At 46.0% G+C, this 53,507-nt stretch carries 50 protein-coding genes; 28 read left to right on the forward strand and 22 right to left on the reverse strand.

Features of this window, described 5'->3' with window-relative positions; genetic code table 11:
- The 13 genes from GX419_08405 to GX419_08465 form a co-directional block, all read right to left on the reverse strand.
- Positions 1 to 561 (reverse strand): TIGR02221 family CRISPR-associated protein (locus GX419_08405; GenBank protein NLI24710.1); only part of this gene is annotated, 561 nt, incomplete at its 3' end.
- Positions 562 to 730: 169 nt separating this feature from the next.
- Positions 731 to 1,906: a TIGR02221 family CRISPR-associated protein gene (locus GX419_08410; protein ID NLI24711.1), complete on the reverse strand. Its 1,176-nt coding sequence runs from the start codon at positions 1,904 to 1,906 to the stop codon at positions 731 to 733.
- 5 nt (positions 1,907 to 1,911) lie between these two features.
- The gene (gene csm5, locus GX419_08415; GenBank protein ID NLI24712.1) at positions 1,912 to 3,042 is read right to left on the reverse strand and encodes a type III-A CRISPR-associated RAMP protein Csm5; all 1,131 of its coding nucleotides are present in this window, start codon (positions 3,040 to 3,042) and stop codon (positions 1,912 to 1,914) included.
- A gap of 9 nt (positions 3,043 to 3,051) precedes the next feature.
- Positions 3,052 to 4,056 (reverse strand): type III-A CRISPR-associated RAMP protein Csm4, encoded by a 1,005-nt coding sequence (gene csm4 / locus GX419_08420; GenBank protein NLI24713.1) that lies wholly within the window; start codon positions 4,054 to 4,056, stop codon positions 3,052 to 3,054.
- 4 nt (positions 4,057 to 4,060) lie between these two features.
- Positions 4,061 to 4,741, reverse strand: a complete 681-nt coding sequence (gene csm3 / locus GX419_08425) for a type III-A CRISPR-associated RAMP protein Csm3 (GenBank protein NLI24714.1) — start codon at positions 4,739 to 4,741, stop codon at positions 4,061 to 4,063.
- A 28-nt stretch (positions 4,742 to 4,769) separates the two neighbouring features.
- Positions 4,770 to 5,138 (reverse strand): type III-A CRISPR-associated protein Csm2, encoded by a 369-nt coding sequence (gene csm2, locus GX419_08430; GenBank protein NLI24715.1) that lies wholly within the window; start codon positions 5,136 to 5,138, stop codon positions 4,770 to 4,772.
- A 15-nt stretch (positions 5,139 to 5,153) separates the two neighbouring features.
- A complete protein-coding gene (gene cas10 / locus GX419_08435; GenBank protein ID NLI24716.1) occupies positions 5,154 to 7,829 on the reverse strand; it encodes a type III-A CRISPR-associated protein Cas10/Csm1 in 2,676 nt (891 codons plus the stop codon).
- A gap of 1 nt (position 7,830) precedes the next feature.
- Entirely contained in the window at positions 7,831 to 8,595 is a 765-nt protein-coding gene (locus tag GX419_08440; GenBank protein NLI24717.1) for a CRISPR-associated endonuclease Cas6, read from the reverse strand.
- Positions 8,596 to 8,715: 120 nt separating this feature from the next.
- Positions 8,716 to 9,693: a DUF4407 domain-containing protein gene (locus tag GX419_08445; GenBank protein NLI24718.1), complete on the reverse strand. Its 978-nt coding sequence runs from the start codon at positions 9,691 to 9,693 to the stop codon at positions 8,716 to 8,718.
- 33 nt (positions 9,694 to 9,726) lie between these two features.
- Positions 9,727 to 10,326, reverse strand: coding sequence for a hypothetical protein (locus GX419_08450; protein ID NLI24719.1), 600 nt, complete (start codon positions 10,324 to 10,326; stop codon positions 9,727 to 9,729).
- 19 nt (positions 10,327 to 10,345) lie between these two features.
- Positions 10,346 to 10,621, reverse strand: a complete 276-nt coding sequence (locus GX419_08455) for an HNH endonuclease (protein NLI24720.1) — start codon at positions 10,619 to 10,621, stop codon at positions 10,346 to 10,348.
- Complete coding sequence (locus GX419_08460; protein NLI24721.1) at positions 10,578 to 10,949, reverse strand: hypothetical protein; 372 nt, start codon at positions 10,947 to 10,949, stop codon at positions 10,578 to 10,580. Before GX419_08460 ends, GX419_08455 begins: the two co-directional genes overlap by 44 nt.
- Before the next feature lie 94 nt (positions 10,950 to 11,043).
- Positions 11,044 to 11,580, reverse strand: coding sequence for a hypothetical protein (locus GX419_08465; protein NLI24722.1), 537 nt, complete (start codon positions 11,578 to 11,580; stop codon positions 11,044 to 11,046).
- Positions 11,581 to 11,785: 205 nt separating this feature from the next.
- On the opposite strand from GX419_08465, the gene GX419_08470 reads away from it, so the two are divergent.
- Together GX419_08470 and GX419_08475 are read left to right on the forward strand one after the other, a co-directional pair.
- Positions 11,786 to 13,231: a sigma 54-interacting transcriptional regulator gene (locus GX419_08470; GenBank protein NLI24723.1), complete on the forward strand. Its 1,446-nt coding sequence runs from the start codon at positions 11,786 to 11,788 to the stop codon at positions 13,229 to 13,231.
- A gap of 99 nt (positions 13,232 to 13,330) precedes the next feature.
- On the forward strand, positions 13,331 to 13,498 hold the full coding sequence (locus tag GX419_08475; GenBank protein ID NLI24724.1) for a 4Fe-4S binding protein: 168 nt from the start codon (positions 13,331 to 13,333) through the stop codon (positions 13,496 to 13,498).
- 59 nt (positions 13,499 to 13,557) lie between these two features.
- Here the strand turns inward: GX419_08475 and GX419_08480 are convergent, their stop codons facing one another.
- From GX419_08480 to GX419_08490, 3 genes are all read right to left on the reverse strand, one after another.
- Positions 13,558 to 14,565: a hypothetical protein gene (locus GX419_08480; GenBank protein NLI24725.1), complete on the reverse strand. Its 1,008-nt coding sequence runs from the start codon at positions 14,563 to 14,565 to the stop codon at positions 13,558 to 13,560.
- 94 nt (positions 14,566 to 14,659) lie between these two features.
- Positions 14,660 to 15,334: a 16S rRNA (cytidine(1402)-2'-O)-methyltransferase gene (gene rsmI, locus GX419_08485; protein NLI24726.1), complete on the reverse strand. Its 675-nt coding sequence runs from the start codon at positions 15,332 to 15,334 to the stop codon at positions 14,660 to 14,662.
- Entirely contained in the window at positions 15,331 to 16,050 is a 720-nt protein-coding gene (locus tag GX419_08490) for a hypothetical protein (GenBank protein ID NLI24727.1), read from the reverse strand. Before GX419_08490 ends, rsmI begins: the two co-directional genes overlap by 4 nt.
- Before the next feature lie 343 nt (positions 16,051 to 16,393).
- Between GX419_08490 and GX419_08495 the strand changes: the two genes are divergently transcribed.
- Together GX419_08495 and GX419_08500 are read left to right on the forward strand one after the other, a co-directional pair.
- Positions 16,394 to 18,859 carry a bifunctional UDP-N-acetylmuramoyl-tripeptide:D-alanyl-D-alanine ligase/alanine racemase gene (locus tag GX419_08495; protein NLI24728.1) on the forward strand — a complete coding sequence of 822 codons (2,466 nt, stop codon included), beginning with the start codon at positions 16,394 to 16,396 and terminating at the stop codon, positions 18,857 to 18,859.
- Positions 18,860 to 20,728 (forward strand): glycosyltransferase, encoded by a 1,869-nt coding sequence (locus tag GX419_08500; protein NLI24729.1) that lies wholly within the window; start codon positions 18,860 to 18,862, stop codon positions 20,726 to 20,728. It begins immediately after the preceding gene.
- Positions 20,729 to 20,737: 9 nt separating this feature from the next.
- Here GX419_08500 and GX419_08505 read toward each other — a convergent pair whose 3' ends face one another.
- Positions 20,738 to 21,439 carry a Crp/Fnr family transcriptional regulator gene (locus GX419_08505; protein ID NLI24730.1) on the reverse strand — a complete coding sequence of 234 codons (702 nt, stop codon included), beginning with the start codon at positions 21,437 to 21,439 and terminating at the stop codon, positions 20,738 to 20,740.
- 73 nt (positions 21,440 to 21,512) lie between these two features.
- Positions 21,513 to 23,162 carry an NAD+ synthase gene (locus GX419_08510; protein ID NLI24731.1) on the reverse strand — a complete coding sequence of 550 codons (1,650 nt, stop codon included), beginning with the start codon at positions 23,160 to 23,162 and terminating at the stop codon, positions 21,513 to 21,515.
- A gap of 347 nt (positions 23,163 to 23,509) precedes the next feature.
- On the opposite strand from GX419_08510, the gene GX419_08515 reads away from it, so the two are divergent.
- The 19 genes from GX419_08515 (at position 23,510) to GX419_08605 (ending at position 37,337) form a co-directional block, all read left to right on the forward strand.
- Positions 23,510 to 24,241, forward strand: a complete 732-nt coding sequence (locus tag GX419_08515) for a Crp/Fnr family transcriptional regulator (GenBank protein ID NLI24732.1) — start codon at positions 23,510 to 23,512, stop codon at positions 24,239 to 24,241.
- Between the two features lie 183 nt (positions 24,242 to 24,424).
- Positions 24,425 to 25,453, forward strand: a complete 1,029-nt coding sequence (locus GX419_08520; protein ID NLI24733.1) for a 4Fe-4S binding protein — start codon at positions 24,425 to 24,427, stop codon at positions 25,451 to 25,453.
- Positions 25,446 to 26,270 carry an oxidoreductase gene (locus GX419_08525; protein NLI24734.1) on the forward strand — a complete coding sequence of 275 codons (825 nt, stop codon included), beginning with the start codon at positions 25,446 to 25,448 and terminating at the stop codon, positions 26,268 to 26,270. Before GX419_08520 ends, GX419_08525 begins: the two co-directional genes overlap by 8 nt.
- Before the next feature lie 12 nt (positions 26,271 to 26,282).
- Entirely contained in the window at positions 26,283 to 26,786 is a 504-nt protein-coding gene (locus tag GX419_08530) for a 4Fe-4S binding protein (GenBank protein ID NLI24735.1), read from the forward strand.
- 9 nt (positions 26,787 to 26,795) lie between these two features.
- Positions 26,796 to 27,725: an NADH-quinone oxidoreductase subunit H gene (locus GX419_08535; protein NLI24736.1), complete on the forward strand. Its 930-nt coding sequence runs from the start codon at positions 26,796 to 26,798 to the stop codon at positions 27,723 to 27,725.
- Positions 27,726 to 27,737: 12 nt separating this feature from the next.
- Entirely contained in the window at positions 27,738 to 28,157 is a 420-nt protein-coding gene (nuoB, locus tag GX419_08540; protein NLI24737.1) for an NADH-quinone oxidoreductase subunit NuoB, read from the forward strand.
- A gap of 1 nt (position 28,158) precedes the next feature.
- Positions 28,159 to 28,680 carry an NADH-quinone oxidoreductase subunit C gene (locus tag GX419_08545; protein ID NLI24738.1) on the forward strand — a complete coding sequence of 174 codons (522 nt, stop codon included), beginning with the start codon at positions 28,159 to 28,161 and terminating at the stop codon, positions 28,678 to 28,680.
- A 7-nt stretch (positions 28,681 to 28,687) separates the two neighbouring features.
- Positions 28,688 to 29,917, forward strand: a complete 1,230-nt coding sequence (locus tag GX419_08550; GenBank protein NLI24739.1) for an NADH:ubiquinone oxidoreductase — start codon at positions 28,688 to 28,690, stop codon at positions 29,915 to 29,917.
- On the forward strand, positions 29,914 to 31,776 hold the full coding sequence (locus tag GX419_08555; GenBank protein NLI24740.1) for a hypothetical protein: 1,863 nt from the start codon (positions 29,914 to 29,916) through the stop codon (positions 31,774 to 31,776). Before GX419_08550 ends, GX419_08555 begins: the two co-directional genes overlap by 4 nt.
- Before the next feature lie 13 nt (positions 31,777 to 31,789).
- Positions 31,790 to 32,356 carry a DUF4040 domain-containing protein gene (locus GX419_08560; GenBank protein NLI24741.1) on the forward strand — a complete coding sequence of 189 codons (567 nt, stop codon included), beginning with the start codon at positions 31,790 to 31,792 and terminating at the stop codon, positions 32,354 to 32,356.
- Entirely contained in the window at positions 32,353 to 32,784 is a 432-nt protein-coding gene (locus GX419_08565) for a cation:proton antiporter (GenBank protein ID NLI24742.1), read from the forward strand. Before GX419_08560 ends, GX419_08565 begins: the two co-directional genes overlap by 4 nt.
- Before the next feature lies 1 nt (position 32,785).
- The gene (locus GX419_08570) at positions 32,786 to 33,127 is read left to right on the forward strand and encodes a cation:proton antiporter subunit C (GenBank protein NLI24743.1); all 342 of its coding nucleotides are present in this window, start codon (positions 32,786 to 32,788) and stop codon (positions 33,125 to 33,127) included.
- 3 nt (positions 33,128 to 33,130) lie between these two features.
- Positions 33,131 to 34,642, forward strand: coding sequence for an NADH/ubiquinone/plastoquinone (complex I) (locus GX419_08575; GenBank protein ID NLI24744.1), 1,512 nt, complete (start codon positions 33,131 to 33,133; stop codon positions 34,640 to 34,642).
- Between the two features lie 7 nt (positions 34,643 to 34,649).
- A complete protein-coding gene (locus tag GX419_08580; protein NLI24745.1) occupies positions 34,650 to 35,135 on the forward strand; it encodes a Na+/H+ antiporter subunit E in 486 nt (161 codons plus the stop codon).
- A complete protein-coding gene (locus GX419_08585) occupies positions 35,135 to 35,392 on the forward strand; it encodes a cation:proton antiporter (GenBank protein NLI24746.1) in 258 nt (85 codons plus the stop codon). Before GX419_08580 ends, GX419_08585 begins: the two co-directional genes overlap by 1 nt.
- On the forward strand, positions 35,385 to 35,729 hold the full coding sequence (locus GX419_08590; protein ID NLI24747.1) for a Na+/H+ antiporter subunit G: 345 nt from the start codon (positions 35,385 to 35,387) through the stop codon (positions 35,727 to 35,729). The genes GX419_08585 and GX419_08590 overlap by 8 nt, the downstream gene beginning before the upstream one ends.
- Before the next feature lie 27 nt (positions 35,730 to 35,756).
- Positions 35,757 to 36,368 (forward strand): 4Fe-4S dicluster domain-containing protein, encoded by a 612-nt coding sequence (locus GX419_08595; protein NLI24748.1) that lies wholly within the window; start codon positions 35,757 to 35,759, stop codon positions 36,366 to 36,368.
- The gene (locus tag GX419_08600) at positions 36,365 to 36,901 is read left to right on the forward strand and encodes a hydrogenase maturation protease (GenBank protein NLI24749.1); all 537 of its coding nucleotides are present in this window, start codon (positions 36,365 to 36,367) and stop codon (positions 36,899 to 36,901) included. Before GX419_08595 ends, GX419_08600 begins: the two co-directional genes overlap by 4 nt.
- Entirely contained in the window at positions 36,888 to 37,337 is a 450-nt protein-coding gene (locus tag GX419_08605; protein NLI24750.1) for a CBS domain-containing protein, read from the forward strand. The genes GX419_08600 and GX419_08605 overlap by 14 nt, the downstream gene beginning before the upstream one ends.
- A gap of 601 nt (positions 37,338 to 37,938) precedes the next feature.
- On the opposite strand, the gene GX419_08610 is transcribed toward GX419_08605, so the two are convergent.
- The 3 genes from GX419_08610 to GX419_08620 form a co-directional block, all read right to left on the reverse strand.
- Positions 37,939 to 41,016, reverse strand: a complete 3,078-nt coding sequence (locus GX419_08610) for a PAS domain S-box protein (protein NLI24751.1) — start codon at positions 41,014 to 41,016, stop codon at positions 37,939 to 37,941.
- 760 nt (positions 41,017 to 41,776) lie between these two features.
- Complete coding sequence (locus GX419_08615; protein ID NLI24752.1) at positions 41,777 to 42,403, reverse strand: hypothetical protein; 627 nt, start codon at positions 42,401 to 42,403, stop codon at positions 41,777 to 41,779.
- A gap of 6 nt (positions 42,404 to 42,409) precedes the next feature.
- Positions 42,410 to 43,237, reverse strand: a complete 828-nt coding sequence (locus tag GX419_08620) for a 4-(cytidine 5'-diphospho)-2-C-methyl-D-erythritol kinase (protein ID NLI24753.1) — start codon at positions 43,235 to 43,237, stop codon at positions 42,410 to 42,412.
- A gap of 111 nt (positions 43,238 to 43,348) precedes the next feature.
- Between GX419_08620 and GX419_08625 the strand changes: the two genes are divergently transcribed.
- The 3 genes from GX419_08625 (at position 43,349) to dnaB (ending at position 49,851) form a co-directional block, all read left to right on the forward strand.
- Positions 43,349 to 45,940 carry a T9SS type A sorting domain-containing protein gene (locus tag GX419_08625; protein NLI24754.1) on the forward strand — a complete coding sequence of 864 codons (2,592 nt, stop codon included), beginning with the start codon at positions 43,349 to 43,351 and terminating at the stop codon, positions 45,938 to 45,940.
- 11 nt (positions 45,941 to 45,951) lie between these two features.
- A complete protein-coding gene (locus GX419_08630) occupies positions 45,952 to 48,003 on the forward strand; it encodes a T9SS type A sorting domain-containing protein (GenBank protein NLI24755.1) in 2,052 nt (683 codons plus the stop codon).
- Positions 48,004 to 48,324: 321 nt separating this feature from the next.
- Positions 48,325 to 49,851: a replicative DNA helicase gene (dnaB, locus tag GX419_08635; protein NLI24756.1), complete on the forward strand. Its 1,527-nt coding sequence runs from the start codon at positions 48,325 to 48,327 to the stop codon at positions 49,849 to 49,851.
- Between the two features lies 1 nt (position 49,852).
- Here dnaB and GX419_08640 read toward each other — a convergent pair whose 3' ends face one another.
- Positions 49,853 to 50,539 carry a noncanonical pyrimidine nucleotidase, YjjG family gene (locus tag GX419_08640; protein NLI24757.1) on the reverse strand — a complete coding sequence of 229 codons (687 nt, stop codon included), beginning with the start codon at positions 50,537 to 50,539 and terminating at the stop codon, positions 49,853 to 49,855.
- 92 nt (positions 50,540 to 50,631) lie between these two features.
- On the opposite strand from GX419_08640, the gene GX419_08645 reads away from it, so the two are divergent.
- Together GX419_08645 and rmuC are read left to right on the forward strand one after the other, a co-directional pair.
- Positions 50,632 to 51,699: a DEAD/DEAH box helicase gene (locus GX419_08645; GenBank protein NLI24758.1), complete on the forward strand. Its 1,068-nt coding sequence runs from the start codon at positions 50,632 to 50,634 to the stop codon at positions 51,697 to 51,699.
- A gap of 76 nt (positions 51,700 to 51,775) precedes the next feature.
- Entirely contained in the window at positions 51,776 to 53,083 is a 1,308-nt protein-coding gene (gene rmuC / locus GX419_08650; protein NLI24759.1) for a DNA recombination protein RmuC, read from the forward strand.
- Positions 53,084 to 53,507 lie beyond the last annotated feature (424 nt).

Below are 53,507 nucleotides of genomic sequence, written 5' to 3' on the forward strand. Positions count from 1 at the left end.
CACACTGCCCAGGGTTTCGAAGGCACCGTAAAAGATTCCCTTCACGGAGATATTTTTAACCACATAAAGGTAATTGAGCAGGACCGTTGCGAGCATAGGAATGGACCGGTATGCATGGGTTATATCGAGGTAAACCTCGGCCTGCTCAGGCACCTGTTCATATACGGCATTAAAAATAGCCCAGATTTCCTGTTCATTCAAACCATCAGGGATGTCTTTCTCAATAAGGTTTGTATGTGAAACCCAGGGGACAAGGCAGGCTTTCAGGCCGGGATAATTATTTTCCGTTTTTCTTTTGCTTCCTGAAAAAAGCTTCATCCATCTGGCTGAAAACTTACCGGAAGGTTCAGCGGGGTCAGGGCAGGGTTCCCAGTTTCTATTCCGGGCGTCCCTGGTGAGAAATATGACGATGCGGTCGCCAGGGCCGAAATCATTGCAAAACATCCGCACCAGGGCTTCCTGTATAAAATGAACTCCGGTTATGGTTTCCTTTCCTGCATAACTGTAGTTGCAGGATATATAGCGGTTTGTGCCAAGAAAAGAAAGAAATACAGACGGCATTTGCTGAAATTTTCCTTGACCTAAAATACGAAAAAACCTGTTCGCTGTTCACAATCAAGATGGTATTATTAACAGAATCCGGTTTACTTATTAACCGATAACCTGTATGAAGAAAAAAACAGGCCAAATAAGGAGAAAGAAAAAACGATTTGTTAGAGAGTTATTTCCGTTAATTGTTGCGATCAATGCTCTGAATAACCTTACTGCAATTCTCTTTAGTATTTGTGATAAGTACGTTGGCAGCAGCAGGATTTTCTCGCATACCGGCATGGTTTATATCGTTGCGAAGATCACTGAAGTTTTTCCATAAAGCCCTCAGTTCATTCAGGTAAATGAGCTTATCGGGCGTCAACCCGGAGGGTAAAGGCTCTGTATTTTTTTCATTCAATATGTCTTCGGCACATTGTCTATCATTAATCATGTGGAATTTCAGAAGAAGACAAACTTCAGAAACAAGCAATTCTCTTGCCAGTGTAATGGCCTGCTGGTATTGCCCCGTATCGAGGTAATACTGAACAATAGCGGCCTGGGCCTTCAGGTCTTCGTTGTTTTCTTTACTAACAATCATCTCTTTGAATGTACCGGCCATCTGATCGAGTAAAGAAGCAAGGGGTCTTGCCTGCGGGATATTTGCCACATCCTTTTTCGATTGTTCTATTGCTTCGGGCAGTTCTCTGGCTAAATCAAGAACCTTAAAAGTTCGCACCAACGAAAGGGCATCAGAAAGGTCGCCGAGCTTATTTCCAAGGTTTTTCAACCCTTTGGGTTTATAATCTTTTTCTTGCCTGTACCAGGTATTTTGAATTTCATGGGTGATCTGTTTGAGTTGGTCGGCTTTTCCTATTTTTATAAAGTAATCGGTTGCAAACGACCAGGTAATGATGTCGAGGAAAGGGGTGAGTTCAAAAACTGGGGAAATATTGGTTTCCGTATTCCTTGCCTCATAGGCTCCGTAAAAAATATGACGGATGGTCACCTTTTTGGTTACCTTCAGGTAAACGGCAACGGCCAGTGTCAGCATGGGCAGGCTCCGGAAGCCATGGGTTACATCGATCACCAACTCGCTGTATTCGGGGATGGAAGAGGCTATTTTTTCAAAAATTTCCCACAGCTCGTCCTCGTTTCTGCCATCGGGAATAGAAATGCATTCAAAAGAAGGGAGGGTCTGAAGTTCTTTATAGTGTGTTTCTTTTGACTTTTCCGTCATCAGAACAAATATTCTCTCAAAAGGGAAAAACTCAGAAAGCGCTTGAATTATAACCCGAACCGGAACTGATTTTTTTCCATTCCATTCATAGATGGTTTCATTATAATTGCCTGTGCCGACAAAGGAAAGGAGAATCATACGATTTATTTAATACTAAGCTTAATAAACCCCATTGGCATAAAATGAAAGCCTTTATCCTTTAAATTTCTAAAGACGATTTTGCGGGATTTATAAGCAGGAGGCTTACCCTGTGAAGGAGCCAAATAGTGGTTGTCAGGAAACTTCCAGTTACCGGTAATTCCGTGAAAACCTGAACCAAAGCCCATATGAAGCAGGCATTCATTGCTTTGCTCAGGAATATAATCTAAAAGGTCATCAATCGATTGAATAATCAAGCCGGTATCACTTTCGTCATCATCATAATGTTCAAAAAAATTCTTTTCAGCAAGCAGATAACGGCGTGTATGCTGATTAATCAAACCAAAAATGGCCTGCAATGTATTTATATTATTAAAAGAGGTAAAATGCTCCGGGGTCCTTCTATTCCTGCTGAGATAATCGAAACGTTCGTTTTTAATGCGGATAAAGCCACTGGAAATAGAATTTGTTGGAAATGTTTCGCAACAAATAACAAAACCCTTCGATGCAAATTTAGGTCCTGAGGCCCTGCGGTCATGTTTCCAACCAGCCCTATATTCTCCTTTGTCATTGATTAGATTAAAAGTTTTTATTTTATCAATTCGTGATTTTTCAAAACTAAAATCGCCCACCTGAAGCAACGACATCAGGTTGTTTTCAATAGGGCCGAGCAGAATTTTTTCATCAGGGGGGGCATTTTTTCTATTGTTGTTATTGTTCCTATTATGCTGTTCATACAAATGCGTAATGATTACAGAACGGATAGCGCCTTTAAGAGAAGAACCGGGAATATAAGGGATTCTTTTATCTCCGGCAGGAATGGTGGTAAGGGGCAAAATCTCTTTTTCAGGCTCATAAGAACAATCAATCTTAGCTATTTGAAAGTCCTCAGGTTTAATCTTGCGGGTATTCAGCAGGTAGTTGCCAAATTTATCGGTCTGACCCGAAGAAAGCAATGAAAGAAATGCTGCCCGCTCGTTTTCGCTGAGCGTTTGAAAGATTTTCGGAAGATCAACAATAATGATCTTCTTTTCACCTTTTACATAAAAGAAATCAATGTCCTTAACCAGTTTCTTTTCCTGTCCTGCACCGACGTGTACAGGGGTTATTATTTTTGCTTCAACCGTATAATTCATAATCATTCATTATTCAGTTCTGCAGGGAATAAAAAATCCAAGGCCGACCCGGTAAACCGGATGTTCGAGCTTGCGGGGCGTTTGCAATGGAGTAATATCGGCATTTTTCCCGGAAACTGATACCGATGGCTGATTGAGTAAGAATATGGAACCTTCAGTAAACATGTAAATTGAGCGTTTCCGGTACGACAGGTATGGTTCGCTGATCCATCCCCCTCTTTTAATGAACTGATATCTTGCCTTATCATCGAGCATGGAATTCAGTTGTTCAAAATTTTCAGGGCAGAACAGGGAAAGGGAAACCGCATGGGAGGCATTTTCAGGGAAATTGAAAGAAAGTACACCATATTCGGCAGTAAACCTCCCCATACCTACCGAACGGTCTGTACCCAGTCCTTCATCCTGAAGAAGGTCAAGGGCTGTCTTTACCCGACTTTCCCATTTTGCATCAAGATAGTGAACAAGGCAGAAAAGCCCTGCATGGGGTTTAAAGAGGGTTTTTTCCACATAGAAGGGCCGCGTGTCTTCCCTGTCATCCCTGGGCCTCATGATACGAGGAACAATATGTTTTTCCGATAGGGGGAAAAGTTTTTCGTCAAGACTTTCCGACATAAACTGCCCATGGATATGCCTGTCATCAGTAACATCAATCGGCTGTTCGAGCCTCTGAGCAAAAAAATGCTGGTCGTAATAGGCTACCTTCTTGAATTTCTTCACCAATTCCTGGGGCAGTTCATTGCGGGTTTTGTCTTTAACGATTTTGGGAAAGAAATAAACGAATTCTGAATCATTTTTCTTAACAAAGGGAAATAAGCTGGTAATGGCAAAGCATGCACCGGGTTTTTCCGCAAATTCTGCAATCCATTGGTTTTTCCCCAGCATAGCCCACATATGGATGATTGCCGAGTACAGGGTATCGGAACGAATACCAGCTTCACCTTTTCCGTAATCACCACGTGCCGTGCTTATATGAACCGGTTCAATGAACCGGAAACGTATTACCTTAAAATCCATTGTTTTATACTTCAGAATACGACTTTATATCTTTTTTTTCAATAGAATCCCAATTGATATGAAACTTAACCTGGCCATAGCCTCTTGAGCCGCTGCCCCCAAGATAGTCGTCTTCGAGAAGTTTGATTCCTTTCTTCAAAAGGCTGAGGAAGTTCTTCTCATTTTCCAAGGCTTCCTGTTCGTCACCATCTCTGGTAATAATGTTAATAATCATTTCCACATCAAATTGGGCTCCGGCCGGAATTCGTTCAATTTGCCTCGGATGTTCAGCAGTACCTTTGATTCTGTTGATAACATTTTCGAATTTCAGTTCAGTAAAAGGCATGTCAGTAAATTCTGATTTGGACAACTTTTTTGCCCATTCATCAGTAAGATAGGAATCCCGGAAAATAATGCGGGAGGGAAGGCCGTCATCTCCGGCAGAACCAAATAAGTAAGGAATAACGCATCCATTGGGATACCTTCTGAAGCTGCTATCTGCATTTACACCTTCGGCAATTTCGAGCAAGGAGCGTATTTTCCCCTTAAGGGAACTTCCCGGAATATAGGGTTGGTTATCATCTTTCCGGCGCACAACGGGCGCATCAACGCCTCCAATTTCAACATTTTCCTTGCTATCCCCAATATGAAGACCGGTTAACAATTCGATTCGGCCTTTAATAATAATTTTTTTATGCAGTTTCATATTTTGATGAATTTATGGTTAACGATTATTATTTACCTCCTTGTGCTTTATGATAGGCAACAATTGCTTCAACTACATTTACAAAGTTTCTAAACTTTTTCTCATCTTCTCCAATATTGCGAATTAAGGGAGATAAAGCTTCATAGAAATCTTTCAATTTTGTATTTTTCTCATCTTTACCGACGGCATAAGCTAATTTTGGTTCGAGCAAAAGGATTTCTCCCTTAAGGTGCTCAAAATCAGCCTGAATTCTTTTTAATGCTCCAAAAAACCGTCTAATTTGCGAAGATGTAATAGGATTACGTGTATCCCTTCTAGCCAGATTACGACCAAACTCTTCAATAGGTTTAAGGTCCTTAATCCCGTTTTCAAGAATTTTAAGATCTATTTGTGCCATATGCGAGATATTTAATTAGTTTGTTTTCTCCTTTTCATTACGCAGAGCTAACTCTGCCCAGCGGCAGGCCACGGCAAAGGCTTCGAAGCGCATGCGTTTTTCATTTACATGGGCAAAAATAATCTGCTTCAGTTCTTCGAGGGCCTCGTTTGCACCGGCGTTTTTATCCTCTTTAAGATTTTTCTGCCTCCGGGCAATGTTGTAGGCTGCCTGCCACTTCCAGTTATGGTATTCCTTATCATCTTTTGTATTGTATTTCCATGCTTCGTAATAACCGATCAGTTGCATAAGAAGGCCTCTGGTAATGGATTCATCCCTGACCCAATGGACAAGTTTTTCTTTCAGATTTTTCACCTGGGGCCATTCATGATCCCAGTTCAGAGGAACGCCAAGAAAGCACAAAGCATTTTTGAATACTACTTTACCATTTCCGGTGTCAATCTTATGTTGTTTAGCTTTCTCTTCCGCCTCGCCGGATTTTTCAGCGCCTTTGGCTACAGGGAATTTTGCTCCCACCAGTTCAATGCCTGCGGAAAGGGTAATATCGTCGCGAGCAGCGAATTTTCTGAATTCTGAGCGTACATCTTCGGCAAAAGCAATTACTTTTTCCCAATATCCCAGGGCAAAAACATCATCACCGCCCGAATAAAGAATATTTACATCCTCTTTATATTTTTCGCGCAGGGTATTGATGTAACCACTAAAAAACAGATCGAGGAGATTGGAGAAGGTAGCATAAGCTGAAAAACTTGCCAGTTCTGTAGGTTTTTCGTCATCGGTTAGTCCGTAACGGAAAAGGGATCCCAGACCATCAACATCCATCCTTAAAATGGCAAGACGTTTAAAAGGATACCTCCCTTTGTTGCTTCCTTCAATATAGCCGGCAAGGTATTCAAATGTGGCGGGGGTATTTTTATCTTCCATAGCTACCTGTGATCCGCCGAAAAAACGGAACCCAAGGGCCTGCCTGTTTCCAGCCGGCACGTCAAAGAGGGAAACTTCGTCATGTACAGTTTTCAGTATAAGTGCCTCATCGTATGATGATACATTTTCATTTTTTGCAATATGGAGTTTGCTGCCACCGGGCAAATCGAAATAACCCTCTGCCTTTGTTGCGGATGTAGGAAATGCAATAAAATTATGATGAACAAGTTGCTTTCCGATTTCAATCTGCTGATGGACTTCCGGTGAAATTACCGGGGCCTCAGCATCGTAGTTTTCTGCTTTTGTTTTGTATGACCAATCTCTCTTCTCTTCATTGAACTGATAATAGGCTTTACCGTGACCAATTTCTTCGCCGGTTACACTGCAAACAAGGGAATCTCCTCCTTCGCCCGATGGTTCAAAAAATTCGGCAAATCGTTCTCTGGAAGCAATAATGTGCCTGAACCGCCGGGCTTCATGCCTGGTCATTTCCTCAAAAAGCGCATTCCATAATTCACCAAGGCTTACATTTTCAGAATGGCCTTCAATACGGATATTTTTTTGATTGGCCTCCAGCTTATTTTTATAACGGAATGCTACCATTCCCATATTCAAATAAAGGCGCCCACGGTGTTTTTCCCACAAATCATCGAGTATACCGATGTAAAAATCTTCGAGGTATTTTTTTATGATGGGGATGTTGGGTAAAAGCATATAGAACTTTCCACCGCTGGCATAAATTATATGGGCAGGCGTAAGTTTCAAAGGTGCTTTGTTGATAATTTGCCATGCCAGAGCCTCCAATGTCATCTGGAGGTAAAAGGATCTTCCCCTGAGGCTTTTAGCGGCATTGGCTGAAGAAATATTGTACAGATAATCCTGAATACCCGATAAATCAAATCCAGCAATCAAAAGAGGGAAAACATTTTCGTCCAATTCCACCTGATAGCCCTTAGGGGTAGTATTGGTTCTGAAGCTTTCAGGTTTATCCTGGTAAAAATCAAACAAGCACTGGGCTATAGCCGCTGTTACTTTGGAATGTTCAAAAAGGCTTATGCAGGGATGGTTATCCTGGGTAAAGGAAGGAATACACCAGGTATATTTTTTTAATAAATAATAGAGCGTAATGGAAAGGCCTCTGTAATCAAAAGAACGCTTTTCCAGTTTTTCCAAATCGGCAATGAATTCCTTCCAATGTTTTCTGTAGAGCTCTGTTGAAAGCTTAGTTTCATTGGAATAATCGGAGGGCATAATATCGTGGGCATGAAGGGATAGCGGTCTTAATCTGAAGACAGACTGACGGCTTGCAGTCTGAAAAGAATTGTCGCTTTGTTTTACTCGCAAGGCGCACAATATGTTGTTGAGAGGAATTTCCCTGAAGCGCAGTTCACTTTTTTCCAGCTGAGGATCCTCAAAAATACCCATAGAAGATCTGTCCATTCCACTAGCCCACCAATCGGCTAACTGAACAATAGCCGCTTCGGGGTTATCAGGCCTGTGATGGTAAACCGCCGCATGAACTATATTCGAAAGCTGATCCTTCGAAATGAACCGGAGAAAGATTTGTTGGTTTTTTTCAAAAAATTCGTTGGTCCAAACCACATGCTGATGAGAAGGGAATCCATTATGCTCAGGACAAATAATTTCTGCAAGTTTTTTGGATTGTTCACTGAGCTCATTTTTGTCGTTCAAAGCCCCATCAGCACGTTGATAGAATTTGCCAATATCGTGCAAAAAAGAACCAAGATACAATTCTTCGCGGGTCATATTATTCCTTGTTAATCGTATTATTCATCTGAAACACAATTCCATAGCCGAGGCTGACGCTTTTTCCCAGCCCTATATAGTTGGGCAGGAAAACGTTGGTAGTAAATACCAGGTTGAAACCTATTACTTTTTTCCCCTTGAGGGTAACCGGCCGAAGGCTTTCAATCTGTACGATGTGTGTGTTGATGGGCCGGGTAACATCCCAGTTGATGCCTTTGGCAAATGAAAGGATGTTTCCGGTTAATTTCCTTTCGAGGTAAGATATTTTTTCTGCGTCTTCGGGCAGGTTAAGGTATTCGCGGTAGTTTTCCTGGTTGAGGGCTATCCAGTTGTTCACGCGGTAGGTAAAGTTTTTATCCCACACCTGGATAGTAAACTGGTTCATCAGCAGGCGGGCAATTTTCATTTCGAGCCAGCGGCCGCTGATATGTATGCTCCAGTCGCGGTTTTCGAAATAATTGTGAATTTCGTCCACACCGTAATCGAGGCAAACAATAGCCGGATGCCTTCTGATGCGTTTATACTGTATAAGCGGATAGCGGTAAAGGTATTTCTGTTCGTTCAGGTGGTTATGAAAGAGGATGTGTTCCCGGCCGGCCTTGGCGATGACAGCCCCCCGGAAAGCCGGGATTTCGTGTGCTTCAATTTCATCGGCGAATTCAACCAACAACACACGAAGGCGCTGGAAGGGCTCTCCCCTGGGAGTTGTGTACACTTCTCCGTTTTCGGTTATCAGCTTTTCGTTATCTCTGCCTGGACTGCCCATCATTAATCGATTAATTTATAAAACAATGCCACATAACTAACTTAAAAAGAACAAATTATACCTTAGCAACTCAAATATACATAAAATTTCTATAACGTCTTCATTATGTTAATAACTTTTTTACCCTGCCTGATTTTTGGATGATGAAAAAGCGAATATTTTCTCGATCTGTTGTTTCTTTATTTCCATCTGGTTACGGACCAGGCAATCGTAATCGCTTTCGCCATCGCCGGCTTTATTCACCAGCACAAACAGCTCAATGGACAGAAACAACAGGAAGAAGAAGAACCATACAAAAAGTCCGGCTAAACTTTTCATTAACAACATAATCAAGGTGTCAATTTCATCAATCAATCCCGATTTTGACCGGAGGTCCGATTCGATTTCGCTCCGCATGTTCAGGAGGGTTTTTTCCTTATCGGCTTTTTGTTCGCGTAAAGCAGTAAGTTGCTGGTCGAGTCGGGTTACCTGGTCAATTTTTGGATTGGGCACGGCCTGGTTGACAACATTCCGGCTGGCAGGGACCAGATTTCCTGCACTGTCTTTTTCGAAAGCCGTATTGATGGTAGGAAGGAAAATGCGGGGATTTTTGCTGATTTCAGACAGAAGCACTGCCCGTTCCGTTTCGCGGGCAATGATAAGGGTATCGAGCTGTTTAATCTGTGAATCGATTTGCCGGGTTTTTTCGGGCAAAATACGGTTGACTTCTTCCTGGATTTTGCTGATCTGCATTTTTTCGATATCGTCGCTAAATACAATCTGGTCGGTTATGATAGCGCCAATCAGCGCCATAACAAAGCCTACACAGATGCGGAAAAAGTAACTCCACTTGTTGCGTTTTACGGAAAGGATTATCTGACGCTCGATCTGAACTACAATAAACATCATGGCCCCTGCAAAAGCAATGGCTGAAGGCATAGAAAGATGGAGGTACCGGCGGGCAAAAGCGTATCCGATAAAACCCCAGACGATGCATACCACCAGTATGGCAGAAAAGTATTTGATGACGGTTTTTGCCGTAGCTTCACTGCATTGGGTAACCAGCCGGTAATTGTGCCCGGTAAAAAAGCACCCCGATTTTAGCCAGAAATTTCTCATAATGAAGTGTTTAATTGGATAAATTTTTATTGGTTACTGATCAAAAATATCTTCCGACAGATCAGTTTCATCGGACAGCAGGGTGGAACGTGAAATAGCTTCCAGGCCGCGTCGGAAGCCTTTTTCGTAGGCCAGTTTAATTTTAAGTGGCATTCCGACCATTTCTACAGAATTGATGCCCATTTCCTTCACCTTTTCATAGGCATTGCGAATGACATTCTGTTTGGCACGCAGTTCCTCCACCAGGTCCATCAGGCCGGCCCTGCCGCGTGTAGCAATATGAAAATCATATTTTTGCAGTTCTGCCTCGTACCAGGAGCAGGTCTTCTGAATGAGCATCCGCAGGTCGTGCATAATAAGTTCCACATTATCGGCCATGTGTTTCATGTCGGGCGTGGCCAGGGCATCCTCGTACCCCCGGATTTCAAAATCGGTTTGCAAGAAATCGTAGATGGCTTCAATACCTTTTAATTCGGCCACAGGCTGAGGTTTGGGTTCTTCAGTTTCAGGGATGCAGGGGTCCCGGTCATCCACAAAGAGGGAGCGGGAAACCGGCACATCCTGTTTGCCAGCAGTATCAGGCTGAAGCTGTTGCTGCTTTTTGCCAAATCGGAAAAAATCTAAGAAACTCATAGTGGTTATTGTTTAGTTATTAAATGTATTTAACAGGTACTGCATACAAGGCATGTCCTTTCTGGTGGCATGCTTCGCAGAGGGTAATGAGGAGTTCGTCGCTGTAATCCCAGGGATCTGCATAGCGGTTTTCGGCCTGCAGGTAATGGTACTGGCGATGATGCACCTGAAGGTTTTCGTTGCTGGAGCAATTCAGGCAGCGAAAACGGTCGCGGATCAGGATCTGCTGGCGCCGCTTTTCCCAGCGGGCGTCATTCAGTTTTTCTCTGTACACTTCTTCTGTAATTTGCTTCATAGTGGCAATATTTATTGATTAAATCGTTCCATACTTCATGTGCAATGTGTGGTGAAGGGTTAGCCGACAGGAAATATTCCAGATTATCAGAATCTTTAAACTGAAAAAACGTAGCCCCTTCAACCCGCAACTTTTCGTCCACAGCAAGTTCAAACAACATCCGGAAGGAACCCAAAGCCCAGCGCTGATACCATAATATTATTTCCATAATTTCGGCTTCGTCATTTCCGGGGTCGATACAATACATGTTCCAGATGATTTCGATGCCCCAGTTGGACATGTCGTCTTCATCGAAAAATGTTTTCCGGCTCAGTATGTATCGTTTCATTATCATCATTGTGTTCTTTTATGTTTTTTTAAAGTGCCTGCACCCCCGGCGGTGTGAAGGAGCAGGCACCGGACAATTTCCCTTCAGGAATCCCTTACAGGGAAGAGAGGATTACGAGAGCCACCCAGGCCGCCCATCCGATAGCGGCATTCCCCACATTGATCCCGCGTGCTTTTTTCTGATAACAGGAAAGGTACTCGGGATCGCCAAAAAGCTCCTTGTTTTTTGACATCAGCATGGTTTGACTTCCCGTAGCAGGGGTAGGGCTTGATACAGCGGCTCCGATCACGGCAAAGGGACCAAAAAGTACCCCCAGCACCATATGAAGCCCTGCCTTCCCATGGTAATTCTCGGCATCCTGCTTGCCTTTAAGGCATGCATCAGGGTCGCCGGCCATGGTCGTAAGGTAATCAAGGTACACCCTGTCGGAGGGGTTTTCAAAAACAACCGTAAGGATGTCTGTTGCGGGAATTTCATACATTCTGCCGCGGACTTTAAATGCCACACTGCATTTTTCCACCCGCTTAACCTTGCCCTCAAACTGCATTCCATTGGCAAGGGTAATCAGATCGCCTGCCTGAACAGAGCCGGCCGCGATCAGAAGGATCAGAAAAAACAGAGTCTTTTTCATATGCATGGAATTTAATTGGTTAGCGTTACTATAAACTCAATCCATGTGCCATAATAATCTAAATATTTGTCGGTCAAATCTTTAAACAATTAACACTTTTGTTTGAATTTCATTTTTTGAAATTATTTTCCGTCTGAATTGTCATTTTTTGATATTCCATTAATGAATTTTTGAAAATGTTGTATTTTGGTTAAAAATTCGGGGTATGGAAAAAATTCTCATTTCATGGATTGCCCGTACGAATGATTTCGCAAAGAACAGGGTCAGGGAAGACGGACCAACAATGTGTTTTCACCGTTTTCACTGGGATCATTCCTTTCATGTTCTTCTGGCTGCCGAAGCAGATAAGGATCTTCAAAAGCAGCTGGCGGAGAGGATCAGAAAGGAGTTCGGCCATAAGGTGGAAGAAGTAACGTTGCCTGTGGAAAATGTTTTAGACATCAAGGAAATAAAAGGTAAGACAGAAAAAGTTCTGATGCAGTACCGGCATCATATTGTTGACATATTTGCTTCGCCAGGCACATCGGCCATGCAGGTGGCATGGTACATCTGCTATACCACACTCGGGTTAAAGGGTCGGTTTTTGCAAACCCGTTCGCCGAAAGATTCAAAATCAGGCAAGTCGGAATTATTTGCCCTTAAGTTCGAGAAATCGGAGCAACCGCTGTCAATGATGATTTTTGAGGAAGAGATCAGCAAGCCTGCTGAATTAAAATCGGCTGAATCGGTTTGTCTTACGCCCGCTTTAAAAGAACTGCGGAAAAAAGCCCTTCCGGCGGCCATGGTTGATGTTCCGGTTCTGATACTGGGAGAAACCGGAACAGGAAAAGAACTTCTGGCAAGGTATATACACGATCAAAGTTACCGTAAGAATAAAAAGATGCTGGCCTTTAACTGCTCGGCTATCGGGCATGAACTTCTGGAATCACGTTTATTTGGATATAAAAAAGGGGCTTTCACGGGAGCCGAAAAAGATACGCCGGGCTTGTTTCATGAAGCCAACGGAAGCACAATTTTTCTTGACGAAATAGGCGATATTACGGCCTATACACAGAAGAGCCTGTTGCGGGTATTACAGGAGAAGGAGGTTCTGCCGGTCGGCGGCAGGAAGCCTGAACAGGTTGATGTACGGGTTATTGCAGCTACCAATAAAAACTTGCGGAAGTTATGCGAAGAAGGCAAGTTCCGCTGGGATCTGTATTACAGGCTGGCCATAGTGGAGCTCATTATTCCCTCTCTTGCCGAACAGGGCAGAGAGGCTATTGAAACGATGCTCCGGTTCATGCTGGAGCAAACAGCCAAAAAGTATAAAAAACCGGTTTTAAAAGTGAATCCCGATGCTCTGGCTGGGCTTCTCTCCTACCCCTGGCCGGGAAATATCAGAGAAATGGAAAATCTTGTCAACAATTTTTACATATACTGCGAAAAAGAAGTCCGGCTCAGTAACCTGCCCAGATACATTCTGGACCAGCAGACAGGCCCATCGCTCTCAATGGAATATGTTGAAAAGCAGCATATCATAAAGGTACTGAATTATACCGGGGGGTCACGTAAAAAAGCCCTTAAGTTGCTGGGCTACAGGTCGTACAACACCCTGCTCAGTAAAATCCGCAAATACAAAATTGATGAAATCATTCCTACTTCGGAATAGTGCAGGAATCGTAAAGGAATTTGCAATGATTACATAAGCTTAACACACGATATAGGTAAAAAAACTATATTTGCAACCGCAAACCAAAACCATTTAGTTATGGCATATAAAATTAGCGAAGACTGCACAGCATGTGGTACCTGTATTGATGAATGTCCGGTGGAAGCTATTTCTGCAGGCGACATTTACAAAATTGATCCGGAAGTCTGTACCGATTGCGGTGCATGTGCTGATGTTTGTCCGGTCGAAGCTATTCACCCCGAATAGTCATCCTCTGGATGCGATGCGCTTTGCAGGCAATGGTCTGCGAAGCGCATTGTTTTTTTTCAGGGGTCGTAACGTGACCCTTCCAGTATATCCCTTGCCGGCACCCTGGTCATCAATTCCTCCGGAGTAACCTGCGGATGTCGTTTCATATATCCCGACACAATCCGGTAGCCGATCCAGACGGCCGCGCGCGCCGGTGACTCCCGTGTAAAATCTTTTGTAAACGGCCCTTCGTTGATAAATTTACCAATGGTAAAAGCATCGGTAACAAAGAGTTTTTTGTTTTCCACCAGATAGGTCCACATTTGGTGCTCGTTTTTTTTGCACCATTCAAGCTGGGCCTGGGTGAACCCCCAGAGGAGTGTGTCGGGGTCATCAGGAAACATCTGCCGTACCTGATGCATGATTTTCCCCTCCTGTATCATATATTCCAGCAATCGCGGCGAGGAATCGGGCACAGGGAAAATACTGGTCATCCAGGCTCTGATGCAGTCGGGAGCAATGCGTGCCGGCAACATGATGCGGCGCTGATAGAGCGGCAGCATAGCGGCACGGTACAGAAGGGATTCCATGCCCAGAAACTTATCGAGCGAAATGCCGAGCATCGAATCGGTGGCCATAAAAGACTGGTTCAGGCCGGAAATCACGGTAACCAGAACGGGAGGCTTTTGCCCGGGGAAAAAGGCGGCAAAGCGGTTCCAGGCAAATTCAAGCCGCCGTTGTACAGGAGTAAAGTCAGCAAAAACCGAATCAGAGGCCTGTTTGAGTTCAAACACACTCCGGTCGGTAAGAAAGGTAATGAGCAATTCGGGGTAAAGAGGGTCGCTGGTTTTTCCGATCTGCAGTACATACTGGCTGTAAGCTTCGAGGAACTCTCCGTATTTTTCCCGCAGAGCCGGCAGGGCAGACCGTATGGAATCCGGGTCAGGCGCAAGGTTAAAGAGGTCCTGGTCAAGCCGGAGGATGGTAAGATTCACCTTCCCCTGTGGTACCGGAATTTCGTGCCGCTTTGGCCGGCAGGAAACCATCAGCAACATACCCAGCATTACAATTATCAGCCGCTTCATATGCAATTCCGTTTAATTCGAGAAATCCTGGCAAAAAATTTCCGGGGACAAATAAACAAAAAGTATTTCAACCGGAGCAAACCGTCCGGAATGGTCAGCCATCAGCCCCCTGCACCACAATAACTATTTCGCCTTTTGCAGTATTTTGCTGGTAAAAGGCAAGCAGTTCACCCAGGGTACCGCGGTTGAATTCCTCAAACTTTTTACTGATTTCCCTTACCACAACTGCTTTCCGGTGGTTTCCCAGGAAAGCAGACAGATCGCTGAGGGTGCGCGCCAGCCGGTGGGGCGATTCATATAAAATGATAGTACGTTCCTCTTCCTTCAGGCGGTTCAGCCGAGTCTGGCGGCCCTTTTTAAAAGGAAGGAAGCCCTCAAACACAAACCGTTCGCAGGGAAGGCCGCTACCCACCACAGCCGGTATCAGTGCCGACGGCCCGGGCAGAATTTCAACAGGAATCCCCTGCTCAATACAGGCATGAACCAGAAGATAGCCGGGGTCGGAAATTCCGGGTGTGCCGGCATCGGAAACAAGGGCTATGGTTTCTCCCGACAGGATACGCTGAACAATGGAATGAACCGTTTTGTGCTCATTGAATTTATGGTGAGACAGCAGAGGTTTCCTTATCTGATAATGGTCAAGCAGAATGCGGGAAGTACGGGTATCTTCAGCCAGGATAAGGTCAGCTTCCTTCAAAATGCGCAAGGCCCGGAGTGTAATGTCTTCGAGATTGCCGATAGGGGTCGGGACTACATACAACCTGCTCATGCCTGTTGGGAATGGCGCCTCTGAATCAGCTCAAACAACTGCATCACCACAGGATCCTCTTCATCCCATGAAAAGTTCCGGCGTATGTAGTTTATGGCTTCATCGTAGCCGGAAGCATTGTTGAGGATGTCAATGGTTTCTTTGTAGCGATGGGCATTACCGGCAAAAAGCTCCTTGATAAACAGGAATTTCTCGTTCAGTCCGATCGCCGATTCAATATTGCTGATGGGGCGGGATTTCATTACCGACGAAAGGTCCTTTTTCTCGCCGACGTTCTCTGCCAGCCGGTCGTGCATGAACTTCCTTGTTCCTGCAAACTTGTCGGCCAGAATTTCGGATTTCTGCTTCGGTTTTTTTGTTTCCGCTGCAGGCTGACGGACGTGTTCTTCTGCACCAGTCTCCATTTCTGCGGCAGTTTCAGAGGGCACGTCCTTTGAAGGCGCTGTTGAGGGTTCCTGCGCCCGGGGTTTTTCTTTCGCGCGGACGGGTTCATCATCCTGAGCCGGCCGGGGTTCTGCCTTTGCGGCAGTGAAATACTCCGGAGGCCTTATCCCGGTTTTTAATTCCAGCAGCATGTCGTAAAGCTTCACAAACCGTGTTCTCAGCAGGTCTGCATCGAGGGCCGTCAGCTTTCCTTTTTCCTTTGCTTCTTTCAGCAAGGAAGTGGTTTCATCCCATTCCCTGATCAATCGTTCAAAAAGAGGTTCATTGCTCATCCTTTCAATTTTTCTTTACTTTTGTAAAAATAACGATTATCCCAAACAATGCATCAGAAATTTTTCTAATGTATTGTGATTAAGAAAAACCTAACTTTCAGCCGAATTTTCAATTCACCTGAAAGATAGTTTTTCTAAATCGGGATAACCCCAATTAATTCATTCGTTTGCTCCTTTCAAGAGCTTCCAATGAATAAATTGGGATTATTACTGAATTTCATTATCTGCGGCATGGTGGCTTTGGTCAGGCCTTTAGCCGGCAGGGACAGACAACATGCAGGGAATTGCCTGCGCAAAATAATGCTTTAGAAGAATCGTTTTTCAGGGACAGGAATCATTGCAGATGAAATACACACTCGGGGAAATAGCTGAAATTACACAAGGCAAACTGAACGGTCAGTCTGATGAGGTGGTCAGGGAGGTACTTACCGACAGCCGTTTACAGCCGTCCACCACCTCATGCCTGTTCATTGCCCTTAAAGGCATGAATCATGACGGGCACTCGTTCATCAGGGAGATGAGTAAAAAAGGCATCAGGAGTTTCCTTGTCCAGTCCATACCAGCTGATGCAGCTGACGTTGCCGGCCCTTCTTTCGTCATTGTTCCCGATACGCTGAAAGCGCTTCAGCAGTTGGCGGCACATTACCGACAGCAGTTCAGAGGGAATGTAACCGGCATTACCGGCAGTAACGGGAAAACCATTGTAAAAGAGTGGCTTCACCATCTTTTTTCCCTGAAATACAACACCGTCAGCAGTCCGCGAAGCTACAATTCCCAGGTAGGAGTTCCCCTGTCGGTGCTCATGTCGGAACCTGATGCCGAAGTTTACCTCTTCGAAGCGGGGATTTCTTTCCCCGGCGAAATGGAACGGCTGGAAAAAATCATCCGGCCCCGGACGGGAATCATAACCAACATCGGGGAAGCGCATCAGGAGAATTTTTCTGATGTCCGTCAGAAGGTACGGGAAAAACTGCAGTTGTTCCGGCATGCCGACCGGCTGTTTTACTGCGCCGACCAGAAAGTGGTACGAAAGGCTGTCGATGAACTGTTTCCGGGGGAAAAGCCGGAAAAGATCTGCTGGTCAACGGGTACGGAGTCCTGCCGTCTTCATGTAAAAACCATACGCAGGGTAGGCGGACGAACGCATATAGCCGGCATCTGGAAAGACCGTGCGGTGCGGATTGCCATTCCTTTCACCGACCAGGCATCCATTGAGAATGCCATTCACTGCTGGCTGGTAATGCTCGAATCGGGTTATGAACCCGGGGAACTTCAGGAATTGTTTCAGGCTCTTCCGCCTGTAGCAATGCGCATGGAAGTAAAAAAGGGCATCCGGCATTGCACCCTCATCAACGACAGTTACAGTTCAGATCTGGTATCGCTGAGCATAGCCCTGGATTTTCTTCGCCGCCAGGACCAGCATCCCGGGAAAACGGTTATTCTTTCCGACATCCTGCAGTCAGGGCGGACGGAAGGCGAACTATACCGGCGTGTGGCTTCCCTGCTCAAAAGCAAGAATGTAACCAGGCTGATTGGAATAGGAGAAGTTATTTCCCGCAACCGGGATGTATTTTCTCTTCCCGCCTCATTTTATCCGTCAACGGATGCTTTTCTGCAGTCGGCCGAACGGATGTCGTTTTCCGATGAAGCCATTCTGCTGAAAGGAGCACGGGTTTTCAATTTTGAACGGATAGCGGCCCTTCTGGAAGAAACCAGGCACATAACACGCCTTGAAATCAACCTGAACGCACTGATTCACAACTTCAACTATTTCAAATCGCTGGTTCCGCCGGAGACGAAGCTTATGGTGATGGTAAAAGCTCTTTCGTACGGCAGCGGGTCGCACGAAATTGCCCAGCTGATGCAGTACCACAAGGCCGATTACCTCGCCGTGGCGTTTATTGACGAAGGGGTTGCCCTTCGTCAGGCAGGTATCACCCTTCCGGTGATGGTCATGAGCCCGGAAGAACAAGGATTCCGGCTTATGGTGCAACATAAACTGGAGCCCGAAATTTACAGCTGGCCTTTTCTGCGTAAAATCATTGCCTGGTTGCAGATGGAAGGAATTACCCGGTACCCTGTGCATATAAAAATTGACACAGGAATGCACCGTCTGGGTTTTGCACCCGAGGATGCCGGCGAGCTGGCGGTTTTTCTGTCACAGCAGAATACCATCCGCGTGGTTTCCGTTTTCTCGCATCTGGCCGGAAGCGAAGACTCCGGACTGGACGAATTTACGCGCTGGCAGATCGGCACCTTCAGGCAGGCTGCAGAGATACTGCAGGCCGGACTTCCTTACCCTTTCCTGCGGCATATTCTCAACTCAGCCGGCATAGAGCGTTTCCCTGAGGCCAGTTTTGAAATGGTGCGGCTGGGAATAGGATTATACGGCATCAGCGCAGTGCATCCCGAAAAGCTTCAGCAAATCAGTACGTTCAAGTCGGTGGTTTCCCAGATACGAAATATCAGGGCCGGAGAAACCGTGGGTTATAACCGCCGCGGAAAGGTGGAAAGCGACAGCACCATTGCTGTAATCCCCGTAGGGTATGCAGACGGCCTTGACCGCCGCCTGGGAAACGGAACCGGGCAGTTCTGGGTCAATGGCCATTTTGCTCCGGTAATCGGAAACATCTGTATGGACATGTGCATGATTGATGTAACGGGAATTCCCGTTGCAGAAGGCGACGAAGTGATTCTTTTCGGAGGGCCGGTTCCGGTTACCGCCATGGCCGAAAAACTCAACACAATTCCCTATGAAGTGCTTACCGGCATTTCGTCAAGAGTAAAACGGGTATATTACTACGAGTAAATGAAACCAGTGAAGTTATCGGTTGTCATCATTACTTACAACGAAGAGCACAATATTGAGCGATGCCTGCGTTCGGTAAAGGACGTGGCTGATGAAATTGTGGTGGTGGATTCTTTTTCTGAAGACCGGACCGAAGAAATATGCCGCACTTATGGCGTCCGCTTCCTGCAGCACCCCTTTGCCGGATATATTGAGCAGAAGAATTATGCACTGAAACAGGCCACTTACGATCATGTTCTTGCGCTTGATGCCGACGAAGCCCTGAGTCCGGAACTCTGCCGGTCCATTCTCCAGGCAAAAGAAAACTGGACAGCCGACGGTTATTACTTCAGCCGGTTAAACAATTACTGCGGGAAGTGGATACGGTATTCGGGCTGGTACCCAAGCCGGAAGCTTCGCCTGTTTGACCGCAGGAAAGGGATGTGGGGCGGCACCAATCCGCACGACAGATTCATTCTGCAAAAAGGGGCCGTTAAAAAATTCCTCCCGGGAAATTTACTGCACTATTCCTATTATTCAATCAGGGAGCATGTTGCGCAGAGCAACCGGTTTACCGACATCATTGCCCAATCCTTTTTTCAGCGGGGGAAAACGGTGTCCTGGTTCACCATAATGTTCCACCCGTTCTGGCGGGGATTTCGTGATTTCTTCCTCCGGGGAGGTTTTCTGGACGGATTTTACGGCATGGTCATCTGCGGAATTTCTTCGTACGAGACTTTCCTGAAATATGTCAAACTTCGGCAGCTATACAGGGAACATCGTAAGAAAAGAGAAACCATTTGTTTTTTCAACTCGTCAGTTACCTGGGGAGGAGGGGAAAAATGGCATTTTGATATTGCTACCCGCCTGCAGAAAAAAGGGCACCGCATTGTGGTGATCACCAACCGGAAAAGTGCTTTGTACGAGAGGCTTCGTGAAACGCCGCTACCGGTAGTACGCCTGCGGGTGCACAATCTTGATTTCCTCAATCCGTTGAAGGTGTATAAGGTAGTGAAGATCTACAGGCGGCTGGGCGTGCGGGTTGTCATTTCGAACCTTTCGGCCGATATCAAACTGGGCGGAGTTGCCGGACGCCTTGCCGGCGTTGAGCGGGTAATATACCGGCGCGGGCTGGCAGTTCCTGTCAAAAACAGCCTCACCAACCGCTTCATCTTCCGCCATGTGGTTACCGATATTATGGCCAATTCAGAAGAAACGAAAAACACTATCCTGGCCAACCACCCCATGCTTTTCAATCCCGATAAAATCAGAGTTATTTATAATGGCCTTGACCTGAATGCTTTCGACAGTGAAAAGTATGAGCCGGTTTTCAGCCGGAGTAAGGAAGAATTTATCATTGGCAATGCCGGCCGGCTGGTATATCAGAAAGGACAGAAAATGCTCATTGACCTGGCGGTCATTCTCAGCAGGAAAGGATACAGGTTTCGCATTGTTATTGCGGGAGAAGGCAAAATGCATCAGGAACTGGACGAATATGCACGGAAAAACGGGGTGGACGACAAAATTGTTTTGCTGGGATTTGTGGAAAACATACCAAGTTTCATGAAGGATATTGATGTGTTCTGCCTCACTTCATTGTGGGAAGGGTTTGGGTATGTGCTGGTGGAAGCAATGGCCGGTTCCAGGCCGGTGGTCGCCTTCCGGTCCAGCAGTAACCCCGAAATAGTTGAAGACGGGATAACCGGCTTCCTGGTTCCTGAAAATAATCTTCCGCTGATGGCTGAGCGGATTGAACAGCTGATGAACGACCGCGCATTATGCCAGTCAATGGGTGCCAGAGGACGCAAAAGGGCAGAGACAGTTTTCAGCCTGCACACCACCCTTCAGAATGTTGAAAAAATGCTGTTCGAGAAGAACCTTTTTACGTAAGAAGCATCATCAGCCCAGGTCGCTGATGCGTTCCAGCTTGTGCAGATCCAGTATCTTGATCTTCCGGCCGTCAATGGCAATCACTCCTTCACTGGCAAATGCCGACAGGGTACGAATGGCGTTTGAAGTAGTCATATTCGACAGGTTGGCTACATCTTCCCTGCTGAGGTAGACCTTCAGGGTACTTCCGTCGTTCTCAAACCCGTAAGTATCTTTCAGAAAGATGAGTGATTCGGCCAGCCGCCCGCGGATATGCTTTTGCGTAAGGGTAACCGTGCGGTCGATGGAAAAACCAAGTTCGGTGGCAAAAGCCTTAATAATACTGAGCGAAAAATCGGGATTCTGACGTAATGTTTTATAAACCAGATCCTTTTCGATGGTACAGATAATCGAATCTTCGATGGCTACCGCTGTGGCATGATGGTACTCTTCGGCAAACAGGGCACGGTAGCCAATAAATCCCACCGGCCTCGCCATACGGATAATCTGTTCCCTTCCGCCTACTCCTTCCTTGAAAACCTTCACCTTGCCTTCAGAAAGAAAGATCAGTCCGGTTGGCTTATCCCCTTCCTTAAAGATAATATCACCTTTTTTGTACGCATGGCAAATCAGGTTCTTTTTGAAAGTCTCCTTTTCTTTCGGAGTAAGAACAGCGAAGACCGACTTGGGATTGTCAATACAGTTTTCGCATTCGAGAAATCGTTGCTGCATAGTTGTCAAAATATTCAGAACGTGTTATAAAACATACAAATGTACAAAAATGATTTGATGCACGACACAAAAATCAAAAATAAGCAACCAGGGGCATTTTCCGGCCGGGTCCGAATGCTTTGGACGAGATGCGAAGGATGGGCGGGGTCTGATAGCGTTTGTATTCATTGCGGTTGATCATCCGGATAACCTGCATGACAGTATCTTCCTCAAATCCTTCCTCGATGATTTCATCGGGGGTTTTGTACTGTTCAATGTACCGGAAGAGAATGGGGTCAAGTACGCTGTATTCAGGGAGAGAGTCGGAGTCTTTCTGATTGGGACGAAGTTCTGCCGTAGGGGGTTTGATGAGCACATTGGCCGGAATAATGGTCCGGGAACGGTTGATATAACGGGCAAGATCGTACACCTGGGTTTTGTAAACATCGCCGAGCACAGAAAGTCCTCCGGCCAGATCGCCGTACAGGGTGCCGTAGCCCACAGCGGCTTCGCTTTTATTGGAAGTATTGAGAAGAATGTTTCCGAATTTGTTTGAATAAGCCATCAGAAGATTGCCGCGTATGCGTGCCTGGATGTTTTCCTCGGTCACATCTTCCGGCAGGTTGTTGAAAAGCGGATGGAGAACCTTTTTATATTGTTCAAAGAGGCTGTCAATCCGAAGTATATGATAATCGATACCCAGATTTTCGGCAAGTTCAACTGCATCGTCAATGGAATGCTGTGAAGTAAACTGCGAAGGGAGAAGGAGGCCGGCAACATTGTCCTGGCCGAGTGCCTCCACTGCCAGTGCGGCAACCACTGACGAATCAATTCCGCCGGAAAGTCCGAGCACAGCTTTTGAAAAACCCTGCTTGGCAAAGAAGTCGTGAATGCCCAGGATCAGGGCTTCGTAAATCTTCTCGGTGGTTTCTTTCTCAGCATGGGCAACAGCGTCCATTCTGTCCACCTCACCCATATCAATCACCTGAAAATCTTCGCGGAACCAGGCCAGTTCACTGACAATATTGCCCGAACTGTTCACCACCATGGAAGCACCGTCAAATATCAGCTCGGTATGCGCTCCCACCTGGTTCACATAAACAATCGGAACCGAGTATTTTCCTGCATGGTCTTTCAGGATCTTCTTTTTTATTTTTTCGTGCGATGTGGAAAACGGACTGGCCGAAATATTGATAACCACATCGGGGTGCAGCCGGCTGAGTTCTTCCATGGGAGAAAGTGTGTACAGCCTGGTACGGCCCAGTGAATTGGGGGCAGGCTGGTTGTCCCAAATATCTTCGCATATGGTTATTCCAATCTTTTGTCCGCGGAACGGAATGACCTTGAATTGCCGGTTGGGTTCAAAATAACGGTATTCGTCAAACACATCGTACGTGGGGAGAAGGCTTTTGTTTACCTGGTCCACAACTTTTCCCTGGTAAAGGAAAAAGGCCGAATTGAATAAGCTCTTCCCGGCGGGATCGTCGTTATAAGCCGGACCACCGACAATAGCTGCTATATCTTTGCAAACCGGGGCAATGCTTTCAACGGCCCTCAGGCATTTTTCGATAAACGATTTCTGATCCAGCAAATCCAGAGGGGGGTAGCCACAGACGCTCAGTTCAGGAAACACCACCAGGTCAGCTCCCTCATCCTGCGCCTGCCGGATAGCGGAAATAATTTTTGTTACGTTCTCCTGAAAATTGCCAATATGATAGTTCTGCTGAGCAAGCGCTATTTTCATCATAATAAAATTAATTTTCAATGGTATAATGGAACCCACCTGTTCGGCATTTTATTACCGCTGTGTTTGTGTTTGTAAAACATGTGGGTTTCATAATATAATGATTTGTGGCACAAAGGTAAAAATAGTTTCGGGTTACAAAATATTTACCGATTGGGAATACCCCTCCTACTCCCCCGTAAAAAGCAAAAAGTCAGAAGTGAATGGCAATTAGCGAATGACAAATAGCTAACCATATTGTCATTAAAAAATTATTATTACTTTTACCTTACGAAAGGAAAGGAAGGACTGCCGGAACCAGTCCTCCGTGCCGGGCAGAGACGTTTTCACCTCAAAAACGGAGCCCTATGATACGGGAACTTCCGGAATGTCTTACCTGCCATAATTTGCAAAGGTCCTGTTTTGCAAATGTGCTTCCTGATTATTTATCTGAACTGAAATATGAAAAAGCCTGTTCCATGTACAAAAAGGGGCAGGTAATTTTTCAGGAAGATAACCGGGCGCTTGGTGTTTATTGCCTTTACAGCGGCAGTGTAAAACTCTATAAATACGGGCCCGACGGCCGGGAACAAATTGTCCGTATGGTTCAGCCGGGCGACTTGTTTGGGTACCGCGCCCTGGTAGGAAGCAGACTCTATTGCATTAATGCCCAGGCCCTTACCGATGCCGCTGTATGTTTTTTCACGGCAGAAAACTTTCTGCAGATTACCCGGAAAATTCCCGAAATAACCCATAAGATGATCATCGCACTTTCTGATTTACTGGAAGATACCGAGAACCAACTAACCTCACTGGCCCAGAAATCGGTCAGGGAGCGGCTGGCCGAAACCCTTCTCCGGCTATCTGAAGGACAGAATGATCCGGCCCTCATAGCAAGCCCGGTAATCAATCTCTCGCGGGAAGACCTGGCCAACATGGTGGGCTCAGCCACCGAAACCGTGATCAGGCTGCTCTCTGAATTCCGCGAGGAAAAACTCATTGCCATTTCAGGACGGAAAATTCATTTGCTGGATATAACCGGACTGCAAAAAGTTGCCCACGCCCATGTCAATGGTTTCCTTAAGGCCTTCGGCGTATGAAGGCGGATTGTCCGGCTTCCTTATAAAAAAACTGACATAGATCATATTTTGACGGAACCAATGTCATATTGCTGACTGACCCGTTCCTATGCAGCATTCTGACAAAAATCCTGTCTCTGCCTGTTTCCTGTCATTGCCCGTGCTGGTAATCCTTAAGAATTTTGTTTCCGATTTAAGGATGTTATGGACAAACATTACCTTACCAGCCGCGGGTCGTTTGAGCAGTTTCTGGTATCCTGTCTGAAGGACTATACGGTTTATGCCCCTTTCCGCAGGCTTAACACGCTGGATTACGACAGGGTAAATACAGAAAATGTTCAGCACATCCTGCTGAATGAACCCTTGCCGGCCACGCCGCTAAAGACATTTTTTCTGCCCATCCGGAAGAATGTAACCATTGACATGAATGGTTCCCTCCCTTTGCTTATACTGGGCGTTCCGGCATGCGACCTTGCGGCGCTGGATCTGCTGGATGCCGTCTATCTGGATCCTGCCTTTCCTGATGATCTGTACAGAAAACAGAGGGAACAGGCCATTCTTATCGGAACTGACTGCCAGAGCCACAAGGAAAACTGCCATTGCACCATATATAATGTAAATCCTTTTCCTGAGCGAAACTGTGATCTTGTCCTGTCGGGCTACCGGAACAATGTTTTTATCCGCGTGCTTTCCGAAAAGGGGCAGAAAGTGCTGAATGAAATGCGCTCGCGCATACCGGTGCAGGAAGCAAAGGACAGTGAAATAGAAGCCATCAAGCTGAAACGGATTTCGGTGAGGGATGATATCAACAGGCAAAACAAGGGATTACCTGATCTGAAAAAAACTTCCACCCTGATACAGCAATCGGAATACTGGCTGTGGAAGAAGTATGCTTCGACCTGCGTTGGCTGCGGAGCCTGTGCTGCAATATGTCCAACCTGCACCTGCTTTTTGCTGCTCGACCGTCCGGAGTTTGAAAAGGTCCGCCAGCTCGACACATGCCAGTATCCTGATTTTCAGCGGGTAGCTGCCGGAGAAGATCCTCTGGCCCCGCTTACCGTGCGCTTCCGCAACCGCTATCTGTGCAAATATGTGTGGCGTCCTGAACGGTACAAGGTTTCTGCCTGCACAGGATGCGGACGCTGCATTGACGCCTGCCCGGGCAACATCAGCAAGAATGAACTGTTTACCGAACTCAATACCGGCGAAGTCAAAATATCTCAACATGCCTGAAACAAAGAACATATACCGGCCATTGAAAGCTACCCTGGAAACAGTGATTGATGAGTCACCCCTCATCAAAACCCTTGTACTGAGGCCTGAAAGAGAGTTCAGCTTTGATACCGGCCAGTTTATTGAATTAACCCTGAATGGCTATGGGGAAGCTCCTTTTACCCCATCCTCCTCTCCTTTCATTAAAGACAAGCTGGAAGTAACCATCATGAAGGCCGGACATGTAACGGAAAAATTCCACCAGCTCACACCCGGCGCTGTGCTCGGAATCCGAGGGCCCTATGGAAGAGGATACCCCGTATACAATATGTACGAAAAAGAAGTGGTCATTGTAGGAGGCGGATGCGGACTTGCCCCAATCCGCTCCCTTTTATACCACCTTATTGAATGGAAAGACCGGATAAAAAGGGTTGTCCTGTGCTATGGTTCAAAAACACCCGCCGATTGTATTTACAAGCCTTTATTCAAAGAACTGAATACCATTCCCAAATTTGAAGCCCACCGTGCCGTTAATGTAGCCGATGAAAACTGGGAAGAAACAGAAGGGGTGGTAACGGTGCTCCTTGATAAAGTAAAAATCAACGTCCCCGATTCGGTTGCTGTGGTATGCGGCCCTCCGGTAATGATGAAGTTTGCCACCCAGAAACTGCTCAGCATGGGATTTCCCGAAGAAAGCATCTACCTGTCCATGGAAAAGAATATGTCCTGCGGTTTTGGAAAATGCGGGCATTGCATGATGGGCGAATTTTTTGTATGCAAAGACGGACCGGTATTCAGTTACGACGAAATAAAGCATATACCCGATATATGGAGATAAGAACGATTCCGTATGGCCGATAAACTCATCATCGATCTCGAAAAATGCCGTACATGCACCGAATGCAGTGCAGGAAATTCCTGGCTGGGAAGACCATTTTTCGCAACGGTTAAACGAATACGGGAACTGGCCGTTTTTCAGTTTACCTGCCGCCGTTGCGAAAGTGCACCCTGCATTGACGTATGTCCGGTGGAAGCTCTTGCCAAAGGACCCGACGGAGTTGTAACCCGCTCCCTGGCACTTTGTGTGGCCTGCAAATCGTGTGTTGCAGTATGTCCTTTCGGCACCCTGATGAACGATTTTTTTGACTACCGAATGGTGTATGCCGATTACTATTACCCTGAACGCCGGGAAGAAAGGGAACGCCTGGTTGCTTCATGCCCCCGGCAGGCTCTTTCCTTTGGAGGGGAACAAGCCGATCCGAAGAAAAACCTCTGGCCCCTGGGTGAGCACATTCTCATCAGGGAATACAGCTGGGAAAAATTAAAAGAAGAACCGGAAGTGGAACCGAAATAGGCACAAGCTATGGCAAACTATTTGTTTTATTTTCTGATTTTTCCGGGTTTTCTTTTCGCGGCCGCCGGCGGCGGAATCCTTTCGTGGTTTGACAGGAAAATAACTGCCCGGGTTCAGTTCAGAAAGGGGCCTCCGTTTCTGCAGCCTTTTTATGATGTTCTCAAACTGTTGGGAAAAGAAACGCTGGTACCGCGGAACAGTGCAAAAATTCCCTTTCTGTATGCACCGGTATTTGCCCTCACGGGAGCAACCCTTGCCGCGGTGTTCATTCTGCTTCCCTCTTTTGGCATAACCTCCGGCTTCAGGGGCGATCTGATCGTCATTTACTATTTCCTGACCGTACCATCCATTTCATGGATCATCGGGGCCATGGCAACCGGAAATCCACTGGCGATAACAGGCGCCTCACGCGAAATGAAACTTATCCTGAGCTATGAACTGGCCTTTTTACTGATTCTCGCAGCCATCATTTACAAATCCGGAATGACCCTGAACCTGGCTGATATTATTGATTATCAGAAGCAAAACGGAGCTCTGGCCGGTTCCCTGTCGGGCATTCTGTTGCTTATTGCCTTCATTTTCTGCATTCAGGCAAAACTGGGGCTGGTTCCCTTCGATATGGCGGAGGCGGAAACGGAAATCACCGCCGGCATGTACATCGAATACTCCGGATTTTCCTATGCCCTGGTCAAACTGACGAGGTACATCCTGTTGTTCATTTTGCCATCATTCCTGGTTGTTCTCTTTCTGGGCGGATTTCAATGGAGCGGGACAGGCATTGTTTGGTCAGTACTGAAGCTTCTGGCTGTGGTACTTGTGCTCACACTGATACGGAACACAAACCCCCGTCTGAAACTTGGGCAGGCCATGCGGTTCTTCTTTGTTGGCATGAATCTTTTGGTGATTGCAGCTTTTGTTTTATCGCTTTACGGACTTTAAATTCAGTGTATTGTGGGAGTAAAAGATTATTGCTTTAAAAAATCACTGTGGGTCTTCCATTTCGGAGGAGCCTCATGCAACAACTGTGACATTGAAATACTGGATTGCCTCACGCCACGGTATGATATTGAACGTTTCGGGATACAACTGGTGGGCAGCATCAAGCATGCCGATGTACTGCTGGTTTCAGGCTCCATTAACCGGAAATGCAGGGATAGGTTGCTGGAGGTTTACCATCAGGCCCCAAAACCCATCGTGGTGGTTGCCTTTGGTGCCTGCGGATGCAGCGGAGGGGTTTTTGCCGACGGAAATCCGTTTAACGGCCCGGTAGACCAGATCATTCCCGTTGATGTGTACATTCCCGGTTGTCCGCCGAAACCGGAAGCAATCATAGCCGGAATTGCCAAATTAATAAACAAAAAGGCCGGATGATATGATCAAGCAAATGGAAGAAATATTCAGGACAGAATTCTCTACCGATGTTCTGGAAACGACGGTTCTGAATCATAAACGCATGGTAGTAAAGATCCGTCCTGCCGCCCTGCTCGAGATCGTCAATTTTCTTACGGAAGACCGGCGGTACAGGTTTATCATTGCCAGCGGCGTATCGCATCCTGAGCATTTTGAGATTCTTTACCATCTGAGTGATGATACCAAAGGATATATTCTGAGCATTCAGGTAGAACTCCCGGCCGAAAAACCCGAGATTGAATCCCTGGCGAACCTGGTTCCGGCCGCTAACTGGATTGAACGGGAAATCCATGATCTCTTCGGAATTACCTTCCTGAACCATCCGAACATGGTCCCGCTGATAGCCAGCGGAAACTGGGGGCCGGATGAACATCCCTACGCTACGCAAGGGCGAAGAGGAATTGTTGCCGGAAGTGCCGCTGAGGGTTCATCATCCGGTCAGAAAGAAAATTCGCGCCTGCGGAATATCAACAAAGATTTATAAACAGACTATGAGCAGACGAACCATCATACCCATCGGTCCCTACCATCCGCTTCAGGAAGAACCGGAACTGTTCAAACTGTTCTGCGAAGGGGAAACCGTTGTTGATATTGAATTCGAGACAGGTTATAACCACCGGGGAATTGAAAAAATAAACGAAAAGAAGACCTTCGATCAGGTGTTTTTTGTGGTGGAACGCATTTGCGGCATCTGCTCCACCTCGCATCCCTTTGCTTATGCCAATGCAATGGAAGAAATAGCCGGGATTGAGATACCTGACCGGGCAAAATACATACGCAGTATCATTGGTGAACTGGAACGCATCCACAGCCATCTGCTCTGGGTCGGCCTTGCCGGGCATTTTCTCGGATACAACACGGTTTACATGTGGTCATGGAAATACCGGGAATCGGTACTGGACATTTTCGAGATGATTACCGGAAACAGAAACAACTATGCCATGTTCAAGATCGGCGGGGTACGAAGGGATATTCCCAACGCCATGATTCCTGAAATACGGAAGATGCTCGACAGTCTGAAACCCAAAATTGGCCTGCTGACCGGTGCTGTGATGGATGACCCGGTGATCCACGCAAGGACAAAAGGTGTGGGAGTGCTGACTCCCGAAGTAATCAGAAAATACGGAGCTGTTGGCCCTACAGCCAGAGCCTCCGGCATAGCCATTGATGTGCGAAGGGATGACCCGTATGCAGCCTATGGCATGGTAAACTGGAAGGTCATTACCGCCGATGAAGGAGACGTGTTTGCCAAAGCGAAAGTACGCCTGCTCGAAATGGTGGAATCGGTTTCCATCATTGAACAATGCCTTACCGGCCTTGAAAAGACCAAAGAAGGCGATATTGAAACGGTGGTCAGGGAAATTCCGCCCGGAATGGGCTTTGGAAGAGCAGAAGCTCCAAGAGGCGAAGTATTTCATTTTGTCCGGTCGGATGGATCCAATATGCCGGTGCGGCACAAGATCCGTGCCCCCAGCTATGTAAACATTGCCACTTTCAGAGAATCGTGCATTGGCCAGACCATCTCGGATGCCACCATTATCCTGGCGGCCGTTGATCCCTGCTATTGCTGTACCGAACGGCTTACTGCCGCCTACCAGACGGTGGCGGATATGCGGCGGCTCGATGGAATGGAACTTATCCGCCTTTCGCACGAAAAAACAAGAAAAATCATAAGCGAACTCGACAATTCCGGTTCGTTGCAAAAGAATAACGAGGTATGAATGCACCGGGCTACATTATTACTGTTCCAATTGTTGCAGGAATAATCCTGCTGTGTTTGCCTGCCAGGTTCATCCGGTTTAAAGCCTGGACGGCAATGGCGGTAAGCCTTTTTGCCATAACCATGGCATTTCTTGCAAGTTCGCAAGAAAAGGGACAGGTATGGATGATGCCCTTTCTCAAAGATTATATTTCTGATGAAGGCCCCGGCAAACTGGTAAAATCCTTCCTTCAGCTCACTGTCCTTCGGCTTGATGCCATCAGCATCTGGATGGTGGTTCTGGCAGCGTTCTATGCATGGATTGTTTCGGTTTATACCCTGTCGGTGAGAAGTGTTGACGAACCGGTGCGCAATTTTCACGGATATGTACTGCTCACCCTTGGATTTACAGAAGGTGCTTTGCTGAGCAATCATCTGCTCTTTTTCCTGTTTTGCTGGGGCATACTCGGGTTGACCCTCTTTATGCTGATCAGGGGTAACAACGACGGGCAGGCGGCCGCCGCAAAGAAATCGCTAATTATGATCGGAGCCTCCGATAGTCTGATGATCCTTGGTATAGCTTTACTCTATCTTCTTCAGCCCTCGGTCAGCATGTCGGCAGTGCATATCCCGGCCGACTCGCCGCTGGCTCTGAGCGCCTTCCTCTGCCTTCTGGCAGGAAGTTTGACCAAAGCCGGTGCTTTCCCGTTCCATACCTGGGTGCCTGATTTTGCCGAAACCGGACCGGCTGCCTCTTCTGCCTTTCTTCCGGCCTCACTCGACAAACTGCTGGGAATTTATTTTCTCAGCCGGTTATGCCTCGAAATGTTTGTTCTCAATCAATGGCTGATACTGCTTGTAATTCTGCTGGGCAGTATTTCAATCATAGCCGGGGTAATGATGGCCCTGGCTCAGCATCAATTCAAAAAACTTCTTGGATACCATGCCGTTTCCCAGGTAGGATACATGGTACTGGGGATAGGAATCGGAACCCCCATTGCGATTGCAGGAGGATTGTTCCATCTGTTCAACAATACCCTTTACAAAAGTGGATTGTTTCTTGCCGCCGGAAATGTGGAGAACAAAACAGGAAAGAACGACCTGAACGATCTGGGAGGGCTTGCAGGCAATATGCTGGTAACCTTTGCTTCAGCGCTCATCTTTGCTTTTGCTATTTCCGGTGTCCCGCCTCTGAACGGATTTGCCTCCAAGTGGCTGATCTATCAGGGAGTTGTGGAATTCGGGCACCAGGGCAATGCTGTGAGCCAGCTCTGGCCTCTATGGCTTGGAATGGCTGTTCTGGGTTCTGCCCTCACTCTGGCCAGCTTTATCAAATTTCTTACCGGCATTTTCCTTGGTGCCAGGAAGGAAGAACTTGCTTCGATCAGGGAAAGCAATGGATTCAGGTGCACACCCCTTGTCATCCTTGCCCTGCTTTGCCTGGCTGCGGGAATACTTGCCAGCCGGTTTGTGATCCCCGGTATGATCATGCCATTGTATCAGAAATTTGAATTTGTCGGATTCTGGAACTCCGAACTGATTTCCGCTCTGGTGATACTTTCCATTGTACTGGGATTTCTTTTCTATGCCCTGCACAAACTGGTGAAGATCCGCATTGCCGAAAGCTTCACCGGGGGAGAACCCAAAAAGGCAGAGAATCCTGTGGTGGTTGGCGATTTTTATCTGAACATCAGCCGGGCCCCGTTTTTTGAAATCATTTACCGCATGGCCGAAAAGAAATGGTTCGACATCTATGCCTGGGGAAAGGAACTGGTTCTGGCCACCGGGAAAGGACTCAGCATCCTGCATACCGGACTGCTTCCGCTTTACGTATTATGGGCGGCGGCAGGACTGATCATCTTACTCCTTGTATTTCTCTAAACGTCTTTGAAGTATGGAAACTGCCCTGTTGTTTATTCTCATCATCATGCTGGCCGGTGCATTGTATGCCCTGTATGCGAAAGATCTGCTGTCGGCAGTGGTTTCGTACGGGATTGTAGGCTTTGCGCTTGTCATTGCCTTTTTGCTGCTCCAGGCTCCCGACCTTGCCATTGTACAGGTAGTGGTTGAGACGATATCGCTGGTCATCATGATTTCCGTGCTCATTATTTCCACCCGGGAAGATTTGCAGGAAACACCCGTGGCAAAAATCAAGGGAGCATCGTATGTTCACCTCAGGCACATGGTATATGTAGCTGCAGCTCTGGTCATAACAGGATTGTTTCTGTATTTCTTCGTTGTATCAACTTCTATGCTTCCCGTCTTTGGCGAGCATCACACCAGGATGGCTACCGAGTACATTCAACATGGTGCAGAAAAAACCGGAGCCATCAACCTGGTTACCGGAATTGTTTTCGATTTCAGAGGGTATGACACCCTGGGGGAAGCAACGGTTTTATTTACGGCAGTAATAGGTGTTCTGGCCATGCTGCGGCTGACCGGTAAAAAAGAAGGACTATGAACGGCATGTCATTGATTGTTAAAAAAGTAACCCAGCTGATGGCAGGAATTATTTTCCTGTACGGGGTTTATATTATGCTGCATGGACATCTCACTCCGGGAGGCGGATTTGCCGGAGGAACCATAGTTGCAGGATCCTTTATTCTGCTCATAGTAGCCAACGGAATCAGGGTATTTGGCCTGCACCGTGAAGAACAGCTTTCCTCGGCTGCAGAAAGCATTGCCATTCTTGTCTTTCTGCTCCTGGCCACAGCCGGAATGCTGATGGGGGCAATGTGGTTCTTCCGGAATTACCTGCCCCACGGCACACCCGGAAACATTGCAAGTGCCGGTGTGATACCCATTTATAACCTGGTTGTGGGTACCGAAGTGGCTGCTGCCTTGCTCACAATATTTCTCGGATTCGTCATTTTTAAAGCGGAGGACTGATATGGTGCTGTTTGTCATGTGTTTTCTTCTGTTCCTGGTTGGGTTGTACGGAGTTCTAACCCGGCGCAACCTTATTAAAATCATCATTGCGCTTTCCATAATGGAATACAGCCTCAACCTGTTTTTTATATTGATTGGCTATGTAAAGGGAGGAGAAATTCCCATTCTGAAGAAGGCCGGAACGGTGCCGGCAGTTGTGGTTGATCCCCTGCCCCAGGCCATGATCCTGACGGCCATCGTCATCGGCCTGGCCACTACCGCTCTTCTGCTGGCAATTGCCATCCGGCTGTACAGAAAGTATAAAACGTTTGATGTTTCCGGTATCAATGCACTAAAAGGATAAATGATGGAAGCACTGTTACCTTTGTTTGTGGTTATTCCTCTTGGGTTTGCCTTTATCACAGCGGTAGCGGGACGCTACATTCCGCAGTTTCACCGCATTGCCATCCCGCTGGTTTTTCTTTTCCTGGCAGGGTTATCGGCCTGGATGATGGCCAACATAAGAGAAAACATCCTGCTATACATGGTGGGCGGATGGGAGCCCGTAAACGGCATACCAATCGGCATTCATCTGTCGGCTGACGGATTGTCGGTATTGCTGCTCGTTATCATCAATACGCTCGCTTTCTTTAGTGCATTTTATTCATACGCATATATTGAACAGTACACAAGCGGACAGTATTTTTATGCGCTGTTCTGCCTGATGGTGGCTGGAATGAACGGAGTGGCCGTAAGCGGTGACATCTTCAACCTGTATGTTTTTCTGGAAATTGCAGCCATAGCTTCCTATGCCCTTGTGGCCTTCGGTACTAAAAAAGAAGAGCTGGAAGCCTCCTTTAAATACCAGGTACTGGGCGGGCTGGGATCACTGTTTATCCTTTTTGGTATAGGAGTGCTCTATTGGGCAACGGGAACGCTCAACATGGCCGATATGCACAAACTTCTTGGCTCAGCACCGGCTTCTCCGGGAATTGTCTTTGCCGGAGTCCTTTTGCTGGCGGGATTCGGAATTAAATCGGCCATGGTTCCGTTCCATTCATGGCTTCCCGATGCACATTCCTCTGCTCCTTCACCTATTTCTGCCATGCTCTCAGGAGTTTTGATCAAAGCAATCGGAATTTACTGCCTGTTCCGCTTCTTCTTCAATTTGTTTGCTGTTTCCGTTCAATTTGCATACGGGATAACCACTCTGGGAGTTATATCCATGCTAGTTGGCGGCTTTCTTGCTATCAATCAATGGGATACAAAGCGTTTGCTGGCCTATTCAAGTATAAGCCAGATGGGATATGTGGTAATGAGCACAGGGATTGGAATGATTCTCTTATGCCGAGGAGGCGATATGAAGATTGCCGCCCTTGCCATTTTCGGGGGAGTATACCATTTAGTCAATCATGCGTTTTTCAAAGGATTGTTGTTCTTAAATGCCGGAGCACTTGAATACCGTTTGCAAACGAGAGATCTTCTCAAAATGGGAGGCCTGGCACACGCCATGCCGGTCACATCAGCCACTTCGCTGGTAGCTTCCATGGCCATTTCCGGAATTCCGCCTTTTAACGGGTTTTTCAGCAAACTCATCATCATCATTGCAGCTGTGAGGGCGGGTTTTTACGGACTGGCTATCCTGGCAGTTATTGTCAGCATTATCACCCTCGCATATTATCTGAAATTTCAGCGCTATGCCTTCTACGGAAAACCTTCTGAATCAGGCCTTCCGGAAAAAGACGTACCCTTTTCCATGAAAGGAACCATGATTCTGCTTGCCCTGTGCTGCCTTTTACTGAGTGTGCTGGTATTTCCGTCGTTACGGAATCTTTTCCTCATGCCTGCTGTACATGCCCTCATGAATATGACATTATGATCTGATTATGAAACACGTAACTTATTTCATCCTGTGCCTGATCGTATGGCTTATGCTCACAGCCAGGCTTGCTTTGGAAAACCTGATAGCAGGAACACTGGTTGCCGGAATAACCACCGTGTTTTTTGGTAAGTATTTTGTGGAAGGCGTGGGAAAATTTCTTCAGCCCAGACGGTATTTCTGGCTTGTGGTTTACCTGATTATGTTCATCTGGGAATGTGTGAAGGCGAATTTCGACGTAGCTTACCGGGTACTGCATCCGGCCATGCCTATCAGGCCCGGAATAGTAAAAGTAAAAGTGAGCATCCAAAGTGCATTTGGAAGAGCCATCCTTGCCAATTCCATCACTATGACCCCGGGAACCATTTCGGTGGACCTGATCGATGATACACTTTATGTGCACTGGATCAATGTTTTTACCGATGATCCGGAAAAATACAGCCGGATTGTTTCAGGACGATTTGAAAACCTGCTTAAAAAAATATTTGACTAATGATGGACATTGCCTTATACCTGCTGATTGCCTTCTGTCTGCTTTGCCTGATCCGCATCATACTGGGTCCGACGGTGGCCGACAGAGTGGTAGCTATCGACATCATGGGAATCCTTGTAGTTGGAATCTGTATTGTTCTGGCCGAAAAAACCGGCCGGTCCTTCCTGATTGATGTGGGGATGGCATGGATTATACTCAGTTTTATTGGTACACTGACTATGGCAAAATACCTTGAAAACAAGAAGCTGAATGAGTGATATAGTATTTTACCTGCTGATCGGAACCGGCATCCTCTTCGACCTTTTCGGATGCATCGGGTTACTGCGACTGCCGGATGTATACAACCGCCTGCAGTCGGCCACCAAGTGTGTTACCCTTGGCACCTGTTGCATTGCCGCCTCCCTTCTGGCCAGGTACGGCCTGACCGATTACGGCCTGAAGGCCCTGCTGATCATCCCAATACTGTTTTTTACATCAACAGTTGCCGCACATGCCCTTGCAAGAGGCTCATATAAAGCAGGGTTTCCTTTATGGAAGAACAGCGTAAAAGATGATTACCGTGATGCCCACAGCACAGAAGAAGGCAAGGAATAAGCTGAAAATAATGTAACTATTCATCATATGCGATATCCGAAACTCAGGGAACTCAAAGAGGCTATCGTTTCGCTGGTCACCCCGCCGGCAACGACGAAATTTCCCTATAAACCCCATATTCCCGCACCGGCGTTCAGGGGTAAGCCGGTGGTAAACGATGCCGAATGCGTGGGGTGCCTTACCTGTTCCAACGTATGCCCTTCGGGTGCCATCACTGTTTCTGATGATGCCGTGCAGAAAATCCGCACCATAACCCGTGACTTCGGAAAATGCATTTTCTGCGGACAATGCGAAGCCTATTGCATTACAGCGAAAGGGGTAATTCTGTCCCATACCATTTTCGACCTGTCAACCTTTCAGAAAGAATCACTTATAGAACAACAGCACAAAGAACTTATTGTGTGTGAACATTGCGGAAGTGTTATCACCACCAGAGAACATCTGCATTATATCTACGACAAACTGGGTACCAGAGCATGGTCATCCCTTCTCACCCTGCGCGCACTGAATACAAGGCTTCAGCTTGCCGGTGAGGAAGAAACCAGTACCCCTCCGGGGGATGGGCTCCGCCGGAAGGATATGTTCAGGATCCTCTGCCCCAACTGCATGCGGAACATCCAGGTTAAACTGCTGCTATGAAAGAATTTAATGAATTACTCGAGCTGATTGCGGATAACCGGAAAAAAATCCTTTTTGCCGGCATAGGAAATGTTTTGCGGTGCGATGACGGAGCAGGAGTTTACATAGTGAACAACCTGATGGAAAACACAAACATCACCAAAATTCTGGTAGAAGTAAGCCTTGAAAACTATGTTTCGCGCATCAACAATGCAAAACCTGATCTGCTGGTATTGGTTGATTGCATCGATTTTGGCCGTGAACCGGGATACGCCGGATTGCTTCTGCCGGAAGACACTTTTGAAACAACGATAAACACACATAATCTGACCTTGCGCAGGGTAACGGAGTTTTTTAACATGCCGGTTTGCATCCTCGGAATACAACCTTCCCGCCTCGAGGTTGGGGAAGAAATGACGCCCGGGGTAAAAAAATCTGCAGATAATATTATCCGGTTGTTAAACCAAACCATTTACCAGACTGTAATACAAAACCACATGCCCTTTCAAACCCAAAGCAAACTTCCAAATACATACGCCTATGATAACTGTTAAAGACCTGCTTGACAAAAAGGGACACACCTATCATTTCATCAGTCCCGAAGCCACAGTTTTCGATGCATTAAAACTGATGGCCGAAAAAAACGTTGGTGCCATAATGGTAATCCATAACGGCAAACTGGTGGGCATGTTTTCTGAAAGAGATTATGCCCGAAAAATTATCTTACAGGGGTATTCTTCAAAAGAAGCCAAAGTAGGCGATTTCATGTCAACAGAACTGGTAATCGCCAGGCCGGAAATGACTATTTATGAATGCATGGCCATCATGCTCCAGAAAAAGGTACGCCATCTTCCTGTGCTTGATCATAACGAAATTTCCGGAATTATTACAATCCGTGATGTGGTTAAGGCGGTGGTGCATGAACAGAATGTGGTAATTAAGGATCTGGAGAACTACATTATGGGCGGAGGGTACGGGGCAAATCCATAGGGTTGTAATGTTTGTCGGACATTTTTCTTTTTCTGTTCGCCATTCGCCATTTGCTTTTCGCTGTTCGCCGTTCGCTCTTCGCTTTACGCTCTGCGCTTTACGCTGGAACTTTGGAACTCTGGAACTCTGGAACTCTGAAACTCTGGAACTCTGGAACTCTGAAACTCTGGAACCTTTCTACCCCGACCTACTGACCTTAATCCCCTAACGGGGAATTTGATTGGATTTGATCACCGTTTCTATTGCCGTTCATCTCCTAACGGGGAAATGGAAAGATCTTTTGCCATTCACTTCACGCTCTACGCTAAATCAACAATGCTCTGCCCTCTAAACCCAATACCCCTCTTTACGCTCTACGCTTTACGCTCTACGCTATATCAAAGGAACTCTGGAACTCTGAAACCCTGGAACATTGAAACGCTGGAACCTCATTAGTGGGAAATCGAAAATCACTGAAAATTTCCTGTTTCCTATTTCCAATTTCCTGTAAGTGAGCACTCTATAAATCGGGAATTCTTATTAATAGGAAATGGTAAATCGGAAATCCTTGAAACTCTGGAACATTGGAACCCTGGAACTCCGGATCTCTGCCAAATTTCTTTCAGCCCAGGTATTTTTGCAACACACTGAACAATTGTTCACGGCTCAGGGGTTTTGACAGATAATCTGAGCATCCTGCCAAACGCACTTTTTCTTCGTCCTCGGGCATTGCATAGGCAGTGAGGGCTACAATGGGAAGATCAGTCCTCGTTTTTCTGATCATCCTTGTTGCTTCATATCCATCCATTCCGGGCAGTTTGATATCCATTAACACCAGACGGACATTTCTGTCCTTTCTACAAATTTCAACAGCTTCCTCCCCGGTGGAAACGCGGTGCAAAGTAAGAGAGGTTTTTGACAACATTTCTCTTACCAGCACATAATTGTACTCATCGTCTTCTACCAGAAGAACAAGAGCACTACCCGCAGGCGGGGCTGTATTTTTCTCCATATTTTGTTCTTTCAGATTGACTTCTTTATGTTGATACGGAATCATAACATGAAATACTGAACCTTTACCAGGCGTGGATTCTGCCCACACAGACCCTCCCAGCATCTCAGCATAGGCCCTGCAGATGGAAAGTCCGAGTCCGGTGCCTCCAAAGTCACGTGAGAGATACGATTCAACCTGATAAAACCGTTCAAATATTCTATCAATATGCTCCGCAGAAATTCCTATGCCTGAATCCTCGACAAAAAAGCGGAGAAAATTGTTTTCCACCCGACAACCAAAACGAACAAAACCTTTATGCGTAAATTTGAGCGCATTGTTGAGCAGATTGGCAAGAATCTGTGTAAGTTTGGTCTTATCGGTCAAAAAAAGAATCTCCTCATCCGGTCCATAATCAGTTATAAAATCCAGATTTTTCTGTTCGGCTTTTCTTCTGAACTGAAGTTCTAGAACTGAAATCAGTTCGCTGAGGCGGCATTCTTCCAGTTTGACTTTTTCCTGTCCGGTTTCAATAGAAGAAATCTTCAGTACATCCTCAATGATGTTCAGGAGATTGGTGCCGCTCTGGCAAATAATATTGATATACTCCTTTCTTTTTCCCGGCAGAAGGTTTTCATTCAGCAATAGTTCAGAGAAACCCATTATGGCATTCATAGGTGTTCTCACTTCATGCGATATGTTCTGCAAAAAAGAAGTTTTGAGCCGGTCGCTTTCTTCAGCTTTTTCCTTCGCTTTCGACAGTTCCTCAATAATTTTCTTCCACTCGGTTATGTCGCGCGATATTCCGAATGTTCCTATAATATTTCCTTTTGCATCTCTCAGAGGCAATTTGGAAGTAGATGCCCAGGTAATATGTCCGTCGGGCCAGATTACTTTTTCTTCCAAACCTATAATCGGCGAACCTGTTTCGAGAATTCTCCGTTCATCATTAAAGGTTTGCAGGGCATATTCCTGGGAAAACAGATCAAAATCGGTTTTACCTAAAATTTCACTTTCGTGCCGGAATCCGAAACGGTTGAGAACAGCCTTGTTTACTCTTATCAGACGGCTTTCATTATCCTTGAAATAAATTAAATCGGGTGTGGTATCCATCAGCGAGTTTAACAGATACTGCTCGTAAAGAACCGATTCTACTGCTCTGCGTTTCTCTGTTACGTCATGAATAATGGAATAAAGAACCTCTTTTCCATCCATTTCGAGGGCCGTGCTGTATACTTCCACATCCCTTACCGAACCATCAGCCAGTCGGTGTCTGAATTCAAAATAATTTTGTTTTCCGGTCCGTACCTTTTCTATCTCCAATTGAATCTCTTCAGGTGAAAGCGTGTTGATATCTTTGATTTTCATGGTACGCATCTGTTCACCTGTCCAACCATAGAATTTTTCGGCCGCATGGTTTACATCCAGTATTCGTCCTGTTTCTGCTTCCAGTATCATTTTAACCGCACTGTGTTCATAAAACATTTTGCTGAACTGCCGGCTGCTTTTTTCTATTTGCCGGATAGCATTTTTCAGAGTAGTAATATCAATAAAAGTGGTTGCAAATTTTTCCCGCTCCGGTGAAAAAACGGTGATATAAAAATGCTTTTGCATGGGTTCAAAGTAAGTCTCAAAGGAAAGAGAATTACCGCTCAAAGCAACGGAAAGATACTGTTCAAAATAGGGTGGCTGATCGGTTCCGTATAACAAAGTTGCCCTTTGCCCCACAGCTTTTTCCTTAGGAATTCCGGTTATTTTTTCATACTGAGGGTTTACATCAAGTATTTCATAATCAACCGGATTACCCTCTGCATCATATACTATCCTATGCAATGCAATACCTGCAGCTGAAGACTCAAACAGTCCCCGGAAACGGGCTTCGTTTTCGGATATTTCACGCTGCCATTTCCTTTCGATGGACTGATCGCGGAATACCAGAACTACGCCGGTTGTCTTTCCATCCTCGTCGAGAATGGGAGCACCACTATCGGCAACAGGTATCTGCTGTCCGTCTTTGCTGATGAGAATTGTGTGGTTGGCAAGGCCGATCACATTCCCCTCCTTCAGAACTCTGTTTACCGGATTCTCGGCTGTAAGGCCTGTCAATTCATTAACAATAACAAACACTTCGTTCAGTGCCTTTCCTCTTGCCTCCGGCTCCTCATAACCGGTCAGTTTCTCTGCCACGGGATTCATATGAATAATATTCCCTTCTGTATCGGTAGTGATTACAGCATCACCAATGCTGTAAAGTGCAGTCCGGAAACGCTTCTCACTTTTTCGTAAAGCTTCTTCAGCAAGTTTTCTCTCAGTTATATCAAGAATGAGGGCAACAAAGAATCGCTTAGCGGCGGACTGCATCATCTGAAGGTGAACCTCCACGGGATATTTCGACTTGTTCTTGCGCAGATGCACTGTCTCAAATACAACTTTTTTCTTTGTTCCATTATACAATGGCGACAGAATTTCCCTGAACATCTCTTCTGTTAGTTCGGGTTTGATATCCAGTGGTGTCATTTGTGCCAGTTCTCCTTCGCTAAAACCCAGATTCAATCTGGCCGCATCGTTTACGTACACAAAACGCCAGGTATCTTCTTCAAAAACATAAATCTCGTTGACGCTTTCCCTGAGAATCCGCTGAAGAAAGTCAGCGGACAAAATTTGAGAATCGTTTGATTTTTTTGACCGTTCAGCGTTTTCCTGTGCCATTGAGTTCACTTTGTTCAGTTTACGATTAAACGAAGTTACTCATTTTCTTTCAATTCATTACAAAGACAGGTTTACTAAGGATGGATTTTCCCCTTTGGCCCCTGAAGAGGAAATGGAATGTTTTTGGCTATTCATTTTTCGCCGTTCGCCTTTCGCCAATTGCAATTGGCTTTACGCTCTATTCTCTACGCTATTGCTAATCCTGCACTTAAATATCTCAGATCAAAAATCACCGTAAATTTCCTATTTCCAATTTCCTATTTCCTGTCCTTGAACACGCTATAAAAACCAGAACACGTTAATGGGAATTGGGAAATGGGAAATCGGAAATCCCTGAATATCTGGAACTCTGGAACTTTGGAACTCTGGAACTCTGAAATTGAGCGTAAAGCGTAAAGAAATGGCGTTCATCAGTTATTCTAAGCTTAAAGTTCTACCCATTTGTTTATTCGAAACTAGAAAATCTCAAATCACAACTCAAAAATCACGACTCACAAATACCAAACCCCAAAGCCCATTGCCCAGAGCCCAAATCGAAATCAACAATCGATGAACGAAAGATTTGTGATTCGAGATTTTTGATTTCTGATTTCTGATTTTCTTGATCCTGAACGAAAACAAATAAAATCTCAAATCAGAAATCACAATTCACAACTCACAAATCACAAATTAAACTTAAACACCCGAAACGCTGGAACGCTGGAACTCTGAAACCTCACCAACCCTTCCCAGGGTATGTTTCACGGATTGATGCACCTTTCTATCCTTCATTAATTTCGCGCAGGAGATGGATAACACGTTCCCGAATCCTGGCATGTTGTGGAATATCATGGAATGTTCCGACCAGCTTCACTGACCGCCTGGAAATCCTGAGAATGTAAACCGGTAAACAATTGCCTGTAGCGCGGTAATAAGAATCCATCAGCTCAAGAAATCCGGTATCAGGGGCATAATTCTGATCCTCCCTGCGTTCAATAAAAATTACCAGATGATTTCCGGCCAGAAGCTCTTCAAGGCTTTTCTGCATGGTAATGCATATCTTCCGGCTGCTGGAATAAACGGGGACAGCATGAACTCTGCGCATGATCCATACACAGATAAACGAAATGGCAAATGCCAGCATTTTCCCCGTAAAACCATATATCCCCAGTTCCTTTTCAATGAAATCTTTCCGGATATATGACCTGCATTCTTTGATCTGCGTAACAGGGGCAATCACCCATGGATGCGCAGTAAACGGCGCATAAAGAAAAAAAATAACGGGTCCGTATGACAGGTTATGATTGGTTACATATATGGCAGGCGAATGACGTACGCCATTGCATTCTTCCCATTCAGGTTTCCTGTAAAAAAGCTTCAGTACGGTTTTAAGAAAATGAAAAAGCATACTGTTTCAGTGAAACATGCTGCCGATTTTCTCAATAAAGATACGATTTCCTTCCGATAGCGCATGTACCTCAGGTTTGTCGGTAAACAATCCATACAGGGCAGAGCCACTGCCTGACATGGATGCGTAAACTGCTCCAGCCTGGTAGAGCCGGTTTTTTATATCTGCAAGAAGAGGGTATTTTCTGAAGACAGGTTCCTCAAAATCGTTAACGAGATGTTCTCTCCATAATTCTATATTTCTGAGGACAGTCTTTTGAACAGGTTCCGGTGGTTCAGCCGGAGTAATCTGTGCATAGGCCTCTCTGGTTGGAACATGAAGGGGCGGGATAACAAGAACCAGATAATAGCCGTTTACATCAACATCAACCCGGGAGAGGACCTCTCCCCTCCCCTGCGCTGCCATAGGACAGTTATATAGAAAAAACGGACAATCGCTGCCAATCCTTACCGCATATTCTTTCAACTGCTCTTCGGTGAGGGACAGATCAAAAAGCCTGTCAAGCATTTTCAGGGCAAAAGCCGCATCGGAAGAACCTCCCCCTAATCCGGCGCCACTCGGAATCCGCTTATGAAGATACATGTCAACCCCCGGAATTCCCTTCTCCTTATGCAGTATTTCCCATACTTTCATACAAAGATTGCTCTGTGGATCGCCTTCAGGAACCAGTCCGGTAACTTCAATATTTGCCGTTTGAGTATAATTTGGAACGATTTCCAGAACGTCACTTAATCCCACAGGGAAAAAAAGCGTCTGAATATCATGATAACCGTCAGTCCGTTTTCGGATCACCCTCAATCCGAGATTTATTTTGGCATTTGGGAAATCTATCATGGAGCAAAAATAAGCATTTAGATAAAATTAAAATATCTGAAAAATATTCTAACTTTGACAAAAATCAGGTTGGCGCAATTAATTTAATCAGCTCTTTATATAGCTTTCATAATGAAGAAAATATCAATTACTCTTTCATTGCTTTTTATATTATTTGCAAGTTGGGGTCAGTGGAAATTGACCAATATACCACGGTATCGATCGGTAAATGATGTTGTTTTTGCCGGCAATCGGCTGATTGCTGCCGGAGGACACGAAACCAACGATGCCATTACGGGCATATATATTTCACAAGACTCAGGGAGAACGTGGAATATCGTTCAGGATTCACCGAATAGCCCCTGGCTGAGAGCATTATCTTTCCCTTCTTCTTCAACAGGATATACTGCCGGAGATAACGGGCTGATAATGAAAACCAATACAGGAGGTGATTCATGGACAGTACTTACCCTCCCTCCGGCAATTGCAGGAAGGAATTTCAGGAGCATATTTTTTACTTCAGAAGATACAGGTTTTATTGCAGGCGGTCAGTATGATACGGATACGCTTCATACGTTCGCATCCACCACGGATGGTGGAAACACCTGGAACGTGCGTATGGATGAAAAGGGAAATTTTTTTAAAGCCTGTTGGTTTTTCAATGCAAAAGACGGCATTATTGCCGGCGACAAAGGAACACTTCTTCTGACAAACGACGGAGGCCTTTCATGGGAAATACCCACTGTTCCTCCCTCCGTAAAAGAAAGACAATGGAATGCATTGTATTTCAGGGACCGCTTGATTGGTTTTGCTGCCGGAGGGCATCCTTCCAATGATACCCTTCAGACAATCATCCGCACATCCGACGGAGGACATACCTGGCAGGTGGTTCATGACAGCCTGGCTCCTATGCTGAATGATATTTGTCTTGCCAGTGCGACCGACGGTTTTGCAGCAGGAAATAAGGGAACTTTACTTAAAAGTACAGATGGTGGACTCACATGGATTCCTGCTGTTTTGCCTTCCGGTCTGAATGACGAAAGGGATCTCCAAGCAATCGGGTTCCTGAATCGCTTTACAGGTGTTGCAGCAGGTTCTGACGGGAAAGTTCTTGTTTATGCCGACTCATCCGCTCACCCGCCTATGGTGGCTTCTCTGCAGGCAAAGCTGATCAGTCCGGGGAATATCAAATTAAAAGTTCAGGTTAATCCAAACGGACTTCCAACCCATGTTTTTTTCTCATACGGGAAAGAAACGACCGACGAAAACACGCTCGCGGCCAATCCGGAAGTTCTTTCCGGAATTGACTGGCAAAACAGCGGCATTACACTTTCTGGCCTCGACCCACAGGCATTTTATGTTTTCCGGGTACGCGCCGAAAACAACGACGGAACAGCTACCAGTCAAACCCAATCATTTTTTGCCGGAACCGACATACCTAACTGGAGTTTTGAGTTATGGGATACCCTTGTTTCGGATATTCCTGTTCCATGGTCTACAGAGGGCTCGGTAGAAAAAGTTGATGGTGAGAACGGAAAAACAGCCGTAAGGTTGCAGGCAAAAGACAATGAGCCCGGAGCCGTTCTTATAGGAAACCTGAACAACGGGAACTTTGAAGGAGGTGTTCCATTTGCAGGACAACCCGATACAATCGGAATCAGGATAAAATACGAAATTGCCAGTGGTGACAGTGCTTTTGTACTCCTTCTGCTGAAGAAAGAAAGCGCTCTTCTGGCACAAGGCATCTTCAAAATAGGTGGTAGTTCTGAAGGCCAGTTCGTTACCTGCAAGTTCCGAATCCCTTATCAGGTGCCCGCAGAAAGCGACAGCATTATTATAGGCATTGCCTCAACCGATGTACTTTCAGGAAAAAAAGATCCTATGAGCGTTGTTGTGATTGATGAAATCTTCTTTATGCACACAACGGCAACTCTACCCAACAGCGATTTCGAACAATGGGAACAGATCATACATTATACTCCGAAAGGATGGTACCCCGGAGGGGATAACAAAAATTCTCCGGGCGAATCTTCAGTCCGTATATCCGAAAATGCTTTCGATGGTTCCTATGCCCTGGATTTCATAAACCGGAAGTATGAAGGATACAGCCAAAGTTTTCTTTCCACTAGTCCCTTTAAATCAATTGGGCCGTCATTTCCCGTTTCAGGAAGACACGAAACACTTTACGGATACATTGGATTTGAGCCCGACGGAAATGACACGCTTTTCATTAGTGTTAACATGTTCCGAAATGGAACCATGGTAGGTGAAGGATATTATTTCCATACCGGATTGCTTGAACCATACGGACAATTGGAAATCCCTCTCAGCTACACATCCCGGGATGTTGTTCCAGACAGCGGATATGTAGGATTTTTGTTTAACCGCAACGCATCAGAGAACACCAGAGTTCTCATTGATGCTCTCAGCTTCGATACTCCTGCTCTGAAAATTAAAGATAATACAGCCAGGGAAAAAAGGCTGCTTTATCCCAATCCTTTTCATGATGCAGTCAGTATTTACTGGCCTGAAAGTGAAGGAAAACCGATTGTGATTGAGCTATACGGGATAACTGGCCGGAAGCTGTTCTCGGAAAAAACCATTTCACGCGGGATTCATTTGATTCGGTTTACCAATCTTTCTCTTCCCCGTGGAATCTATCTGCTCAGGGTTTGGAAGCAGGAAGATGGTTCTGGATTTGTACAGGAAATAATGCATAATTAATAACAACCCCCATGAAAACAAAAATTGCCAGCATCATTACATTGGCGTTCACCGCTCTGATTTTCGCCAATGGGTTCTCACAACCTGTAAAGGTATCACCTCCGGCCGGAACCTTACTACAGGTAAGCCCAACCGACCCAAGATCTATTGGTATTACGGCAACATTGTTTCAATACAGTGATCCCACTTTTCCTTACTGGGATTATGATTCTTCCTGTATTTATTGGGGTGTAAACGACACCTTGTTTAACGTCATCAATGGGGCAAACAATGCCCCTCCGAATACCAGCTGCAGTGGAATGTCAAATCTTGTCTATGATTTTGCTTCCTCCGATCCAAGAAACCTTGTATTCAAAGGTTTCACAAACTATAAATACCTGAATACTTCCAATGCATGGGTTACGAATACTGTTCCTGTTCAGATGATCATTTCCATTGATATTCCGGTAGACATGCAATTCAGGATGACAGGGGGATATCTGCTGGCACGGATACCAAATTCCAGCCAGGTATTCAGGATATTGGTTCGCATGTATGCATTGAGTCCGGCTGATGCACAGTATTTTGCAGGAGGCCCGGGACAATGGTATGCTCCGATATACTTGTTTGATATATTGCATACCGATCCGAATACCTCCATTTGCACCAACTGGGACGGAGGTTCTTTCTTTAAAATTCCATTTTACGCCGATGTATTCAAAACAGAACCTCTCTGCAATGGTTCTTCTGACGGAGAGCTGAGAACCGAATACACCGGTGGCATTCAGCCTGTAGGAATTCTGTGGAGTACAGGTTCTACTGATGCCGTCCTTTCCAATATACCAGCAGGTAATTACTGGGTAAGAATAGCTGATGCCACCCAATGTGTAATTCAGAAAAACATCACCGTTAATGAACCTGCACCAGTTGCTCTTTCCAGCAGCAGCAAAGACATATCCTGCTTTGGTGCTGGTAACGGCGAAGTATCGGTTCATGCTCAAGGAGGCACATTACCTTACCAGTTTCTCTGGTCAAACGGCAAAACAGATAGTGTTTCGGCAGCAACTCAACCAGGCACCTATTCTGTAATTGTTACCGATGCCCATAATTGCAAAGCTTACGACACAGTGAATGTAAATGAACCGGAGAAAATTGTTTTGCACGCCGAGATCACGGAACCTTCCTGTTATAGCATGTCGGACGGAAGTCTTGTCATTACTGCCGAAGGAGGTATTGCCCCATTCTCTTTCCTCTGGGATGGAGGCAGTACGGAAGACACCCTTGCAGATATTAGTGCCGGAAATTATATAGTTACCGCTACGGATCAGAACAACTGCGCCGAAACTGATACTTTTACGGTACAACAACCGGCACCGCTGGGCATTGATGCCACCGTAACCGATGTTACCTGTTTCGGAGGTAATAATGGTGCAATAGATCTTCTCGTAAACGGCGGAACACAGCCATATTCTTTTGCCTGGAACGACAATGCCATGACAGAAGACCGCGAGAACCTTCCTGCAGGTTCTTATTCCGTTACCGTGACAGATGATCATGGATGCAGCGCCGACTTTGCTGTTGAGGTCTCAGAACCTGCTGAAGATTCCGCTTCGTTCCAGTTCGACATCACCCACAAAACGGCAAGTTTCACCAACCAGTCTTCACAGGGCACCTATGTATGGAACTTTGGTGACGGCCAGTCCTCGGAAGAACAAAATCCGCAGCATACCTATCTTAATGACGGTACATACAATGTTTGCCTTACTGTAACAACCAACTGCGGAACATGGAGCCGATGCACGGATGTCGTCATTAACACCGTTGGTATATCTTCCGGCATTGCCCGACTGTGCAAGCTGTATCCAAACCCTGCCGCGGATTTTCTGACCGTTGAATGGCCTTCTGAAGAGGGATTACAGCGCATATCAATTATTGACCTTTCAGGAAGAGTAATTTCGCAGGATGTACCTGATAATTCCGGAAGAAAAACCATCGACATATCATCACTTCCTTCGGGAGTATGGCAACTGCAAATGGTCTTCCGGAAAGAAACGGTACGAATACCATTTGCAGTGATTCGGTGATATAGTTCACTGCCAACAGTTAATTAACCCGGATTCCGCATTTACCATGCGGAATCTTTTTTAAAGTTTGTTATACTGAATCTGGGCTGGATTTAACCGAAATAAAGGTCTCACATTTACCAGCCAAGCATTCATTTTTTGCCTTTCTGATAGGTAATTCAGACTGAATAACAGACTGTTGGTTCTGAACACACTCTCGCAGGCAAAAAGTTACCAACAGCCTGTTCATTTTGTGGTAATATTTTTTTCAAAAATATCCTTTCTCTTTTTTGGAATTAGGCGGGCTTCTTTTCCTACCTTTGCAATGAAAACAGAAAAAATATGCCAGCCAGGACACCCCGCAAACCAGCACCCAGGCAGGAATCGCTTCCTGCCGACTATGCCAAAATGCCCCCTCAGGCTATCGAACTGGAAGAAGCTGTTCTGGGAGCTATCATGCTCGAAAAGAATGCTTTACTTTCAGTAATCGATATTCTGAAACCGGAAAGTTTTTATAAAGAAGCCCATCAGAAAATCTTCCAGGCGATCCTTGATTTGTCTTTGGCTGAAAAGCCCATTGATATTCTTACTGTTACCGAACAACTGCGGGCCAACAAGCACCTCGATGAAGCCGGAGGTCCGGCCTACATCAGCCAGCTTACTTCCCGCATAGCCTCGGCAGCACACATCGAATACCACGCCCGCATTGTTGCCCAGAAATACATTCAGAGAGAACTGATCAGAGTGTCTTCCGAAATCCAGAAACAGGCATACGACGAATCGATTGACGTGAACGATCTTCTGGAGTTCTCGGAAAAGGAACTCTTTGAAATTGCCACAGGAAACATTAAAAAAGAGTCGTTGCCGGTAAATACCATTCTGAAGGAAGCCATCCGGAGGATTGAAGAAGCCAGCAAGAGGTCCGACAACCTGAGCGGGGTTCCTTCCGGATTCACCAAACTGGACAGGATTACTTCAGGGTGGCAGCGGTCTGACCTGGTCATTATCGCCGCAAGGCCGTCGATGGGTAAAACCGCCTTTGTTCTTTCCATGGCCCGCAACATGGCTGTGGAACACAAAATACCGGTTGCCATTTTCTCTCTGGAAATGTCATCGGTTCAGCTGGTGAACCGTATGATCGTCAGTGAAACGGAACTTCCTTCCGAGCGGATTAAAAACGGAAAACTCACCGAAGAGGAATGGAAGCAGCTCGACGCAGGCATACGTGACCTTGTGCACGCTCCCCTGTACATTGATGACACGCCGGCCATCAGTATTTATGAATTGCGGGCAAAATGCCGGCGCCTGGTCGTTCAGCACCAGATTCAGGTAGTCATCGTCGACTACCTGCAGCTGATGACAGCTCCCGTCGATGCCAAAGGAAGCAGGGAACAGGAAGTCAGTATGATTTCCCGCTCACTGAAAGCACTGGCCAAAGAACTGGATGTGCCGGTAATTGCTCTTTCCCAGCTGAACCGATCCGTTGAAACCCGTTCAGGAACCAAAAGACCGCAACTTTCCGACCTCCGCGAATCAGGAGCTATTGAACAGGATGCCGATATTGTCATTTTCATTCACCGGCCCGAAAAATACGGCCTGTTTGAAGACCTTGACGGAAATTCCACCAAGGGAATTGCTGAAATCATTGTTGCCAAGCACCGAAACGGACCTACAGCCGATATCCAGTTGCGCTTCCGCGATGACCTGGCCCGGTTTGAAGACCTGGATTCATTTGCTCCGGTTGACACTTCACTTGCAGGAAAGACCGTTACCATCGGAAGCCGCATGAACCAGGATGTGGATGAACGCTATGAAGGAAAATTCACGCTCGGCCGCAACGACTCGTTTGACCAGGAAATACCGTATTAGCTCACAGCAAATCTTTCAGTTCAGCGAGGGCATATATTTCAAAGGTAGGCTTCATGGTATGAGGAATACGGTCAGGATTGAAAAAAACCTGGTCAATGCCATAATCAGCCGCCCCGGAAATATCGGCTATGGGATCATCGCCAACCATCAGGCATTGCTCCTTTCGTGCGTTCAGGGAAGAAACCGCCCGATGGAAAAACTCCCTGCCCGGCTTGGTTGTTCCCAGTTCATCCGAGGTAAATATATGCAGGAAGTATGGACTCAGGCCTGAATGTTCTATCTTTGCAACCTGTGTTTCCTTAAAACCGTTCGAGAGAATATATAAATTGTATTTCCGGTGAAGATATTCGAGAACCTCCTTTGCGTCGGGAAAAAGCTGCTTCTGAAGCGGAAGATTGCTGATAAAAGCATCGCTGAAGCTGTCAGCCAGGTCTTTGCCAGGAATACCAAACGCGGCAAATGTGCGGCGCATCCTCTCGTAGCGAAGCGTTTCCTTGGAAACTTCACCGTCGCGATACTGTTCCCAGAGCATCTCATTATGACGGTTGAATTCTTCCAGAAACTTTTCCGGTTCAATTCTGTTATGCAGATGGTACTGGTAGAACAAATTCAGAAGCGTTTCGCGCGAATTGGCTTCATAGTCCCACAGTGTGCGGTCAAGGTCAAAAAAGATATAACGGTACTTCATAAACAGGTGTCAAAATTAATTATTAATTGGTAAGTCAATTGGATTTTTCAGAATTTCATTTTGCAGACCCCTTGCTGGAAGCTATTGATTCCATGGGATTCAGGGAACCCACTCCCGTGCAGAAAGCTACTATTCCTCCGGCCCTTGAGGGTAAAGACATTATTGCCTGCGCGCAGACAGGAACCGGCAAAACGGCTGCTTATTTGCTGCCCATATTGCAAAACATGATATCACGCCACCAGATCGGTAAGCGAACGGCCTGCCTTGTCCTTGTTCCTACCCGTGAACTTGCTGTTCAGATTGACCAGCAGTTTCAGGGATTTGCCTATTTTGCGGGAGCCGTTTCGGTAACTGTTTACGGAGGGGGTGATTCCATGGGCTGGGATTATCAAAAGAAAGCCCTGACCGAAGGAGTAGACTTTGTGATCGCTACACCGGGCCGGCTTTTATCCCACCTGGCCCTCGGATACGTTGATTTCAGCCATTTAAAATACCTGGTGCTGGATGAAGCCGATAAGATGCTCGACATGGGCTTCTTCGATGACATAATGCGGATCATCTCCCTTCTGCCGACAGAGCGACAAACCATTCTTCTTTCAGCTACCATGCCCGGCCCTATCAGGCAACTGGCAAAAAAAATCATGAAAAATCCGGTGGAAGTCAATATCGCTATCTCCCGCCCGGCTGAAAATATTACTCAGGCAGCCTATATGACCGAAGATGGGAGAAAAATCCACCTGATTGGACAACTGCTGAAAGGCAAAAACCTGCGAAGTGTTCTTATTTTCTGTTCTACCAAAAAAGATGTCAGACAGGTTGAAAAAGAACTCCAGAAAGAAGGATTTCAGGTACGCGGCATCCAGTCAGACCTTGACCAGTCGGTCAGGGAAGAAATCATGCGCGATTTCCGGAATAAAAAATTCCAGATTCTTGTGGCAACCGATATTCTCTCCCGGGGTATTGATATTGAAGGCATCGAACTGGTCATCAATTATCACGTTCCTTCCGATCCTGAAGATTACATTCACCGGATCGGACGCACAGCACGCGCCGATGCAGACGGCCTGGCCATCACCTTTGTCAATAAAGCCGAACGAGGCAAATTTGAGCGGATTGAACGATTTCTTGGCCAAAAAATCTACATTGTTCCCACTGAATAAGGAATAGCAAACTCTGCCGGTTTGGATCACAGGCAGGTTTTGTACCTTTACGTATTGAATTTTTAAATACAATTTCATGGACATTTTCTTGTTTGCTGCAGGTCTCATCGTTGGAGGATTGGCCGCCTGGTTCATTTTCCGGCTGATTCAGAAGGAAAAACTTTCGGTTTTTTCAGAAAAAAGCCGGTTTCTTGAAGACGCTCTCTCACAGGAACAGCGGAAAACTGCTGAAAAAGACACCCAGTTGCTCGATTTGCAGGCTAAATATTCGGCAGCGGTAGCTGACCTCAGAAACATGCAGGAACAGCTTGCCCGTCAGAAAAGTGAACTGGAAGAAGTGCAGAAACGGTTTTCGGTGGAATTTGAAAACCTTGCCAACCGCATTCTTGAAGAAAAAACAAAAACATTTACTGAACAAAACCGGACTCAACTGGAAAACCTGCTCAATCCTCTTTCGGAAAAAATCAGGGAATTTCGTGATCAGGTGGAAAAGGCCTACGGAACAGAGCGGGAACAACGCTTTCATCTGGGCAAAGAGATTGAACGCCTGGTGCAGATGAACCAGCAACTGAGCGACGAAGCCCGCAGTCTTACAAGGGCTCTGAAAGGAGATACCAAAGCCCAGGGAAACTGGGGAGAGGTAATTCTGGAAAAACTTCTCGAAAATTCCGGACTAACCCGCAACCGCGAATATACCGTCCAGGAACGGATGGCAGATGAAGAAGGCAGTACGCTGATTCCCGACGTCATTGTCCGCTATCCGGGCGGCCGTAACGTAGTAATTGATTCCAAGGTGTCCCTGGTTGCCTACGAAAAATTCGTCGCAGCCGAAGAGGAAGAATCCCGTCAGCAGGCTATAAAGGAACATCTTGATTCGGTAAGGAAACACATTCTTGAATTAAGCCGCAAAGACTATCAGTCGCTCTATCAGCTCAACTCCCTGGATTTTGTTATGATGTTTATGCCGGTAGAACCCGGATACCACCTGGCACTTCAGCAGGACCCTGAATTATGGCAATATGCCTATCAGAAGAGAGTGCTTCTGATGAGTCCGACCAACCTGCTGGCTGCCCTGAAACTCATTGAAAGCATGTGGCGCATTGAATATCAGAACCGCAATGCCCAGGAAATTGCCCGGCAAAGCAGTGATCTTCTCGACAAATTCAACGGTTTTCTCGAAGATCTGAAAGATATAGGCAAAAAAATTGATGATGCCCACCATGCCTGGGAAGAATCCATGAAAAAGCTTTCCACGGGAAAGGGAAGCCTGCTGAACCGTGCCCTCAAAATTCAACAGCTCGGGGCACGACCGAAAAAAGAAATTCCCAGAGAAATCGCAGGATTTTCAATACCTGAAAATGATGAAAACGAGCCAAATAACTGAGAACTTAAAAAAGGGATTCTCGTTTCATAACGTGTTCACTTTAGGAAAATAGGAAATTTCCGAGGATTTTTGATTTGTGAGTTGTGATTTCTGAGTTGTGATTCAACAGGTTTGCGTTCCGAATCAAAAGAATCTCAAATCAGAAATCAAAAATCTAAAATCACAAATCTCACATCCTTGCCTGGATAGACCAGGCTTTATTTTCACAACGTGATCCATTACGTGTATTCCAAATTTCCAATTTCCCATTAATGAATTTCCGATTTCCAATTTCCCATTTCCCATTAATGTGTTCAGGTTTTCATAGCGTGATCACTTGCAGAAAATTGGAAATTGGAAATTTTCGGTGAGTTGTGATTTCTGAGTTGGGATTTAATTGAACTACGTTTTAAATCAAAAAATCCCGTCCCTGGATAAATTGGTA

Source organism: Bacteroidales bacterium, assembly GCA_012517825.1.
In the GTDB taxonomy this organism is placed as follows: Bacteria; Bacteroidota; Bacteroidia; order Bacteroidales; family JAAYUG01; genus JAAYUG01.

What these genes read in the sequence shown, in the direction of transcription:
- GX419_08410 (NLI24711.1), bottom strand. Translation starts at nt 1,906, where the DNA reads ATGATTCTCCTTTCCTTTGTCGGCACAGGCAATTATAATGAAACCATC.
- csm5 (NLI24712.1), bottom strand. Translation starts at nt 3,042, where the DNA reads ATGAATTATACGGTTGAAGCAAAAATAATAACCCCTGTACACGTCGGT.
- csm4 (NLI24713.1), bottom strand. Translation starts at nt 4,056, where the DNA reads ATGGATTTTAAGGTAATACGTTTCCGGTTCATTGAACCGGTTCATATA.
- csm3 (NLI24714.1), bottom strand. Translation starts at nt 4,741, where the DNA reads ATGAAACTGCATAAAAAAATTATTATTAAAGGCCGAATCGAATTGTTA.
- csm2 (NLI24715.1), bottom strand. Translation starts at nt 5,138, where the DNA reads ATGGCACAAATAGATCTTAAAATTCTTGAAAACGGGATTAAGGACCTT.
- cas10 (NLI24716.1), bottom strand. Translation starts at nt 7,829, where the DNA reads ATGACCCGCGAAGAATTGTATCTTGGTTCTTTTTTGCACGATATTGGC.
- GX419_08440 (NLI24717.1), bottom strand. Translation starts at nt 8,595, where the DNA reads ATGGGCAGTCCAGGCAGAGATAACGAAAAGCTGATAACCGAAAACGGA.
- GX419_08445 (NLI24718.1), bottom strand. Translation starts at nt 9,693, where the DNA reads ATGAGAAATTTCTGGCTAAAATCGGGGTGCTTTTTTACCGGGCACAAT.
- GX419_08450 (NLI24719.1), bottom strand. Translation starts at nt 10,326, where the DNA reads ATGAGTTTCTTAGATTTTTTCCGATTTGGCAAAAAGCAGCAACAGCTT.
- GX419_08455 (NLI24720.1), bottom strand. Translation starts at nt 10,621, where the DNA reads ATGAAGCAAATTACAGAAGAAGTGTACAGAGAAAAACTGAATGACGCC.
- GX419_08460 (NLI24721.1), bottom strand. Translation starts at nt 10,949, where the DNA reads ATGAAACGATACATACTGAGCCGGAAAACATTTTTCGATGAAGACGAC.
- GX419_08465 (NLI24722.1), bottom strand. Translation starts at nt 11,580, where the DNA reads ATGAAAAAGACTCTGTTTTTTCTGATCCTTCTGATCGCGGCCGGCTCT.
- GX419_08470 (NLI24723.1), top strand. Translation starts at nt 11,786, where the DNA reads ATGGAAAAAATTCTCATTTCATGGATTGCCCGTACGAATGATTTCGCA.
- GX419_08475 (NLI24724.1), top strand. Translation starts at nt 13,331, where the DNA reads ATGGCATATAAAATTAGCGAAGACTGCACAGCATGTGGTACCTGTATT.
- GX419_08480 (NLI24725.1), bottom strand. Translation starts at nt 14,565, where the DNA reads ATGAAGCGGCTGATAATTGTAATGCTGGGTATGTTGCTGATGGTTTCC.
- rsmI (NLI24726.1), bottom strand. Translation starts at nt 15,334, where the DNA reads ATGAGCAGGTTGTATGTAGTCCCGACCCCTATCGGCAATCTCGAAGAC.
- GX419_08490 (NLI24727.1), bottom strand. Translation starts at nt 16,050, where the DNA reads ATGAGCAATGAACCTCTTTTTGAACGATTGATCAGGGAATGGGATGAA.
- GX419_08495 (NLI24728.1), top strand. Translation starts at nt 16,394, where the DNA reads ATGAAATACACACTCGGGGAAATAGCTGAAATTACACAAGGCAAACTG.
- GX419_08500 (NLI24729.1), top strand. Translation starts at nt 18,860, where the DNA reads ATGAAACCAGTGAAGTTATCGGTTGTCATCATTACTTACAACGAAGAG.
- GX419_08505 (NLI24730.1), bottom strand. Translation starts at nt 21,439, where the DNA reads ATGCAGCAACGATTTCTCGAATGCGAAAACTGTATTGACAATCCCAAG.
- GX419_08510 (NLI24731.1), bottom strand. Translation starts at nt 23,162, where the DNA reads ATGAAAATAGCGCTTGCTCAGCAGAACTATCATATTGGCAATTTTCAG.
- GX419_08515 (NLI24732.1), top strand. Translation starts at nt 23,510, where the DNA reads ATGATACGGGAACTTCCGGAATGTCTTACCTGCCATAATTTGCAAAGG.
- GX419_08520 (NLI24733.1), top strand. Translation starts at nt 24,425, where the DNA reads ATGGACAAACATTACCTTACCAGCCGCGGGTCGTTTGAGCAGTTTCTG.
- GX419_08525 (NLI24734.1), top strand. Translation starts at nt 25,446, where the DNA reads ATGCCTGAAACAAAGAACATATACCGGCCATTGAAAGCTACCCTGGAA.
- GX419_08530 (NLI24735.1), top strand. Translation starts at nt 26,283, where the DNA reads ATGGCCGATAAACTCATCATCGATCTCGAAAAATGCCGTACATGCACC.
- GX419_08535 (NLI24736.1), top strand. Translation starts at nt 26,796, where the DNA reads ATGGCAAACTATTTGTTTTATTTTCTGATTTTTCCGGGTTTTCTTTTC.
- GX419_08545 (NLI24738.1), top strand. Translation starts at nt 28,159, where the DNA reads ATGATCAAGCAAATGGAAGAAATATTCAGGACAGAATTCTCTACCGAT.
- GX419_08550 (NLI24739.1), top strand. Translation starts at nt 28,688, where the DNA reads ATGAGCAGACGAACCATCATACCCATCGGTCCCTACCATCCGCTTCAG.
- GX419_08555 (NLI24740.1), top strand. Translation starts at nt 29,914, where the DNA reads ATGAATGCACCGGGCTACATTATTACTGTTCCAATTGTTGCAGGAATA.
- GX419_08560 (NLI24741.1), top strand. Translation starts at nt 31,790, where the DNA reads ATGGAAACTGCCCTGTTGTTTATTCTCATCATCATGCTGGCCGGTGCA.
- GX419_08565 (NLI24742.1), top strand. Translation starts at nt 32,353, where the DNA reads ATGAACGGCATGTCATTGATTGTTAAAAAAGTAACCCAGCTGATGGCA.
- GX419_08570 (NLI24743.1), top strand. Translation starts at nt 32,786, where the DNA reads ATGGTGCTGTTTGTCATGTGTTTTCTTCTGTTCCTGGTTGGGTTGTAC.
- GX419_08575 (NLI24744.1), top strand. Translation starts at nt 33,131, where the DNA reads ATGGAAGCACTGTTACCTTTGTTTGTGGTTATTCCTCTTGGGTTTGCC.
- GX419_08580 (NLI24745.1), top strand. Translation starts at nt 34,650, where the DNA reads ATGAAACACGTAACTTATTTCATCCTGTGCCTGATCGTATGGCTTATG.
- GX419_08585 (NLI24746.1), top strand. Translation starts at nt 35,135, where the DNA reads ATGATGGACATTGCCTTATACCTGCTGATTGCCTTCTGTCTGCTTTGC.
- GX419_08590 (NLI24747.1), top strand. Translation starts at nt 35,385, where the DNA reads ATGAGTGATATAGTATTTTACCTGCTGATCGGAACCGGCATCCTCTTC.
- GX419_08595 (NLI24748.1), top strand. Translation starts at nt 35,757, where the DNA reads ATGCGATATCCGAAACTCAGGGAACTCAAAGAGGCTATCGTTTCGCTG.
- GX419_08600 (NLI24749.1), top strand. Translation starts at nt 36,365, where the DNA reads ATGAAAGAATTTAATGAATTACTCGAGCTGATTGCGGATAACCGGAAA.
- GX419_08605 (NLI24750.1), top strand. Translation starts at nt 36,888, where the DNA reads ATGATAACTGTTAAAGACCTGCTTGACAAAAAGGGACACACCTATCAT.
- GX419_08610 (NLI24751.1), bottom strand. Translation starts at nt 41,016, where the DNA reads ATGGCACAGGAAAACGCTGAACGGTCAAAAAAATCAAACGATTCTCAA.
- GX419_08615 (NLI24752.1), bottom strand. Translation starts at nt 42,403, where the DNA reads ATGCTTTTTCATTTTCTTAAAACCGTACTGAAGCTTTTTTACAGGAAA.
- GX419_08620 (NLI24753.1), bottom strand. Translation starts at nt 43,237, where the DNA reads ATGATAGATTTCCCAAATGCCAAAATAAATCTCGGATTGAGGGTGATC.
- GX419_08625 (NLI24754.1), top strand. Translation starts at nt 43,349, where the DNA reads ATGAAGAAAATATCAATTACTCTTTCATTGCTTTTTATATTATTTGCA.
- GX419_08630 (NLI24755.1), top strand. Translation starts at nt 45,952, where the DNA reads ATGAAAACAAAAATTGCCAGCATCATTACATTGGCGTTCACCGCTCTG.
- dnaB (NLI24756.1), top strand. Translation starts at nt 48,325, where the DNA reads ATGCCAGCCAGGACACCCCGCAAACCAGCACCCAGGCAGGAATCGCTT.
- GX419_08640 (NLI24757.1), bottom strand. Translation starts at nt 50,539, where the DNA reads ATGAAGTACCGTTATATCTTTTTTGACCTTGACCGCACACTGTGGGAC.
- GX419_08645 (NLI24758.1), top strand. Translation starts at nt 50,632, where the DNA reads ATGGGATTCAGGGAACCCACTCCCGTGCAGAAAGCTACTATTCCTCCG.
- rmuC (NLI24759.1), top strand. Translation starts at nt 51,776, where the DNA reads ATGGACATTTTCTTGTTTGCTGCAGGTCTCATCGTTGGAGGATTGGCC.